General features: G+C 41.6%; 39 protein-coding genes (1 of these 39 running past the window's edge). 21 read left to right on the forward strand and 18 right to left on the reverse strand.

The window, feature by feature from the left end:
* From AABK37_RS05600 to AABK37_RS05620, 5 genes are all read right to left on the reverse strand, one after another.
* On the reverse strand, nucleotides 1–707 hold the 5' portion of the coding sequence (locus AABK37_RS05600) for a glycosyltransferase family 4 protein (protein ID WP_432550606.1). Its footprint begins 379 nt before the window's first position; the window shows 707 of its 1086 coding nt (coding positions 1–707); its start codon is at nucleotides 705–707; its stop codon lies off the left edge, out of view.
* A gap of 29 nt (nucleotides 708–736) precedes the next feature.
* On the reverse strand, nucleotides 737–946 hold the full coding sequence (locus AABK37_RS05605) for a hypothetical protein (RefSeq protein ID WP_432550607.1): 210 nt from the start codon (nucleotides 944–946) through the stop codon (nucleotides 737–739).
* A 62-nt stretch (nucleotides 947–1008) separates the two neighbouring features.
* On the reverse strand, nucleotides 1009–2241 hold the full coding sequence (locus tag AABK37_RS05610) for an O-antigen ligase family protein (protein WP_432550608.1): 1233 nt from the start codon (nucleotides 2239–2241) through the stop codon (nucleotides 1009–1011).
* A gap of 29 nt (nucleotides 2242–2270) precedes the next feature.
* Nucleotides 2271–3797 (reverse strand): oligosaccharide flippase family protein, encoded by a 1527-nt coding sequence (locus tag AABK37_RS05615; RefSeq protein ID WP_432550609.1) that lies wholly within the window; start codon nucleotides 3795–3797, stop codon nucleotides 2271–2273.
* A 74-nt stretch (nucleotides 3798–3871) separates the two neighbouring features.
* Complete coding sequence (locus AABK37_RS05620; RefSeq protein WP_432550610.1) at nucleotides 3872–6058, reverse strand: GumC family protein; 2187 nt, start codon at nucleotides 6056–6058, stop codon at nucleotides 3872–3874.
* Nucleotides 6059–7038: 980 nt separating this feature from the next.
* On the opposite strand from AABK37_RS05620, the gene AABK37_RS05625 reads away from it, so the two are divergent.
* Together AABK37_RS05625 and galE are read left to right on the forward strand one after the other, a co-directional pair.
* On the forward strand, nucleotides 7039–8451 hold the full coding sequence (locus AABK37_RS05625; protein ID WP_432550611.1) for a sugar transferase: 1413 nt from the start codon (nucleotides 7039–7041) through the stop codon (nucleotides 8449–8451).
* Nucleotides 8448–9467: a UDP-glucose 4-epimerase GalE gene (gene galE / locus AABK37_RS05630; protein ID WP_432550612.1), complete on the forward strand. Its 1020-nt coding sequence runs from the start codon at nucleotides 8448–8450 to the stop codon at nucleotides 9465–9467. The genes AABK37_RS05625 and galE overlap by 4 nt, the downstream gene beginning before the upstream one ends.
* Nucleotides 9468–9510: 43 nt before the next feature.
* Here the strand turns inward: galE and AABK37_RS05635 are convergent, their stop codons facing one another.
* Entirely contained in the window at nucleotides 9511–9735 is a 225-nt protein-coding gene (locus AABK37_RS05635; protein WP_432550613.1) for a type II toxin-antitoxin system HicB family antitoxin, read from the reverse strand.
* A 37-nt stretch (nucleotides 9736–9772) separates the two neighbouring features.
* Nucleotides 9773–10300 carry a CDP-diacylglycerol--glycerol-3-phosphate 3-phosphatidyltransferase gene (gene pgsA / locus AABK37_RS05640; RefSeq protein WP_432550614.1) on the reverse strand — a complete coding sequence of 176 codons (528 nt, stop codon included), beginning with the start codon at nucleotides 10298–10300 and terminating at the stop codon, nucleotides 9773–9775.
* A 140-nt stretch (nucleotides 10301–10440) separates the two neighbouring features.
* Between pgsA and AABK37_RS05645 the strand changes: the two genes are divergently transcribed.
* From AABK37_RS05645 to AABK37_RS05680, 8 genes are all read left to right on the forward strand, one after another.
* The gene (locus tag AABK37_RS05645) at nucleotides 10441–11874 is read left to right on the forward strand and encodes an aspartate ammonia-lyase (RefSeq protein WP_432550615.1); all 1434 of its coding nucleotides are present in this window, start codon (nucleotides 10441–10443) and stop codon (nucleotides 11872–11874) included.
* A 22-nt stretch (nucleotides 11875–11896) separates the two neighbouring features.
* A complete protein-coding gene (locus AABK37_RS05650) occupies nucleotides 11897–12073 on the forward strand; it encodes a hypothetical protein (protein ID WP_432550616.1) in 177 nt (58 codons plus the stop codon).
* A complete protein-coding gene (locus tag AABK37_RS05655; protein WP_432550648.1) occupies nucleotides 12028–13014 on the forward strand; it encodes a DUF362 domain-containing protein in 987 nt (328 codons plus the stop codon). The genes AABK37_RS05650 and AABK37_RS05655 overlap by 46 nt, the downstream gene beginning before the upstream one ends.
* A gap of 11 nt (nucleotides 13015–13025) precedes the next feature.
* A complete protein-coding gene (locus tag AABK37_RS05660) occupies nucleotides 13026–13217 on the forward strand; it encodes a hypothetical protein (protein ID WP_432550617.1) in 192 nt (63 codons plus the stop codon).
* Between the two features lie 853 nt (nucleotides 13218–14070).
* Nucleotides 14071–14256 (forward strand): hypothetical protein, encoded by a 186-nt coding sequence (locus AABK37_RS05665; RefSeq protein WP_432550618.1) that lies wholly within the window; start codon nucleotides 14071–14073, stop codon nucleotides 14254–14256.
* Nucleotides 14257–14684: 428 nt separating this feature from the next.
* The gene (locus tag AABK37_RS05670; protein WP_432550619.1) at nucleotides 14685–15227 is read left to right on the forward strand and encodes an inorganic diphosphatase; all 543 of its coding nucleotides are present in this window, start codon (nucleotides 14685–14687) and stop codon (nucleotides 15225–15227) included.
* A 234-nt stretch (nucleotides 15228–15461) separates the two neighbouring features.
* Nucleotides 15462–15845: an aspartate 1-decarboxylase gene (gene panD, locus AABK37_RS05675; RefSeq protein ID WP_432550620.1), complete on the forward strand. Its 384-nt coding sequence runs from the start codon at nucleotides 15462–15464 to the stop codon at nucleotides 15843–15845.
* An 11-nt stretch (nucleotides 15846–15856) separates the two neighbouring features.
* The gene (locus AABK37_RS05680; protein WP_432550621.1) at nucleotides 15857–16756 is read left to right on the forward strand and encodes an MBL fold metallo-hydrolase; all 900 of its coding nucleotides are present in this window, start codon (nucleotides 15857–15859) and stop codon (nucleotides 16754–16756) included.
* Nucleotides 16757–16791: 35 nt separating this feature from the next.
* On the opposite strand, the gene AABK37_RS05685 is transcribed toward AABK37_RS05680, so the two are convergent.
* The 6 genes from AABK37_RS05685 to AABK37_RS05710 all read right to left on the reverse strand — a co-directional run bounded on the left by AABK37_RS05685 (nucleotide 16792) and on the right by AABK37_RS05710 (nucleotide 23551).
* Nucleotides 16792–17577, reverse strand: coding sequence for a metal-dependent hydrolase (locus AABK37_RS05685; protein ID WP_432550622.1), 786 nt, complete (start codon nucleotides 17575–17577; stop codon nucleotides 16792–16794).
* 203 nt (nucleotides 17578–17780) lie between these two features.
* Nucleotides 17781–18872, reverse strand: coding sequence for an anthranilate phosphoribosyltransferase family protein (locus AABK37_RS05690; protein WP_432550623.1), 1092 nt, complete (start codon nucleotides 18870–18872; stop codon nucleotides 17781–17783).
* Nucleotides 18873–19069: 197 nt separating this feature from the next.
* Nucleotides 19070–20020, reverse strand: coding sequence for a LysR family transcriptional regulator (locus AABK37_RS05695; protein WP_432550624.1), 951 nt, complete (start codon nucleotides 20018–20020; stop codon nucleotides 19070–19072).
* 542 nt (nucleotides 20021–20562) lie between these two features.
* Nucleotides 20563–21735 carry an ATP-binding protein gene (locus AABK37_RS05700; RefSeq protein ID WP_432550625.1) on the reverse strand — a complete coding sequence of 391 codons (1173 nt, stop codon included), beginning with the start codon at nucleotides 21733–21735 and terminating at the stop codon, nucleotides 20563–20565.
* 2 nt (nucleotides 21736–21737) lie between these two features.
* Nucleotides 21738–22103: a response regulator gene (locus AABK37_RS05705; protein WP_432550626.1), complete on the reverse strand. Its 366-nt coding sequence runs from the start codon at nucleotides 22101–22103 to the stop codon at nucleotides 21738–21740.
* Nucleotides 22100–23551 carry an ATPase domain-containing protein gene (locus AABK37_RS05710; RefSeq protein ID WP_432550627.1) on the reverse strand — a complete coding sequence of 484 codons (1452 nt, stop codon included), beginning with the start codon at nucleotides 23549–23551 and terminating at the stop codon, nucleotides 22100–22102. The genes AABK37_RS05705 and AABK37_RS05710 overlap by 4 nt, the downstream gene beginning before the upstream one ends.
* Before the next feature lie 194 nt (nucleotides 23552–23745).
* Here AABK37_RS05710 and def point away from each other — a divergent pair, with 194 nt between their 5' ends.
* Both def and AABK37_RS05720 read left to right on the forward strand, forming a co-directional pair.
* Nucleotides 23746–24309, forward strand: coding sequence for a peptide deformylase (gene def / locus AABK37_RS05715; protein WP_432550628.1), 564 nt, complete (start codon nucleotides 23746–23748; stop codon nucleotides 24307–24309).
* Between the two features lie 13 nt (nucleotides 24310–24322).
* The gene (locus tag AABK37_RS05720) at nucleotides 24323–24526 is read left to right on the forward strand and encodes a hypothetical protein (protein ID WP_432550629.1); all 204 of its coding nucleotides are present in this window, start codon (nucleotides 24323–24325) and stop codon (nucleotides 24524–24526) included.
* A 66-nt stretch (nucleotides 24527–24592) separates the two neighbouring features.
* Here the strand turns inward: AABK37_RS05720 and AABK37_RS05725 are convergent, their stop codons facing one another.
* Nucleotides 24593–28210, reverse strand: a complete 3618-nt coding sequence (locus AABK37_RS05725) for an NB-ARC domain-containing protein (protein ID WP_432550630.1) — start codon at nucleotides 28208–28210, stop codon at nucleotides 24593–24595.
* Between the two features lie 185 nt (nucleotides 28211–28395).
* On the opposite strand from AABK37_RS05725, the gene AABK37_RS05730 reads away from it, so the two are divergent.
* The 5 genes from AABK37_RS05730 (at nucleotide 28396) to AABK37_RS05750 (ending at nucleotide 33147) form a co-directional block, all read left to right on the forward strand.
* Nucleotides 28396–28611 carry a hypothetical protein gene (locus tag AABK37_RS05730; RefSeq protein ID WP_432550631.1) on the forward strand — a complete coding sequence of 72 codons (216 nt, stop codon included), beginning with the start codon at nucleotides 28396–28398 and terminating at the stop codon, nucleotides 28609–28611.
* A gap of 108 nt (nucleotides 28612–28719) precedes the next feature.
* Nucleotides 28720–29550 (forward strand): PD-(D/E)XK nuclease family protein, encoded by an 831-nt coding sequence (locus AABK37_RS05735; protein WP_432550632.1) that lies wholly within the window; start codon nucleotides 28720–28722, stop codon nucleotides 29548–29550.
* Between the two features lie 120 nt (nucleotides 29551–29670).
* On the forward strand, nucleotides 29671–32079 hold the full coding sequence (locus AABK37_RS05740; protein WP_432550633.1) for a single-stranded-DNA-specific exonuclease RecJ: 2409 nt from the start codon (nucleotides 29671–29673) through the stop codon (nucleotides 32077–32079).
* Nucleotides 32080–32219: 140 nt separating this feature from the next.
* Nucleotides 32220–32876 (forward strand): Uma2 family endonuclease, encoded by a 657-nt coding sequence (locus tag AABK37_RS05745; protein ID WP_432550634.1) that lies wholly within the window; start codon nucleotides 32220–32222, stop codon nucleotides 32874–32876.
* 67 nt (nucleotides 32877–32943) lie between these two features.
* Nucleotides 32944–33147: a hypothetical protein gene (locus tag AABK37_RS05750; RefSeq protein ID WP_432550635.1), complete on the forward strand. Its 204-nt coding sequence runs from the start codon at nucleotides 32944–32946 to the stop codon at nucleotides 33145–33147.
* A 344-nt stretch (nucleotides 33148–33491) separates the two neighbouring features.
* On the opposite strand, the gene AABK37_RS05755 is transcribed toward AABK37_RS05750, so the two are convergent.
* From AABK37_RS05755 to AABK37_RS05765, 3 genes are all read right to left on the reverse strand, one after another.
* Entirely contained in the window at nucleotides 33492–36593 is a 3102-nt protein-coding gene (locus AABK37_RS05755) for a tetratricopeptide repeat protein (RefSeq protein WP_432550636.1), read from the reverse strand.
* A gap of 215 nt (nucleotides 36594–36808) precedes the next feature.
* Nucleotides 36809–37135: a hypothetical protein gene (locus tag AABK37_RS05760; RefSeq protein WP_432550637.1), complete on the reverse strand. Its 327-nt coding sequence runs from the start codon at nucleotides 37133–37135 to the stop codon at nucleotides 36809–36811.
* 173 nt (nucleotides 37136–37308) lie between these two features.
* Nucleotides 37309–37950, reverse strand: a complete 642-nt coding sequence (locus AABK37_RS05765) for a YdcF family protein (protein ID WP_432550638.1) — start codon at nucleotides 37948–37950, stop codon at nucleotides 37309–37311.
* Nucleotides 37951–38335: 385 nt separating this feature from the next.
* Here AABK37_RS05765 and ctpB point away from each other — a divergent pair, with 385 nt between their 5' ends.
* The 4 genes from ctpB to AABK37_RS05785 all read left to right on the forward strand — a co-directional run bounded on the left by ctpB (nucleotide 38336) and on the right by AABK37_RS05785 (nucleotide 41691).
* Nucleotides 38336–39673 carry a carboxyl-terminal processing protease CtpB gene (gene ctpB / locus AABK37_RS05770; protein ID WP_432550639.1) on the forward strand — a complete coding sequence of 446 codons (1338 nt, stop codon included), beginning with the start codon at nucleotides 38336–38338 and terminating at the stop codon, nucleotides 39671–39673.
* Nucleotides 39674–39826: 153 nt separating this feature from the next.
* Nucleotides 39827–40792 carry a glycosyltransferase gene (locus AABK37_RS05775; protein ID WP_432550640.1) on the forward strand — a complete coding sequence of 322 codons (966 nt, stop codon included), beginning with the start codon at nucleotides 39827–39829 and terminating at the stop codon, nucleotides 40790–40792.
* Complete coding sequence (locus AABK37_RS05780; protein ID WP_432550641.1) at nucleotides 40749–41024, forward strand: hypothetical protein; 276 nt, start codon at nucleotides 40749–40751, stop codon at nucleotides 41022–41024. Before AABK37_RS05775 ends, AABK37_RS05780 begins: the two co-directional genes overlap by 44 nt.
* Nucleotides 40996–41691 carry a response regulator transcription factor gene (locus AABK37_RS05785; protein ID WP_432550642.1) on the forward strand — a complete coding sequence of 232 codons (696 nt, stop codon included), beginning with the start codon at nucleotides 40996–40998 and terminating at the stop codon, nucleotides 41689–41691. Before AABK37_RS05780 ends, AABK37_RS05785 begins: the two co-directional genes overlap by 29 nt.
* A 615-nt stretch (nucleotides 41692–42306) precedes the next feature.
* Here AABK37_RS05785 and AABK37_RS05790 read toward each other — a convergent pair.
* Entirely contained in the window at nucleotides 42307–42585 is a 279-nt protein-coding gene (locus AABK37_RS05790; RefSeq protein WP_432550643.1) for an Npun_R1517 family heterocyst differentiation transcriptional regulator, read from the reverse strand.
* Nucleotides 42586–43540 lie beyond the last annotated feature (955 nt).

The raw sequence follows: 43540 nt of genomic DNA on the forward strand, positions 1-43540 counted from the left end.
TCGAGGTTTAGAGAATTAACCAGTTCTCTCAACTGTTGTTCTAAAATACCAGAACCCAAAATCCAATACTCAAAAGCCTGCTCGGAAATTTTGTTCAAGGCTCGGATAGCAGTTGCGTAGTTTTTTAGCTCGACTAAACGCCCAATCGATATGATTATAGGGGTATTACCTTTGGGCTGAGATGTAGAATGAGGCAAGTATTCTTGAATATCAATACCATTATGTATAGTGGTTATTTTTTTCATTAATTGAGGTTGTGAATGAAGCAGAGCCTCACTAGCAGCAGAGCTAATACAAATAATTTTTTGATAAAAATTATAGAATAAGTTATCAATTAATTTACCATAAAATTTATTTCGTCTTTGGTTAACCGTACTATGTTCAGTAGTTATCAAAGAAGCTTTTAAGTTTAAATATCTGCTGATTATGGGAGTAAAAAATTGTGAAGGAAATAGATGAACATGAATGATATTTAAATTCTTCCACTGCGGTTGAGATAAGAAAGAATATAGTTTGAATGGTACTGATAATTGGTAAGGACTATCAAAGCCAAGAGAATAAGCATTTGGTAGACTACCAGCCGAGGATTGCATTAAACTGAGAGCATGACTATCAATACCTTGCTGAAGACACATTTGATGTATCTGAAGAGTGAGTTTCTCTGCTCCGCCGCCTTCAAAGGAGTTAATAACGTGTAGAATTTTCATAGTTTATTACTGATGTGTCATTCAGTCTGTTATAAGTTTGAGAAAATTGGTGACATATTAAGAGTCGCAATATCAAATCCGTGAGACTGAGCTTCTAATCTTATAATTCCAAGAGGCACCATTGACAGAATCTTAACTTGATGACCTCTCTGAATAAGATTAAAAGCCAGTTCTATTACTTGCTGTTCTGCTCCCCCTAAACCTAAACCAGTAGATAGTATTATAATTTTCTTATTCATTGTTTTAGATAAAAATTTAATTGCATTTTCACTAATGAATTATAAAAAAATAAAATTGTAAATTACGCGATAAATTTTTCATTTTTATAAACATGATCTGCTAATCCTAAAGACAGCCAAAGCATAGGAAACCAGTAATTAGATATAAATAGGTAATGTATAGAAAGAGATAATACAGCAATTAAAACCAATTGAGACTCTAAGGAACTTAATCTAAATAACTGAATAATCTTCTTGGTAATAAATCTTAAAAAAAGTAGTAAGCCGAGCACCCCAGAAGCAATTAATATCTCACCATACAAACTGATAAAGCCTCCACCTTCTGGCATCGTAATACCTGCAAATACCTCTTGATCCGCCGCCATTTGAGCACCTGTACCCCAACCGATTCCGAATGGTGCAACCAGGAATAAATTGGATATCTTCTGATATTTCTCACTTCTATCATTAACTGTAACAGTGTTAGATTGTTGAGAGGGATCTAAAAATATTTCTAATCTAACACCTACAGTTTCATCGATATAGGGTCGTGCGATATCAGAAGATAAGGCTATAAACGTAATCATGACTATCCCAATCAATAAAGCAATAGAACTTTTTGAACGAATTCTGACAACCGCACTCAATAATATTGCTAATGGAAGTGCAACAAATGACGCTGCACTGAATAAGAGTGTATAACCCGATAGTACAAGCAAATAGTAGCTAAGTAGTATAGGCAGCGGCTTATCTTTTAAGTAGATGAAAGAAAGTGGTAAAGCCAATTCATAAAAAGTTGCCATGTGACCTGCTTCCACAGCTAGACCACGCGGTCTGATAATACTTCCCATAAGCGTAGCATCTGCTAATTCATCAGTAGTACTATAGGGAATAAAGTCACTAATGGTAATGCCTAAATAATTACTTAATATGAATTCAATAATTATAAATATAGAAACAAATGCAAGAGACAAAGCAAAACTACTCGCCAATATATTAATAGATTTTAATTTATTAATTAAACTTTTAAAAACAATATAAAATAAAAAAATAGAAGTAGATATTGCAAAGGTATGATTCAGATTTTTGACACCTAATTTATCTATTGCAAAGAACATACCTAGAATTCCCATAATCACCATTAATATAAGTTCTAAATCTTCTTTAAATATCTTCAATCGTCTTATTACTATCAAATAAATAGATATAGGCATCATATATAAAAGAGGTAGTGGCAGCCAGGGAGTTAGCGAAAAAGCAGCAATAAATGGTATTAGCATGATATATAATTGTGCCAATTTAACTTGAAATTTCATAGATTATATATGAAACAAAAAAGTCAATTCTAGTATTTCTTATTTTTATTAAATAATAATTTCTGGAATCTTTTATAATCAAAAAATTTAATAATAGTATTATTTTCCTTTGCTTGAGAATCAATAAACCACTTAATCAACATGATAACTTGTACAATGCATAAGCATAAAATAAACTCAAAACTATCCTTAACAATAAATCCAACGATAGCAAAAGTAATAAAACAAAATAATGGTAACTTGTACCATCTTAACCAAGTATTTTGATTTATATTGAGATACTTCATTCCCCAAACAATAGCTGACAAAACACACAAAAATCCTGCATTACCTAGAACCGCTCCTATTAATCCAAACCTATTTGAAAAAAGGTAAATTAACACAATAGAAAGTAGGCTACTGAATAAGTGAATTGCTAGATTCTCTACAACTGCATTCACACTGAACAAAACGTAATATCCGACTGCATACAATGAATGAAGTGTCTCAATGATAATCATAATTCGGAATGCCAAAATATATTCACTCTTGACTACATCTCCAAGCATTACATGCATAAGAAACGGTGCCAGTGTAAAAAATACAGTTCCTAGCCCTAATGCAATTAGTGTATTAATTTCAACTGCTTGCTTAATCTGTTGTTGCAGCTTAGTTTTATCTTTATCTAGTATTGTTATTATCTTGCTGAGAGCAGGAAGTAAAGGCTGCACAGGTAAATCTGATAATCGACTAATCACTGTTGTGAGATCGGTAATTGTTGCATAAACTGCCAATATTTTAGAACCTAATAAAGCTCCTACAATTAGGCGATCGCCTCTAGCAAAAATCATTCCCCCCAACGAGGTTAGCCAGGTCATCAGACTATATCGAGCTATTGCTAATCCTCTTTTTTTGTTCCAGTTTACGTGCAGTTTCATGTTATGGGTTAAAGTTCGGAACACCCAGATATGACCCAATAAAATTGCTATAGCTGCTACAGCTTGCCACTGCATGAGGGCGATTGTCCGTCCTCCTAGCCAAGTCACTATTAACATTCCAAAAGAAAGCAATAGCGATTCAATTGTATTGAATAAATTTGTCAAGTCATAACGTTGATAGGCTTGTTCCACACCAATCAAAACCCTTTGAAGCAATCGTGCCCACACTACTAACCCACCAATCTGTAAAGCATGTTGAATTGTTAGTTGTTGGACTTGTCCTAATTTAGGAAATAAACTAACAATTAGTTCAGCACCAAATAACAGAGAAATAGCGGCAAGAGTTGCAAATATCAGCATTCCCCCAAAGGTTACAGTCAATGTCTCTGAAAGAGAATTGGATAAATCATCAGCATCTTCTTTTACTATGTCCTGTGAGACAAATACTGTAGTTGCGACAGAAAGACCTGCCTCGGCTAAATTAACCACTTGCACCACTGCATAAGCCAGTGTCCACAACCCATATTCTTCAATTCCCAGCATCCGAATTAGTATGGGAATTGTGAGTACAGCTAGTCCGATTCGGACTACTCCCCCCACTGTATTGTAGAAACCATTCTTTAGTAAACTATTTTTCACTAAAAATATTCTCGTTAGATAAATTACTTTTTTTGAACATACAGAATAAATTGCTTAAAACTCAAACTAAATGGTTAGGAAAATCCTATATTAGGCAACTTCACTTTATCCTTCTTATTCCGATCGCTGCTATTTTTATCGTAATAACCCTTATGACTGTAGTAACCACTAATTTCAGCCGTGACCGCATTCACCACCATTCCCAAAACGTGCGATCGCGATTGCTTTAGCATCGTCTTCGCGGTCTTGGCAACAGTTGAGTCAAGCACTCCCGGACGTACAACCAGCAATATCCCATCTGCCACCTTGCTCAACATCAAGGCATCACCAAACAAACTCAGAGCAGGAGTATCAATAATTACACACTCATAGTCTTGAGCTGCCTCTTGGATCAACCAAGCCATGCGCTGCGAGTCCAGTAGTGCTGCTGGGTTAGGTGGAATTGTCCCAACGGTTAGCACATCCAAGTTAACCAGTACTTCTTGGGTAGTGCGGGGAAATTCTGCTTGACCGACTAGAACATTACTTAATCCGATTGGGTTAGATAATTTCCAGATTTCCTGTTGACAAGAGTGACGCATGTCCGCATCTACTAACAACACCCTGCGTCCCATGTGTGCCTTAGCTACTGCCAGGTTCGCTGCCACAAATGACCTACCTTCACCTGGAGTTGAACTAACCACCGCAATTATTTTCAGTGGTTTATCAGAGATGCTAAAATCCAAGTTCGTCTGAAGCATCTCAAAGGCTGAACTTGCTAGTGAATGAGGATTATCTCTGACTGGCAGTTCTACTAAAGACTCTTTACCACCCTTCGCTTTTTGACCAAAGTGAGGAATTGTACCTAGTAAAGGATAACCAAATAGCTGCTGGGCTTGTTCAAGAGTTTTCAGGGATCGATCCATAGCTTCCAAGATCAAAGCTATCCCTACACCCAGCAAGATTCCCAGAAATCCACCCAGCGCTAGGTAGGGTATAATCTTGGAATTTGCTTTGTTGGGAACTAAAGCCGCAGATACCACTCGTGCATTGCCGACATTTTGATTTACTACTACCTCCACTTCTTGCGATCGCTTCAACAATTCTTCATAAGTTGCTCTAGCTACTTGCAACTGTCGCTCTAGCTGTTGCTGTTTTTGTTGCAGTTTAGGTAAGACACTCAAGCGTTTTTGTGAAAGTGCGTATGCATTCTTCAAAACCGTGACTCGGTTGGCTAGTGCTGAACGTTCTACATACGACTGCACCAACTGAGCAGTTAGGTTTTGTTTGAGTTCTCCCATCTGCAAATTCTGCTGGGACACAGGTTGCTTGCCAACATTTTCGCCAATTCTCACCTCTAACTGCTTTTTCAGGGCAGCTTCTTTTGCCATCAAATTACCGATCTGAGGATGTTTATTTGTATAGCGAGTCTGTGCCACCGCTAACTCGTTTTCCGCTTTCTGATATTCTGTTAACGCCTCCTGCACAGCTTTTGATTGGCTTAAATTGCCCATATCCACAGCTTGCTGCGAATTCAATTTCAATTGACGTTGCAGAAGTTGTGAGCGAGTCTCGGCATCTACCAAATTTGACTGAGCCTGGGTTATCTGGTCTGATAAAGCTGTAAGTCTTTCCACACCTGTGGTAGCTTCTTGATCTAAGGCAACTACTTTGTTTTCTTCTTTAAACCGACGCAAACCTGCCTCTGCTCTTGCTACCCTTCCCTCAACCTCAGGCAATTGCTTGCTCAAAAATCTTTTTGCGACTGTCGCCTGGGTTTGATTGACGCTAATATTGTTCTCCAGGTAATATCTCATCAGCGAATTCACAACAGCTGCGGCTTCTTTTGGATCGCTACTGTTGTAAGAAATCGCCAAGATGTCTGTACCCTTCAAGCTCTTAACCTTGAGTTTTTCGAGAAACTCATCTATTTCTAGGGGTGTTCCTTGCTTATCTGTCAGCTTGAGGTTGGTGATGGTTTTCTCAACTAGCGGGTTAGAACGAATTACCTCTGCTTCTGTATCCAATGGGCTGCTTAGTTCAGTTACACCCCTTAACTCTCCAACTGATGCCGAGGGACTTGTCAGCGAAGAAACGCGATCGGTTTTATTGAAAAGCAACTTGCCTTGTGCTTCATAAATTGGTTTTTGCCTGAAGGCAGTTAAAGCTGACAATCCGAAGACTGAGCAGGTCACTACAGCTATGACTAGCCAACGCCTTTTGAAAATCAGCGAGTATTGTTGCAAATCTAAGGAGTTTTGGTCTTCTTGGTTAGAGGGCATGGCATATGTTGCAAAATTTATCTGAAGTACTTAGTAGTGCTACCCTTCAATCGTTAAATTGCCAGGGTAACTATTTAGACAAAAGTAAACAACAATTAATTAAGCAATGAGTATAAAAACTACGCTCAATTTGAAGTGCTTATGATTAGCTACTTGCAATTTTTTCGCGATCGTATTTATTTTTATACTTCATATATAGTTCTTCTCACAGGAAAATTGCTCGAATATCAAGACATTTTTAGTTATATTTACTGAAACTTTAAATAAAGTTGATACGTTTTTATTGAAGAAAAAAATATTTACGTATATTTATGTTCGTATTTTTACTTAGGTTGAGGTTAGTTTTCTGAAATCGAATTCGGCAAATAGATTTCTAGACCGAAAAATTATCGAACTTGTTTAAAAGCAAATTCTGGCTTTTACTGTCATTTATGCTTTTTATATTTCGATTTTGGACTTTTGCTCAGTTATTTTACAATCAAAAATAATACTGAGTTAATAAGTATAAAAAATATCAAAAGTATGATTATTAGTTTCAGTATGCTTGTGTCTGCAAGATAAAATTATTGCTTTATTTAATCTTTAAATCAAAAATCACATAAAGCACCTATCATAAATTTGTTGCATCAGTAGAATTGCCTGGATACAGTTTGGGTAAGTTGACTGTACATGTCATGAAAGTTACCTTAGCTTTAAAAAAATTTACTGGTAAAATGAGGCGTGAATATTAGACAACGTACCGAAAAAGTCTAAGTGTGCAAAAAACACGGCAGACTAACGTTTTTCAACTGTTGGTATGCCATGACACAAAAAAACTAGGGTTGAGTATCGCACTCGTCTTAGTTTGTTATGTTAGTTCCCCCAACAGTACTAGATTGCCTAGCATAGTACGCAGCTTATCTGTATTGCTAGGAGTGAGAATTATGAGGTTGCTTCTACCAAATAAATCAATATCAGGATACTGAATAGTAAGAAAAATCATGAGTCTTACGAGTTATGTCAGTTCCCCGACCAGTACTAGGTTGCCTAGCGTAATACGCAGCTTACCTATACTGCTCTTACTGGGGGACATTTTTGGCTTGTTTATTTGTGTAGCGATCGCGCTTTGGTTGCGTTTAGGTGAACCACTAAATAAGTTCGATCCGTTTGTTTGGGGTTTTGTGTTGTTGGTTTTGGTCGAGCTTTATTTGGTAGACGCTTACCATCCAGACAGACAAATTGCAGGTTTGCGGACACCAGCAAGAATTTTGATTGGCAGCATCGGTGTTAGTATCTTTACCTCTGCCTTGATTTACCTATTTGGTGCTTGGGGAAATTATACCGTGGCAGGGCGGGGTATTCTATTACCAAGCTTGGCAATCTTTACCATCTGGGCAATAATTTCTCGGCTATATGCCAGAAAATGGATGCGATCGCAAGCACAGCAAAGTCGTTTACTGATGCTCGGTGCAGGTGAAAGCGGAATCAAATTTGCACAACACTTACTAGAGCTAAATCCATTAGGAAAGCTGGTTGTACTAGCTCAAACAGACCAAGACACCACTGATTTAGCACAGATGAATCTCAATTGCGTCGGATACACAAGCGAGTTGTCTGCATGGATTTCGCAATCTTGGTCTGCGGTGATAGTCGCAAATCAAATCGAGTTTTCCGAAACACAGTTGCAGCAGTTGATGCAAATACGGCTGCGAGGTATTCCGGTTTACAGGCTACCAGATTTTTACGAAACCTTATGGTACAAACTTCCCTCAGCTCTCTTGCAGGATAAATGGTTGGCTTTTAGTGCTGGTTTTCACTTAATGCCTGGTTACTTAAGCATGAAGCTGAAGCGGGTTACAGACCTGATTATCACCGGGGTATTATTTATCCTTGTGTCTCCGTTGATGCTGCTTGCAGCTTTGGCAATCAAGTTAGATAGTCCGGGTCCTGTGTTCTACAGTCAGTTCCGAAGCGGATTATATGGCAAACCATTTAAGGTTTACAAATTCCGCTCGATGTATCAAGATGCAGAGAAACGAGGAGCGCAGTGGGCAAGTCAACGCGATCCACGTATCACCAAAGTTGGATATTGGTTGCGAGTAATGCGAATTGACGAACTACCGCAAATTTGGAATGTGCTGTGTGGTGAGATGAGCTTGATTGGTCCGCGTCCAGAAAGACCGGAATTTGATGTCAAACTTAAAGAAGCGATTCCCTATTATGAAGTGCGTTATTTGGTAAAGCCAGGAATCACAGGTTGGGCACAGGTGATGTATCCTTATGGTGCATCGATTGAGGATGCTTACGAAAAACTAGCTTATGACCTTTACTACATCAAGAATTATTCTATTTGGTTGGATATGGCGATCGCCTTCAAAACCATTCGAGTTGTTTTGTTAGGAAAAGGGAGATGAAAAACAAAGTATTAGTCACTGGGGGTGCTGGTTACATCGGTTCCCACGTTGTCCGTCAACTGGGGGAAATTGGCTACGATGTCGTAGTTTACGATAATTGTTCTACAGGTTCCCCGACATCTGTATTGCACGGTGAATTGATTATCGGCGATTTGGCAGACACCGAGCATCTTTATCAAGTCTTTGCCAAGCATCAATTTAGTGCAGTGCTGCATTTTGCCGCCAGTCTGAGTGTACCAGAATCGGTTGTCCGTCCCCTCGACTACTACGCCAACAACACCCGCAATACTTTGAACTTGCTACGTTGCTGTAGTGTGATGAATGTCAACCAGATTATTTTTTCCAGTACAGCAGCAGTCTATGGAGAAGTAGGAGAAAATCCGGTTACTGAGTCAGTTCCAACACAGCCGATTAATCCTTACGGACGCTCAAAGCTGATGAGCGAATGGCTGATTCAAGACTACGCAGCAGCATCTTCTCTGCGCTACGTAATACTACGCTATTTCAATGTAGCAGGTGCGGAACCTGGTGGAAGATTAGGGCAAATATCACCGAATGCAACTCATTTGATTGCAGCTGCAATTAATGCAGCACTCAAGCGCAAGTCAGCAATGCAAATTTTTGGTACTGATTTTCCCACACCAGATGGCACCGGAATTCGTGACTATATCCACGTTGAAGACTTAGCATCAGCACATTTAGATGCTTTGCGCTACCTGGAAGAAAACGGTGAAAGCCAAATTATCAACTGCGGTTACGGACAAGGTTACAGCGTGCGACAAGTGATTGAACGGGTAAAGGCAATTTCTGGGGTGGATTTTCCCGTTATCGAAACAGACCGTCGTCCAGGCGATCCAGCTTGCGTGACAGCTTGTGCAGATAAAATCTCTAAAGTACTAGGTTGGCAACCGAAATACAACGACTTAGATAAAATAGTTCACACTTCCCTCGCTTGGGAAATGTACCGTGAAGGTTTGATACAGAGTTCTTTAAATAAACCTATGCTGATTCCTTAACCGCAAGTAATGTCAGAATAAAATTGAGTCATTAACCATTTCTTTAGACGAACTGAAAAGCAACATTTGCTGTTATTGGTTCTGGCAATGGTTTTCCTTGTGCTTGATAATCTTCAATCAAAAGCTCTAAAACTTCCTCACCATTCTTGACAGCATCTCCATAGGTGTCTCCATGAGTATGTGCGTAGGGACCAAACTCAGGTAGGCAGACAATGTACTTTTGATCTTCGGTTGACCACTGAATAAGAATGGTATACTGCGGCTTCATTCGTCTTCTTCCTTATTCTGAAGCTTCGCGAAGCTGATTATAAAGTATCATTTAGGGTGCTGCTTTTGGGCGGTAAAAGATAAATTGCCCCAGAAATTAACGTCAAAGCCACAGAAACCCAAAAAGCAACCAGGCAAGGCATCTGCCACACTTGAGGAAGAGGTGCAATTAAAAGCGCGATCGCCACTATCTGACTTACCGTTTTCAGCTTACCCCAAATATTCGCCCCGGTAATTGTAGCTTGATTAACTCGCCAACCTGCGATCGCTAACTCTCGTCCTAAAATTAAAAATACTCCCCAAGCTGGAACTCGTCCTAACTCAATCAAAACCAATAACGGCGCCAGTACCAGCAATTTATCTACCAACGGGTCGAGAAATTTACCTAACTCGCTAATTTGGTTGAGTTTTCGTGCCAAATAACCATCTAACCAATCAGTCAGCGCAGCCACAAGAAAAACATACATACACACCCATCTCAATTGAGGTGTCGGATTATATAAACCATAAAGCAAAAATGGTATACCCAGAAGGCGAGAAAAAGTAATCCAATTTGGTAGAGTCATCTGTTATTAGGGTAAATAACCTATTATTTAAGTATCTCAGCTACCCCCAAAAAAAACTTTGCGACGAATGCGCCTTTGCGTGAGATTATTCTCATCAAGCTATGGGATGATCTGTTTTCTGAGATTTCCTCAAGAATACTATGACTCAAACAGACTCCCAATTCCGCACAGAACGCGATTCAATGGGCGATCGCCAAATCCCTAGTAGCGCTTATTACGGCATCCAAACGCTAAGGGCAATGGAAAACTTCCCCATCAGCGGCATCAAACCTCTATATACTTACGTAGGTGCTGGCATTATCATTAAAAAAGCTACCGCCATCGTCAACGGGGAATTAAAATGCATACCCCAGTCAATTAGTCAAGCAATTGTGCAAGCGGCTGATGAAATACTTGCGGGTAAATTTCGCGATCAATTTGTGGTAGATATTTATCAAGCAGGAGCCGGAACTTCTCACCACATGAATGTTAACGAAGTACTGGCAAATCGCGCCTTAGAAATTCTCGGCTATGAAAAAGGCAATTACAAGCAAGTTAGTCCGAATGACCACGTAAACTACGGACAGTCTACCAATGATGTGATTCCCACGGCAATTCGCATCGGTGGCTTATTAGCGTTGTCAAAGACGTTGCAGCCAGCTTTAGATAATGCGATCGCATCCCTCGAAGAAAAAGCCGACGAATTTCAAGATATCGTCAAATCTGGCAGAACTCACATGCAAGACGCTGTACCTGTGCGCTTGGGTGAAAATTTCCGCGCTTGGGCACAAATTATCACAGAACACCAAAACCGCATTTATACAGCTTCTGGGGATTTGATGGTGCTGGGTTTGGGAGGTAGCGCAGCCGGAACGGGGATGAATACTCATCCTGATTATCGCGCTCGTGTAGTGCAAGTTATTTCAGAATTGATTGACTGTCCTTTAGAACCTGCACCTCACTTGATGGCTGCCATGCAGAGTATGGCACCATTTGTTAGTGTTTCTGGTGCTTTACGCAACTTAGCACAGGATTTAGTCAAAATATCTCACGATTTGCGGTTGATGGATTCGGGTCCAAAAACAGGTTTGAAAGAAATTCAATTGCCACCAGTGCAACCGGGTTCTTCAATTATGCCCGGAAAATATAACCCAGTGATGGCAGAGATGACCTCAATGGTGTGTTTTCAGGTGATGGGTTACGACAGCGCGATCGCTCTCGCCGCCCAAGCCGGACAATTAGAATTAAATGTGATGATGCCGTTGATTGCCTACAACCTGATTCACAGCATCGAAATTTTAGGAAATACCATCAAAGCACTTACCTCTAACTGCATTAAAGGAATTACCGCCAACCGCGATCGTTGTTTAGCTTACGCTGAAGGTAGTTTAGCTTTAGTCACGGCATTAAATCCCCATATAGGCTATTTAAATGCTGCGGCTGTAGCCAAAGAATCTTTAGAAACTGGTAAATCCCTAAGGCAGATTGTCTTAGAAAAAAATCTGATGAACGATGAGGAATTAGCCCAAGTGTTAAATCTAGAACAGATGAGCGGTATCTTACCCCTCAGGGCACTTGACACAGAAATAGATTAAAAAGGAATAAGGGATTAGGGCATTGGGCAATGGGCAATGGGCAATGGGAGATTTTTTCCATGCCCTATGCCCCATGCCCCATGACGGCAGGTGCTACAACGGAGGGAACCTCCGCAACGCACTGCCTCCCCCATGCCCCATGCCCCATGCCCCATGCCCCATTCCCCATCCATGCATCAAAAACCATCTGTCAGTTTGATTCGGGCTACTTCCTACGAACAAGAGGCGTTACGGGAATCTTTAGCAACGCTGTTAGAACCTTTGGGTGGAATGCAGGCTTTTGTCAAACCAGGACAACGGGTTTTGCTAAAACCGAATTTACTCACGGGTGCGCGTCCGGGTAAAGAGTGTACCACCCGCGCCGAATTAGTTTATGAAGTAGCCAAGATGGTGATTGAGGCTGGTGGTAAGCCATTTTTGGGAGATAGTCCTGCTTTTGGGAGTGCTAAGGCAGTAGCGATCGCAAACAACTATCTCCCGATTACCCTTGAACTCAATCTTCCGATTATAGATTTTCACGGATCGCGTTACGAAACCGTCAACGAAAACTTTAACCATCTGCTGCTGTGCAAAGAAGCGATGGAAGCAGATGTAGTCATTAATTTGCCTAAGCTAAAATCTCATGCCCAACTAACCTTAACACTAGGCGTAAAAAACCTCTTTGGTTGCGTTCCCGGCAAAATGAAAGCTTGGTGGCACATGGAAGCGGGGAAAGATGCCAACCGATTTGGAGAAATGTTAGTAGAAACTGCTAGGGCAATTAACCCAGATTTAACTCTTTTAGATGGCATCATCGGTCATGAAGGTAATGGTCCCAGCGGTGGGGAACCTCGTCCACTCGGCGTTTTAGCGGCATCTGCAAATGTATTTGCCCTCGATAGGGCAATGGTAGAAGTCCTCAATGTTGCACCGGAACAAGTACCTACTCTCGCTGCGTCAAAGCGGTTGGGTTTATATCCGGAACTTGCGTCAATTGACTTTCCCCACTTACATCCTGACTCATTAAAAATAAATGATTGGCGTCTACCAGATAAATTAATGCCTATCGATTTTGGAATGCCTCGCGTCATTAAATCTACGTTTAAGCATCTTTACATCCGTTTTATCAAAGAACCGATGAGTGCTTATGGTAAAGGTTAGGGGAATGGGGAATGGGGAATGGGCATAGGGCATGGGGCATGGAAAGAATTGTATTAGAACCCGCAAAATCGAAAAGCCGCTTCTTTAATTCCCATTGCCCAATGCCCATTGCCCATTGCCCAATGCCCAATTCCCAATTCCCAATTAGCAACTATCCACAAATGCAAACTTCGCTACAACAATCTTCATTATTGGCAGAGTAAGCTGTAATTACCCTCCGATTGCTTAACCAGACCGCCCTATTTTAGTGGCGGTTTTTTTCGTTTCGTTTATTTATTAAATTGTTATAAGATTTATCATTTTTTTCCATCGTAATTTTTTTCAGCTTTTGACTGATAGCTTTATTAATTTTGATTTTGTATTAATCATTGACTTTTATATTAGGTAAAAGTATTTATACTCTACCTATATATAGATTGACAAAATTAAAGTAATATCACTCAGATTATCACTTCAAAGTTTTAAACATTTTTCTTCCTTATAATCACTGATTAACAATTTAAAACACTTTTGATTTATCTGTATTTATTCGGTGTGAATTATGATGAAAATTGATTATTGCTCAAGTTGCGATCGCCTCGACAAAAAATTCTCGTGTAACTACTTATAATTATCGAAAACACAGATACCTTGTGGGTAATTATTCGGTATGTATACTCGGTATTAAACAACAAGTTATCACCGCAAAACGCCCTTTGCAAAAGCGTTTTCGGATGTTGTCATTGTAAAAAATGAAGGAAAATCTCTTTTTTTAGTAATCTAAAATACAAAAATAATTGTAATTTTTAATGCTGTTGTTGCCCCAGATGCTGAATCTATCCATTACACCGTACCATGAAGTATATTGAGATATTAGTCACTAATAAAGAAGAGTAGCTCAATTGCGGCTTAGTATCAAATATCTTTGGTATGAAAAAAGAATATTATGACAGTTTAATAAGTGGATGATATTATTGAATACTAAATAGCCTATAATTTAAAAGTAGCTAAATATAACAGCAAGACTCTCAAGTATGAGAGTTGAGCAACAAGTGATGTGAAAACCTGCAATCTTCTATGAATTCAAATAGCCAGTCTGCCAATCCCGACACATATTCCCATCGTTTGGCAGACATTGTGGGAACAGCGATCGCTCTGTTAACTCTAACGTTACCAATCTTTGTCATCGCTAATTATTCTTCAACCAGCGTTCAGAATAATCAGCAACCCATTATGTACAACATAAAAACTAGTGAATATTAAACAAAAATTAACAGTATAATTCCAAAAACAAGAAAGTGATAACAGAAAGCTTTCTTTGGCGCGAATATTCGCGTCAGAATATCAGAGCGAATTTTTCATGACTCCGCTTTCGATAAGTCCGAGTATAAGTTTCCTGAGTTCAAAACTTGGGAAGCCGTTTAAACTTTTTTGAAAAGCTAGGGATTTAGGCACGCTTTGCATACTTAATTTATTGACAATGCAAAGATTCTCGATGAAGAAAGCATACTCCGCAAATGAAACCGTTTGAACTAAGTATTTTGGGATATGTCCATATTAGCCTAAAATTCTACACGGGGAGCCTTTCGGGTTCGCCAGTCCCCCATCGATCGCTCGCTTACCGCGCCCGTCGGGGGCTGGTCTCACCGTTGCGTGCGCCCATGATTCACTGTTAGCTGAGGATTTTTACTGTGGACTTATCCCGTATTCCTGCCCAACCTAAACCAGGTCTAATCAACGTTCTGATTGAAATTACTGGCGGAAGTAAAAATAAATACGAATACGACAAAGACTTACAAGCTTTTGCCCTAGACCGAGTACTTTATTCTTCGGTACAATATCCCTATGACTATGGTTTTGTACCCAACACGCTGGCTGATGATGGCGATCCGTTGGATGGGATGGTGATAATTGACGAGCCAACCTTTCCAGGGTGTATCATTGCAGCAAGACCGATTGGGATGTTAGAGATGATTGACGGGGGCGATCGCGATGAAAAAATTCTTTGCGTACCCGACAAAGATCCACGCTATAAAGACATCAGATCCCTCAAAGACCTACCAGCACACCGATTGGATGAAATTGCCGAATTTTTCCGCAGTTATAAAAATTTGGAAAAAAAGGTGACAGAAATTCGCGGTTGGCTAGATGTTGACCAGGTTATGCCCTTAGTAGAACAGTGCATCAAAGCTGGTAGCGAAAAAGGTCGAGATTCAGATTCGGAAACTACCTGAACAAATTAACCAAAGTCAAGAATTCAGAATTTGTGAAGTTAGCAATATCCCAATTTGAGTAAGGTTTCTTACTGCCACAAGCATTTTTCCTCCAGGCTCTATACTATGAGCAGGGGGTGCAAGCGATCGCCGTTTATTCATCCCAGGCAAAACGTAACATATTATGCTGACTCCTGAATTCTGAATACTGTATTCTTTCTTGATAGCTCAATTGGCACAAAACCCCTAAAAGTAATGCAGCGCACGCTCCTTTTGGCAAAAATTCACAACTGCACCCTCACGGGGGCAGATATCAATTACGTCGGTAGTATCAGCATCGACCAAGTTTTGTTAGATAAATCTGGCATTTTACCCTACGAGCAGGTGCAAGTAGTGAATGTTGCCAATGGCGAGCGTTTCATTACTTATGCGATCCCCGCTCCAGCCAACTCAGGAGCAATTGAATTAAATGGGGCTGCGGCACGTCTAGGCATTATCGGCGATCGCTTGATTATAATGGCTTACGGGCAGTTCACCACAGAAGAGTTAAAAAATTACTCTCCTACGGTTGTCATTGTAGATGAAAAAAACCGACTCTCCCAAGTGCGGCACTACGATGACCTGCTCAGTAAAGTCTAGTTATAAGCAAAATGTCAAATACTGAGTTGTCAGGTTCCCACAACGTCAAACAAACTACTTCAACCAACGATCCCGCCGAAGAATTTATCGTCCAATTCTGGGGTGTGCGGGGTTTAATAGCCACCCCCTGCGGCGATACTAGCCGCTATGGTGGTAATACTGCTTGTGTAGAAATGCGCGTAGCTGGAAAACGCTTGATTTTTGATGGCGGTACAGGTTTACGCATCCTGGGAAGAAGTTGGCTAGAACTCTCAGGTCCAGTAATAGCGCATTTATTTTTTACCAACTCTCAATCAAATCGCATCCAAGGCTTTCCTTTTTTTGCCCCTGCATTTGTTTCAGAAAATTGCTTTCATATTTACGGTACAGCTGCCTCAAATGGCGCTTCTATTAAGCAGTCTTTATGCGATCAGATGCTGCAACCGCATTTTCCTTATCCTTTGCAGGTGATGCAGGCAGAATTGCTGTTTAACAATTTGACTTCGGGTAGCAAGGTAATTTTAGACGATGTGACGATTGAAACTGCGTTGATCAATCAAAATCAGCGATCGGCAGGATACCGAGTTTCCTGGAAAAATTACAGCGTTGCCTACATGACAGATTTGTATCAGGGTGCCGACGAAATCGAGCTTGGATGTATTAAACAGCTAATTGAAGGCGTAGATTTGCTGATAGCTAATGCTACATACACTCCCCCAACAGCTCGCAGCCATGAATGCGCTGACTTACTTTGGAAAACTGCTGTGAATTTGGCTCATCAAGCTGGGGTGAAACGGTTAGTTATTTCACATCACCACCCAGACGATCGCGATGATTTTCTCGACTCTGTGCAAACAGAAATTAAAAATGCTTTTTCTGAAGCATTACTAGCCCGTGAAGGATTAATTTTACCTGTTGTGCCTCGAAATTAAACAGATGATTAAATCTCTTATTTAATCTTAAGCGATTAGACTTTCACTTTGTCAATCAAGAAAAGATTATCGTTTTGTGAAGGATGAAAGTCCTTTCTCAAATAATCTCTGGCGTTAAATAATGCTTTGTACAAAAATTTATCTTTAGTCAGCCAAAACTCAATAAATTCCTGCCATACTTTTCTATCGAAGAGTTTTCTGTCTTGATATAGCAATATCGCTAAACCCAAATTCAGAAACAATAAAATCAAAATATGGGCTACGAACATACCCACTTGACGCAACAGGTAATTATTAGTTGCATTTTGCAGCACATCATATAAAACTGTTTTGTGTTCAAGTTCTTCTAATGCGTGCCATTCAAAAAGTTGCTTTAACTCCGGTTCAGCTTCTGCAAATAAGTCAGTTTCTAAAGCAAACTCAGCTATCAAAGTTGTTAAATGTTCAATTCCGGCAGCAATGGCTAAATTGAAATTAAGACTCATTTGCCGTTCCAGAATATCAAAAAGAATAGTCTGTCCCCAGCGAATAAAAGTATCGAATTTATAGCCAGAAGCGCGTAAATTATTCCAGAATTTTGTATGCTGGTACGAATGTTGTCCTTCTTGACATATAAAAGCTTGAGCTTGTTGTTTCAGTTGCGGATTGTCAAGAAAGTTGATTCTTTTTTTGACATTCAGAATCAGATATTTTTCAATTTCCGGAGCGCTAATTGTAATGCTATTAAATAAGTGGGTTTTGAAAACACTTTGGTTAAACCAATATTTCTCAGTATTTGCGGAAAAATCAAAGTTTAATCGCCGTACTTCTATTTTGCTCATGTGCGATATTCCTCAAGTCGATGGGCATAAATAAACGATCCTGGTTCGTAGTGAGCCAGCGCGGTCTTGGGGGTCTCCCCCATGAGCGACTGGCGAACCCGAAGGGTGAGCGGTTTACCGCTCGTCGAGTCGGGATTTTAACGGCTAAAGCCGTTACTACGTTAAGGAGCGTTTATTTATGCCCATCTAGTTAATTTTAACAATTAAACTGCCTGATATACTGCTTTGGAAACCGAATTTACAACTTGAGTAAGTTCTTGAAGTTTTGCGGATACTGCGCCATTACTAAATAATTCTTCCGCTTTATTTATACCCGCTTGCATATCTGAAGAAATACCACTTCGCCATAGATAAAACCCGCCATTCCATAAGGCTGTTTGCATCAGTTCGGAAGGTTTTCCACTTAACACACATTGCATATCCGCTACTAGTTGTTCAGTAGTTTCCAGGGGTACATTCTTGGTAGTGAAGTTGTAGTCACGCGGAGCGAGAAGCAATCTTTCTATCGCTGTTAAACCTTGTTGTTGCGGTGCTAATGGTGCAGATAAGCCGATGATTGCAGTGCGATCGCGTGGTAAATCACAACTACCTTCCAATCCCTTTACTAATGTAAATTTGCTTACTCCCCGCAGCGTCAAAGCTTGTTGAAACATTCCTTCTGTGGGTGGATGCACAAACCCAGCAATAACATGAGCATCGCCAGCATAAGGACACCAAATTAACTCCATTGTCGCAAAAGGTGGACGCTTGCCTAGTTGGTCGCGGTACTCCCAAATACTATTAGTTAACGGAAAATGCCGAGGCGTATAAAGAAAGCCAATGCCCGTTTTTTCAAATATTTGCTGAGTTTTTTCTAGTGTCAGTGCAGTCCAATCAACTCCTAACTTCTGCCAAATTTCTACCAAGGGTATACCGTATTTTGTCGGCAGGCGATCGCCACCATGCATCACTACAGATTGTCCCGCAGAAGCTAACAGCAAAGCCGTCACCGGGCTGATGGGTGCGGTGCGGCTTCTGCCATCATAAGGTATACCTAAAACTATCACCGGACGCGCAGAGTTAATACTTTGCAGTAGTGGTCCTAGTTCTTCATAAGCATCCAACATTCCCGCTAACTCTTCCCCCGTGGGACGTTTGATGCGGTGGGCAATTAAAAACGCACCGATTTGCGCTGGTGTCGCTTCACCCAGCAGCATCATCTTCGTTGCCAAAGCTGCTTCCGCACGAGTTAAATTTTCTCCTGTGTGGTTTCCGCTGCCAACTTTCTTTAGTAATTCTCTAAATATATTGCTCATATGGGTAATGGGTAATGGGTAATGGGTAGTGGGTAATGGGTAGTGGGTAGTGGGTAATGGGTAGTGGATAGTGGGTAGTGGGAATTTTCTTCAGGGGAAAGAGTTGCATGGGAAAGAATTATTACCAATGCCCAATGCCCAATGCCCAATGCCCAATGCCCAATGCCCCATGCCCCATGCCCCATGCCCATTAACAATTAACAAGCCGATCGCTTTAATGAATCAAACTGTGGTGGTATATTTTCCTGCACCAATTGCCAAAAGTACTGGATGGGGGGAATTTGCAGGCGATCGCCTGTTGTCACCATGACAACGCGACGAGTTAAATTAGAATTATCTGACAAACTAGTGTTAGCATTGCAGGCTAAGGGACGAACTGCAAGGGTAGGGTCAAGACGTGCTTCGACTAATGCAGAGTGAGGTAGCAAAGCTATTAGTTCTCCTTGACGTACCACTCCCCGGAAAGCATCTAAAGTATTTACTTCTAAAGCTGCTTGAAGTGTGGCTTCTAGACGCTCAAATCTATCCTGCACCAAGCGTTGCATCCCATAACCATCTTTAAAAACTACTTGGGGATAACGAATTATTTCCGACCAAGAAACGCGATCGTGTTGCGCTAGGGGATGATTGGCGGCTAATAGTAATTCTATAGGTTCATCAAATAGCGTTTCTACCACCATTTCTCTAGCGGTGGTGAGAAAGCGATTATTCATGACAATTGCCATATCTACTAGTCCATCTTTGAGGACTTTTAAAGCGCGATCGCTTCCTAATGATGTTACTCGCAATTGCACATCTGGATATTCATGACAAAATTTTTGCAGAATTGGTGGTAGATAATAAGCACACAACGAGTGAATTACAGCGATACAAAGTTCTGGCTGCTTTCCTGCGACTAAATCTGCTAACTCTTGGGTGACACTTTGCCACTCTAAGCAAATTTTGCGGGCACGGGGTAGCATCCTCTCACCCCCCAAAGTCAGTTTTGCTTGTCCTGTTCTGTGAAACAATTCTAAGCCCAAATCTGCTTCCAGTGCCTGAATTTGGCGACTGATAGTTGATTGGGTGACACCACATTTTCTCGCTGCTTGTTGAAAGCTGCCAGTTTCTGCGATCGCTAGAAAGGCTTGCAACTGCTCTAGGCGCATTGTTATGTAGCCTGAATTACACTTTTGGCTTTAATTAGGTTAATGGATGTTAGCGCATATTTTAGTACTGTTTGTTACAACCTAATTTTTTTATATTTATCTTTGCCATTTTTCTGTAAATATTAGGCACTTTACAAAAATGCCTAAGTATGCGTTATAAATAATGCTTCAAGCAGTGCGTACTAAGAGGGAGCGACTTGTCGCGCTTACATCTCGTTTTCATCCACCCCTTTGCATTGAATATGAAGTTAACCTTTCAAGAATTCCTTCATTGGGACTATTTATATTTATTAATATTAAAATATTAAGTCCCGAATTATTCAGTAGGGTGTGTTATGCGGTTAGGAAGAGCGCACCGTTTTTATAATCTATTGCGATGCGTTAGGCTACATATACTACATATACTTAGATTTTTTTAAATATCAAAGCGGTGCGTTAGGCGTTCCGCCATAACGGACCCTACCCATACTAGACTGTTAATGGTGCGTTAGCTGCGAGAGTAGGGCACCCGACAATTTAATTTTCTTAACTGGTGCTGCTAATTATTCAGAAGTTAGCGTAGACGAACTTTGTTTGTATAACCGCGAATTCAATTCGTCAAGGCTGTCTTCAAGTCTTGGCACATTTTCTTTTTGAGTATTACCTATTGGCAATGTAACAATAAAAGTAGTTCCTACCCCAACTTCGCTTTTAACTGCAATTTTACCACCATGTAAATCAACACACTGTTTGACGATCGCTAATCCCAAACCTGTGCCGGGAATGTTTCCTACATTACTGGCACGATAAAATGACTCAAATAAATGCTGTTGGTCTTCTGGAGTAATGCCAATACCTTTATCTTTAATCTGAAAAATTACCTCTGATTCATTAGAAATTAATTCCAAATCGATTGGACTGTCTTTAGGTGAATACTTAATGGCATTTGTTAGTAAGTTAGTCAGAATATGTCGTAACAGCTTTTCATCAATACAAGCATTTATATATTTAGCTTCACAATCAAAGTTAATTATATTCTTATTAATCAATTGAGTTTCTTGAATCACTTGCTCGCAAAACTCAGTTAAATTAATTGGAATTTTATTTATTTTTTGCTTTCCTAATTCTCCTTTCGACAATAATAATATATCATCTAAAATATCTGTAATTTTTTTTACATAAACTTTAATTTTTAGGTAAAATTCCTGCTTTTTTTCTTCAGTTAATTTCTCGCTAGAACGGTGGAGGAGTATTTGTGCATAAGCTGAAATTGTATGTAGTGGATTGCGAATTTCATGAGAAGCTATGGAAATAAAGCGAGTTTTTATTTCGTTGATTTGTTGCAAATTATCGTTAGCTAGCTTCAATTCTAAAGACAATTTGCGCCTTTGAACCAGCATTTCTACCCGTGCGTGCAATTCCACTTTCTCTATGGGAGTAACAATCAGCTCATGTATACTTCGCCATAAATGCCGAGTCACCATCCCCACATCTCGGCGAGATGTAACTAATAAAAAAGGTAAAAATAACGGTTCTTGAGCTTTTTTAGTAGCTTGTAACCAATTACTGTATCGATCCAGCTTTCTAGCACAAATAATACACAAATCAAAAGATTGCTGCAAGCTAGGCAATTCATCATCAGAATCAGGTGAAAATACTTCGTAACGTGTTTCCAACCATTCCGATAGTAAGCGGCGATTCTCTTTATGTTCTATAATTAGCAAAATTTTACACATATCTAATCTCCCAACAAACTCTTAATCAACGCTAATAATTGTCGCATGACAAGCGGTTTAACCAGCATACTCCTAGCACCGTGAGCAACACTTTGAAGTTGAATTGTAGCGCTTTGTTTAGGCGAGATAACCAAAAAGGGAATTTGTTGATTTTGGAGTTGTTCGCAGCGTTCCCAAATAGTGCGATCGAAACCGGCAATATCTAACATAACTAACTTAATCTCCGATAATTCGCTTAATTGGCGATCTAATTCTGACAAACTATTAACACCAATGGTTTCATATCCTTGTTTGTTTAAAAATTGGTTAAGTAATTCCAGATTGCGGCTGTTGCTGTCTACGGTTAAAATCAGGGATTTTTCGCTCATTTTTCCCCTTCATAATTGTCCGCCCATTCGGGAGTGCCGCTGAGAATTTTTCTAAGTTTGCTGAGTGGTTTACCTACCTTGATACCGTAACGAGTTAGCTCAATTTCCCGTAATGTTTTTTCAAAGTCGGACAAGCGTTTCTTTAAAACGCCGATCGCTTTCCGCATTTCTCCTTTAATTTCTAAATAGCGCAGAAAAATGATGTTATCTGCAATGTAGCTGATCCCAATATCTGTTGCTCGAAATTCACCAGTGATGTGTTCCATCTCGTTAACGACAATCACCGTCACACCCATATTTTGCAAATATTTGCATAAAGCGTGCAAATTGGTAATTAAATTGTCACCGTGCATCGCCAATTGATAACCAGCAACGCTGTCAATCATCACAATCCGGGCTTGTTTCTCTTCTACCTCTTGACGCACGATATTAGCAAATTCATCGGCGCTTAAGTGCAATGGATCGATTGGCACAACTGACAGCGTGCCGAATTTAATCATAGCGTGAACTGGAATATTAACGCCTTCCGAACGAGCCACCAGAGCTTCTTCTGTCTCCTCAAAGGTGTAAATTACCGATCGCTCTCCTCTTCCTGCGGCTTCTTTCATAAACTGAAGTCCGATAGTAGTTTTGCCCACACCAGTAGGACCGGTTAAAAGAGTCACCGTACCGCGCTCTAAACCACCGTGCAGCAGTTGATCTAATTCTGGTACACCAGAGGCAATAGCCTGATTAGTATATTCGCGTTTGTAATTTTCTGGTTGCAGACGGGGGAAGATTTGCATTCCTTTATCGGTTAAGCGCACCGCATGAAAACCACCGCGAAAGTCAGAACCGCGAAATTTAGTAACTTGCAGCGTCCTACCTTTGCTATTGTTATGCAGGTGAATCACACCATCGCTCATAAATTGTAAATCTTCGTCCGGAGCAGATCGGCTCGCTTCAGAAGTGAAAATTACCGTCGCACCACCTTCTAACAAAAAGCGCATAAATGACAGCACTTGTTTGCGAAACTGAAAAGCGTCGGTAGACATATAGCGAAATTGCGTGATTGCATCCAGAAACACTCGCTGGGGTTTAATCTCATCCAGAGACTCGATTAATTTTTGAGTCGTTGGTTCTCGCTCTACCTCAGCCGGTGAGAATATATCATAAGTTTCCATTTGGCTGAAAAATTCCGCAGATGGGCTGAGATCCAAAAAGTGCATCGCTTCGGTGTTTAAACCAATCGCTGCACCATTACTTTTGATTTGTTCTGCCGGTTCACCGAAAGTTATATACATACTCGGTTCATCGTTGGCTACACCCACCGAGAGAAAATGCAGCCCTAGTGTAGTTTTACCAGAACCTGGACCGCCGCGCACCAAATAAGCTCGACCTGGGATAAAGCCACCATGAAGAACTTCGTCAAAACCTCGTATTCCAGTAGAGAGACGCTTTTGATTCATTTGTAAAATTTCCAATAATAAACTCCACCTCAAGAGGGGTGGAGTTGAAAAAAGTTTGTACCCATTAGATTGATACCATAAATCTTACAAATGTATTATTCTTTCATCTGGTTGGGAAATCCTCACTGGCTGTCAGGCTCAGATTGATAGAATTGAAGTAGTAGCACTACTGTTCAATTAAGCCATAGAGAAACATGCCTTCTTGCATTTCTGTTGAGAAAAAAAAGTTAAAAAATCCGCCTTTGTCACTTCACTATCTAGGCGATCGCGTTTTGCGTCAACCCGCGAAGCGCATTGCCAAAGTAGATGACGAACTTCGCCAACTGATACGCGAAATGCTGCAAACTATGTACAGCAAAGATGGTATTGGTTTAGCTGCACCCCAAGTTGCAGTTAACAAACAACTAATTGTCATCGACTGCGAACCGGATAATGCAGCTAATCCGCCACTTGTTTTAATTAACCCGACAATAAAACAGGTAAGTCGTGATATAGTTGTTGCTCAAGAAGGATGTCTCAGCATTCCCAACGTATATATAGATGTCAAGCGCCCAGAAGTTGTGGAAGTTGCATACAAAGATGAGAACGGGCGCCCTCGGACATTGAAAGCTGGCGATTTACTCGGACGCTGCATTCAGCACGAGATGGATCACCTCAACGGAGTGCTGTTTGTAGATCGCGTAGAAAATTCTTTGACGTTGAACCAGGAGTTATCCAAGAATGGCTTCTCCTATCAAGCTGTAAAACCAGTAGCATAAGGTAGTGTGAAGTATGATCATGACTCCAAAAAGCGGATTGTTTTTAGCAGGTTGTTGTATAACAGCGATCGCCGGTGTCGGTTCAGTATTTGAACTGTCTTCCGGACAACCCGATTTAGGTATGCAAACAACCGCAATCATTTTGGCATTAAGCATTCCCCTCACCGGATTATTTTTCTTTGCCGCAGTGCGAGATACAAAGGCTAACATTAAATAAGCATCAGGTACATAGAAAGGTAAAAGGTAAAAGGATGGACGGAATTTATTCTTTACCTTTTACCTTTTATTCTTCTTCAATTGCCCCTAAAGCTTTCAAAGTCATTTTTTGAGCCGCTGTTAACCCTGTTACACCAGAGATATTCATTCCTTGGTAAACTCTCTCAATTCTTAGAGTTTTTAGGCATTCACCGGTTTTAATATCCCAAAGCTTAATTGTTTCATCTTCGCTGCCACTCGCTAGGATAGAATTATCTGAGCCGAAGGTAAGCGATCGCACCCAACTGGTATGCCCCAGCAAAGTTTTCAGGCATTGTCCTGTGTGGATATCCCATAACTTCACTGTTTGATCGTCACCACTACTAGCCAAAATATGTCCATCAGGGCTGAAGGCGACAGACCATACACGACTCTTATGCCCCTGTAAATTTTTCAGGCATTGTCCTGTGCGGACATCCCATAACTTAACAATTTGGTCATCACCGCTACTAGCCAGAATTTCTCCATCTGGACTGAAGGCAACTTGCCATACCCAACTGGTATGCCCTCGCAAAGTTTTCAGGCACTTACCTTCACGGAAATCCCATAACTTCACGGTCTGGTCTTCACTACCGCTAGCCAAAGTTTGACCATCTGGGCTAAAGGCGACTGACCAGACCCAACTGGTATGCCCTTGCAAAGTTCTGAGGCATTGTCCTGTGTGAACATCCCATAACTTCACTGTTTGGTCGTCGCCGCAACTAGCCAGAGTATTACCATCTGGGCTGAAGGCAACCGACCTTACCCAACTAGTATGCCCTTGCAAGGTTATGAGGCATTTTCCCTCACGAATATCCCACAATTTCACAGTGCGATCATCACCACCACTAGCGAGAATATGACCGTCTGGGCTAAAAGCAACTGACCAGATCCAACTGGTATGCCCTTCCAAAGTTTTGAAACATTTACCCTGATGAATATCCCATAATCTAATTGTCTTATCGTCAGTACCACTTGCCAAGGTGCGACCATCTGGATTAAAAGCAATAGCTCGTACCCGACGGGTATACCCTTGTAAAGTTTTAATGCACTTACCCTCACGAATATCCTGAATATCCCATAACTTCACGGTCTGGTCTTCACTGCCACTCGCTAGAGTTTGACCATCTGGGCTGAAGGCAACTGACCATACCCAACTAGTATGCCCAGGTAATGTTTTAACGCACTTACCCTCAGGAATATCCCATAACTTCACGGTCTGGTCGTCACTGCAACTTGCGATGATATTACCATTGGGACTAAAGGCAACTGACCTGACCGAATTGGTATGCCCTTGCAGAGTTTTAAGGCACTTACCTTCACGAACATCCCATAGCTTAATAGTCTGGTCATCACTGCAACTTGCGATGATATTACCATTGGGACTAAAGGCAACTGACCTGATCCATCCGGTATGTCCTTGCAGAGTTTTCAGGCACTTACCTTTACCAACGTCCCACAACTTCACTGTTTTGTCTTCACTGCCACTAGCCAAGATATTACCATCAGGATTGAAGGCAACTGGCCATACGCAACTGGTATGCCCTTCCAAAGTTTTGAGGCATTGTCCTGTGTGAATATTCCATAGCTTAACGGTGCGATCTTCGCTGCCACTAGCCAGAATGTTACCATCGGGACTGAAAGTGGCTGACCGTACCCGATCGCTATGTCCTTGCAAAGTTCTGAGCCACTTACCTTCACGAACATCCCACAACTTCACTGTTTGGTCTTCACTAGCACTAGCCAAAGTCTGACTATCTGGACTGAACGCAACTGACCATATACGGCTGGTATGTCCCGATAAGGTGAAAATTTCTCTAGTATCAGCAACTTGCCATAAATGAGTTTTCGCATCAGCATCGCCTGCTGCTAATAGTTTACCATCTGAACTAAATGCTACTGAAGTAATAATACTTAAGGTTTCAGAAAAGGCGGACTTAGCTAAATCGGCGTTGGCAAAATTAACATTATGCAAATTCACACCTTGTAAGTAGGCTTGCCAAACGGTCAGATTGGAAAAGTTATAGCCAGTTAAATCTGTTTGCATTTGACACAGCAAATTGATAACATTGCCGATCGCATATCCTGGTTGTGGTAGAGATTTTTCTTGGAGTTTTGATAAAATTTGAGTCAGCTTGTGTTCAATACTTTTAGTCAGTCTAAAAATAGTGTTTAACCTCTTAAGCACTGGTGTAAGTATGAGGTTAATTTGAGCGTTCCTAATATAATCTTTGGCAGTAGCCTCACTTAGCGGATGACTCATGAATAGAGTCATTTCACCTGTGTTGATTTCTTGAGCAACTTTTTCAACTAACATCTCGGTGATGTACTCCATCACCACAGGTTGAAGGGTGAAAAGTGCAGCGTTCTGCTCAATTAGCGATCGCCTTCTTAGCGATTCCAAAGCCTCCAGTATTTCCCTTTTTATCAAGGGACGCACAATATCATCCAGTAAATCTTCTAGTGAAACTGGTTCACGCTTGATTGCCAACCAGTAGATGATTTCTTTTTCTAGATCGGATGTACGCTCAAATTGCTGATCTAATAAATTACGGGTGTCGCCAAAAATTATCTCGCGTTCATTTAAAAAGGCAGCGATATTACCGCCAAATAACTCCCCAATCGTCTCAGAAACTCCTTTTAATGCGAGGGGATTGCCGGAATACTTCTTAACTAGCTCTGCCCATTCCCCCTGAGAACCCAACAAGCCTTTATCTTTGAGAATTTCTTGCCCTTCTGTAGGTTCCAAACCTGTTAAAGATAGCGTTCTCACTGGTGATGCTTCTCCCTCTAGGGGTGCAAATTCTTTCGGTTTTTCACGAGAAGTTAGCACTAAACAGCTTTTATGAGCTTCTTCACCGACTCGTCTGAGTAGTTCACCATAACCCTCATATCCTTCTTTATACTGCCCAGCGCGTGAAGCAAAGCTATTGCCCTTAGGCAAATCGCCTCCTTGCATAATTGTCTCTGCATTATCTAATACCAAAAGACTGCGCTGCTTTCGTAAATAATCAATCAGCAGTGTAATTCTTCCGTCTACGGTTTCTGGTAAATCTGTTTCTTGCTCATTAGACAAAAATCGGATCAAGTTCCCTAAGAAGTCTGTGACGGGTGGAGCATTGCGGAGAGTTCGCCAAATCACATACTCAAAATCCTTTACTTCGTCTGCCAACTTTACAGACAAAGTAGTTTTGCCAATTCCCCCCATGCCCAATATTGCTACCAGTCGGCAGTTATCCTTGACAATCCACTGCTTTAACTTAGACAGTTCTAATTCTCGTCCGTAGAAGACACCACCGATACTAGGTGCTTCCCCCCAATCTGGAGGCTTGCTAGCTATTGTTACTTTATATTCTTCTCTATCTGTAGGCGGTGAGGCTTTGACAATCTGGGATTTCTGGTTTTGAGTTCGCTCCAGTACAGCCTGAAGAGTATTTTTAGTAACTTTTTCTCCTAACACCGTGGAAAGGAGATTCCATAGGTTAGGAGCAACATTTCGCATAATGTGGTCAAGACCACAGCGGTTAGGGCAATCCTTGTGAATCTCCTTGTAACTTTTACCTTGCCAAGCTCCCTTGAATATAGCCCTTTGCAGATCATTCAATGGTTTTGTTTCCTTTTCAAAAACTAAGTAATCTGCAATCTTTAGTGCTTCTTCAGCGTCCATGATTGGCAAAAGGTAAAAATTTACTTTCTATTCTAAACTAAAGTTCAGGAAAGTTCAGTTTTATTGGCTTGACTACTAATCCTTGATTTCACTGACTTGTGGATTCTTGGCTTGGACAATCACAATGTTGGCATGGGTTGAGTAAACCCGCTTTGAAGTTACAAAACAGGATTGAGCCAAGCAATATGCAAGACAAAGTAAAATCCCGAAAGCAAGACCCTAACCAGAAAGTCCCTATTTTAGACCGTATCGTAGCCGCATTTGCAATCATCGCCTCGATTGCCCAAGTTATCGGGGTGGGTGTCCAAATTGCTGAGTACATTAACAGCCAACCAGAGTCACATGTACATATTAATCCACAGAACTACCCCAAAATTAACTCACACAAAGTAGCCCCGTAGTTAGTCCACCACTTTTATTGATCGCTTTTTTTAGCAAACAGTGATCGCTTCTCGATCCAAAGCGATTACTGATGCTTACAAACCGGCAATCGCTTTTAAAATATAAGAATGCTTTCAACTCAACCTCAACTACTACGACTTTCTCAAGGACAACTCAACTTACTAGAACGTTGTCCCCGTCAGTTTCAACATACCTATTTACAACAACTCAATTCTCCCTTAGATCCAGAACACCAAGAACGGCAAACTTTAGGTAGTCGCTTTCACCGGCTAATGCAGCAGCGAGAAATGGGTTTGCCAATTGACAGTTTTCTCCAAGAAGACGCGCAACTACAAAGCTGGATGTCGGCTTTTGCCAATGCAGCACCAGAAATTTTAACTTCTGCGAATAGCGAAGCTTTCCGCGACAGCGAACATTACCGCACTCTGCAAGTTCAAAATTATTTGCTCACGGTTATCTATGATTTATTGATTGCAGATAACCTGCAAGCGCAAATTCTCGATTGGAAAACTTATCCCAAACCGCCAAACAAACGCAAGTTAGAAAAAAATTGGCAGACACGTCTTTATATGTACGTATTGGCTGAAACCAGCGAATACCCACCAGAAAATATTTCTATGACTTACTGGTTTGTCCAATCTGAAGGCAAACCGCAAAGTATTAAGTTTAGTTACAGTACTGCCGCACACGAACAAACAGCAAGAAAGCTAAATCAGCTATTAAGCAAGTTAACTAATTGGTTAGAACGTTATCAACAGGGAGAAGAATTTCCGCAAGTAGCAGAAGGTAATAAAGCTTGTGAATATTGTCAGTTTACCACTCGATGCGATCGCGATCGCGCACAAGCCTCTACTGATGTCATATCTGCGGCAAATCCCGCTTCTAGCATAGACAACACCCTACTCAATCTCGCTAACATTCAAGAAGTAACTTTATAAACGCACTAGGGATTAGGAAGATGGGGACAACCATCCACTAACAACCATCCACTAACAACCATCCACTAACAACCATCCACTAACAACCATCCACTAACAACTTTTACATTTTTAATTTCAATGCAGTGGAATCTTATCGCAACCGAACAACCGCCAGAATCATTCATCGAAGCGGTAAAACACTACACCCCCAATAAAAACGGACATTACGCAGCGCAATTATTGTGGCAACGAGGCATCAAAGACACAACACAACTAGCAGAGTTTGTCAACCCTCAAGCTTATCAACCCGCGAGTCCGTTTGAGTTTGGCGAAGAAATGCTCTTAGCGGTGAGACGTTTGAAACAAGCGCGGGATGAAAAGGAAAAAATCGTTATTTGGGGAGACTTTGATGCTGATGGTATCACCTCCACTGCGGTGCTGTGGGATGGTTTAGGACAGTTTTTTCCCCAAAATACGCAACTTAATTACTACATTCCCAACCGTTTAACAGAATCCCACGGACTGAATATTCAAGGTATTGAGAAGCTGGCAAAACAAGCTTGCAAATTAATAGTTACTTGCGACACCGGCAGCACAAATATCAGTGAAATTATTTATGCTAAAAAACAAGGGATAGATATTATTGTTACAGACCACCACACCTTGCCTGCTGAACGTCCACCAGTCACAGCAATTATCAATCCGCGCTATCTGCTAAATACACATCCATTATTCCATCTTTCTGGGGTGGCGGTAGCTTACAAGTTGGTTGAAGCGCTTTATCAAAGCTTACCGAAAGTACCTCAACAACCACTGGAAGATTTATTAGATTTAGTAGCAGTGGGATTAATTGCGGACTTAGTGCAGTTAAGTGGAGATTGTCGCTACTTAGCGCAGTTGGGAATTCAAAAATTGCAAGAAGACTTTAAACAGCCAGCAGCAACGAGAAGGCGTCCGGGGGTAGGGCGATTATTAGAATTATGTCAGAAAAGTGGCGATCGCCCCACAGATATTTCCTTCGGTTTGGGTCCGCGAATCAACGCCGTCAGCCGCATTCAAGGCGATGCTTCTTTTTGCGTAGAACTACTGACTAGTCGCCACGAAAAGCGCGTAAATAAACTAGCAGAAGAAACAGAATTAGCAAACAGCCGCCGTAAATCTTTACAGAAAGACGTTGCCCAACAAGTAACTCAAAAGCTTGCCCAAATAGACTTATCAACCACCAGCGTCATCGTTTTAGAAGATCCTCAATGGGCAGTTGGTGTCTTAGGCTTAGTAGCTGGGCAAGTAGCACAAGAGACAGGACGACCGACGATTTTGTTGAGTACGGAGGAAGACAAGGAGACAAGGGGAGATGGAGACAAAGGGACAAGGGGACAAGGGGAACAAAAAATAATTTCTCCCCCTCTCCTTGTCTCCCCCTCCCCTTGTCTCCCCCTCCCCCCCTCCCCCCCTCCTCTTGCCCGTGGTTCTGCTCGTTCGGTAAACTCAGTTGACTTGTATCAATTGGTGAAAGACCAAGCACATTTGTTACATCGCTTTGGGGGACATCCTTTTGCAGCGGGGTTGAGTTTGCCGGTGGAGAATATTCCTTTATTTACAGAAGCGATTAATCAACGCTTGCGGCAAACTTTAGGAGGGGCAACTTTAACACCAACAATACAAGCAGACTTGGCGGTAACGGTAGCAGATTTGGGAAAAGAGTTATTTTATGAACTGAAGTTACTTGAACCGTGCGGAATGGGAAATCCTGTACCGAAACTACTAATTGAAAATTGCTGGTTTGAAAATTCATGGAATCGCAATCAGCAAGATTCGCGGGGGAAAAAGGTACAGTATATTAAAACAGATTTTGATATTCGCGATGATTCTATCAGAAGCAGTTTTCCTGGCATTTGGTGGGGACACTACAAAGATGAATTACCGATGGGAAGGTGTGATTGCATCGCGGAATTAGATTACAACACCTTCAAAAAACGCTATGAAATTAGATTAATTGCCGTGCGAAGAAATGAAAACTCAATATTTCAACACGCGGTTAACTCCTCACCATTAATAGTAGACTGGCGAAATGTTTCTACTCAAGAAGACTCAGCACTTTTAGTTAAAGAGTGTCCTACAAGTTGGGATGATTTAAGAGCATGGTTAAGGCGATCGCTTTACAATCAACAACAACTAGCGATCGCTTGGTCTAAACCTGAGAACAAAGCACCTGAGCAAATTTGGCTTACCCTCGTGGGAATTGCTAAATACCTCAGTCGCACAAATCAAACAGTTACTCGCTTACAGCTTTTAGAAAAACTCGGCATTAAAGACCAAACTTTGTATTTTGGATTTAGAGCTTTAAAATGCTTAGGATTCTCAATCACTCGAGTTGATCGTAACTTGCAAATGAGCTTGCATTCTACCAATATTGCTGAAACTCAAGCCGATGCTGCCGTTGAACAATTTTTAGCCACAGTGCGAGAAGAACAATTTCAACGCCAATATTTTGCCGAAGTTCCTCTATCTACTATTATGGCGATCGCCTCTCAAATACTCAATTAGTTAAATTTGTAGGGTGCGTTAAAGCGCAACGCAACGCACCATTTATTTGGGTGTTGTCCAGATCCCCGACTTCTCAAATAAGTCGGGGATCTAACAGCTGCATATACGATCAAAGTATTAAATGACTGGCAATCAGAAAAATGCTACAGTACAATCCGCTAGACTGCTTACCCGCTGCTGAGGATTTGCTCGAACCTGACAATGCCCCTGTGAACAATGAATTACAATATTCAATTCTCAGTTTACTCAAAGCCATACTAGCTTTTGTCTGGGCAGACCGTATGGACTGGTTCTTTGGCGTTTATATGGCAATTTATCAACATTACAATCAGCCGCCGATTATACCAGATGGGTTTTTGAGTCTCGGCGTGGAACGATTTGTAGAAGAGGATCTGCGTTTAAGTTATGATCTTTACGAAGAAGAGCGCGTACCAATTATGGCGCTAGAAGTGCTTTTTGATCAATTGCGCGGTGAATACAGCACTAAGAAACAATTTTATACTCAATTAGAAGTTTTATATTATGTCATTTACAATCCCCTGCGACGGAGAACCCCGACTTTAACGGTTTATCGTTTGGTAAATGGGAAGTATCAATTGCAGGCAAGAAATCCCGTTTGGCTACCGAAAATTGGTTTAGGAATTGGCTGTGAACAGGGAACATATCAAGGCATTACACGCGAGTGGCTTTACTGGTATAACGAGCAAGGCAAGCGTTTATTAACACCAGAAGAACAAGTTAAAGTCTTGGCAGAACGTCTAAAATCCTTCGGTGTAGATCCAGATTCTTTGGTTTAGAATGTGCTTCTGGCTGAATTATCTCGGCTGCCAGCTATGACAACCAAGGCACAAGTCTAAAAAACTGGTGAACGAGTCTTTTAGTGAGATGAACGAGTCTTTTAGTGAGATGAATGAGTCTTTTAGGGAGATGAACGAGTCTTTTAGTGAGATGAATAAGTCTTTGAGTGAGATGAATGAGTCTTTGAGTGAGATGAATGAGTCTTTGAGTGAGATGAATGAGTCTTTGAGTGAGATGAATGAGTCTTTGAGTGAGATGAATGAGTATTAAAGACTCATTAATGAGGTTAAAAGACTCTTTAATGAGTATCAAAGACTCTTTAATGAGGTTCAAAGACTCTTTAATGAGTATCAAAGACTCTTTAATGAGGTTAAAGACTCTTTAATGAGTAGGACTTACGCAAAATACCTCTCAAGCTCTTATTTCTTCGTGTCCTTCGTGTCTTCGCGGTTCGTTTTTCCATGAAGGAGTGCGTAAGTCCTGATGAGGTTAAAAGACTCTTTAATGAGTCAGCTTAACGCAAAATAGGCGGATCGCTTACACCAATTCTTCAAAATAGGCAACAGATGCCAACCTGAAAAGCCAGATTAAATTCCGACTTTCTTAATTACAAATTACGAATTACGAATTAAACCTTGCACTCTCGCTACAGCTTGCCTAACTCCCTCAGCATCAGGAGATTGGATACGCTGCAATATTTCCAAGGCTGGCTGCAAATAATCTAAAGCTTTATTGTAATTGCCCTGTTGCTCTGCTATACCCCCTAACCACCACAACGTCGCTGCCTTAGTTTGGACATCGCCGATTTGTTCTGTGATAGCAAGGGATTGTTGAAAAAGGGCGATCGCTTCTTCTATTTCTCCTGTATAGGCTTTGAGTCTCCCCATTTCGTGCAACGTCGCTGCCTTACCTTGGACATTGCCGATTTGTTCTGTGATAGCAAGGGATTGTTCATAAAGAGCGATCGCTTCCTCTATTTCTCCTTTATTGGCTTTGAGCGTTCCCAAACAGTGCAACGTCGCTGCCTTACCTTGGACATTGCCGATTTGTTCATCGATAGCCAGGACTTGTTGATAAAGAGCGATCGCATCTTCTATTTCTCCTTTATTGGCTTTGAGTCTCCCCATTTCGTGCAACGTCGCTGCCTTACCTTGAACATCGCCGATTTGTTCATCGATAGCCAGGGATTGTTGATAAAGGGCGATCGCTTGTTCTATTTCTCCTGTATTGGCTTTGAGCATCCCCAAATGATGATTAATTGATGCTTGTTCTTCTTTGTCTTCTGAGGGACAAAGGTTTAACGCTTGTTGATAATGTTCTAGTGCCTTATCAACTTCACCAAGTTGACTCTCACAAAAACCCATCTCCTTGAGAACGCGATAATCTTCAGTAATTTCTAAGGTTGATTTGCACAGCTGCACCGCTTCCCTGAATCGACTCTGTTGCGACCAGCGATTTGCTAAACTGCTTGCTATTTCTGCGGCTTTTTCTTCTTCCTTACCCAACAACGCCAACCGATGAATTTCTAGCTTTTGTTCCTCAATTGGTGTTTCCGTCTCTTCCCACCAAAGGCGATACAACACCTCAGCCGCTTGCTTATATAAAGCTTCCCCATCTCCTGCTAACTGCACAGGCAAAATGCGCGGCACTCGTAACGCCTGATCGTGGCTCACTTCCAACAGTCCCAACGCCACTGCCCGACTAATATAATGTTCCAAATTGGGGATAGTGTCACAAACTGCGGCTAAAGCTTCCCTCGGTACTGGCAACTCAAACACCAAACCCCGTGACAACATCTCCCGCATAGTTATATCCATCTGTTCCAGCAGCGCTTCTGCCAAAACTTGCTCTCGCAACTCCACCGGATCTGCTGCCAAACTATTCAAAATTGCCGCTTGATCAACTGTTGTATTTTGCAAAATCTCATCATGCAACCATTCCAGCAAGCGGGGATTACCATCCGCCAATTTCTGCGCTTGCGACTTTAACGCCTCATCCACCTGAGATTTAGCATTAAAGGCTGTGAGGCGATTAAACTTTTTTTGCAAATCTGCCCCTTGCAGTGCATCCAACGGCTGCTTGTGGAAATGCTGCAACTGGCTAAATTCAAAATCGTAACGGCAGGTAATAATGATGCGGTGGGAAGTTGAATTTTCTCTAATTGCCCAAACTAAAGCTTTCATTACCTCTGGTGCTTCCGCTTGCAGCACATAACTCTCATTGCGGGGTTCTAAATTTCCTTCAAAGTCATCCAGCACCAACAAAAACGGTTTTGATACCTCATGCAACTGCTGGAAAACTCGCCGCAATCGAAATCTCAATTCTTCATCGTAATTTTGTAAGCTTTTGCGTTGTTCGTTGTCATCCAACTTTTCTGTTAAGCGACTCACCAAACTAGCTTCATCGATTCTTCCCAACCAAACAACACGCTGAAAATTCGGTAGTCTGTCACAAAGCCTAGCTGCTAAACTACTTTTACCCAAACCGCCCATCCCATGAATCAACACTCCAATTTCATCGCTTGATTGTGTCAGCACTCTTAAACAATTTTGCAATTGCCGACGACGACCAACAAAACTTTCCCGCGTCGGGACTTTAACTTGACCCGCAGGATCTAAAAACTGGGTAGTAACAGAAAGCGGTGGTGCTGGTTTCCGTCCAGGTTTCCCCTTGGGTGTAACTAAAGAACTTGGTAAATTGCCTGCTGCATACAGCCGCAATAAATGCCAATCCCGCGCTTTGTTGTTAATTAATGCTTGGTAAGTACAAGCAAGAGCTTCGGTGATTTGCTTTCCGGCAGACAATTCCTGATACAATGCAGCAGCTGCGGCTGTAGCTTCAGGATCTAAAACCTTTTGACCCCAACCCAAAACCGCTTTTGCACCCGATTTCAGCAACTCTTCTGCCATCGAAGGCACTGAACCGGAATTGCCTGCTTGCCCAGTGCGACAACCAGAGAGAAATATAAGTTTCGGCAGTCGAAATTGTAATTCTTGGGCAATATCCCCAGCACTCGCATAGTAAGCTTCACCTGTTGCCGTTTCTGTAATGAAGCGGGGTTGCCCATCTTGTAGAGTAGCATGACCCGTCAGGTGTAAAACATCAAAATAATCTTTGTCGTAACCATCGACTAAATAACCCAACTCCGACAAACAGCCGCTTTCTTCCACCGTCAAAGCTAAAGGTTGCCGCTTTGTCGCTTCCAGAATTCGTGCTTCCTCTGCCTCAAAATCCAGCACAGGTTTGACATCCAGGGGCGAAGTTGCCATAAACACAACTTGCAAAGCCCGGTTTTCTGCTTCCCCTTCAATGGTCAATTTTTTTACCGTGCTATCCGACACCCAGCGCACCGGGACAATAGCCGGGACATGCTGCACCAAAAAGCGATTACCATCGTGCAGCACTTCCCAAGGCAGATGGGCAAGTTTTTCAGATGTGGCGATCGCCAGCACAATCCCTTCCCGCCGATACTTATCTAGCAACAGTTGTAGAGTGCGATCGCTTCCATCCAACCACTTATACAACCGCCGTCCAGTTACTGTATAATCTTCTGGTAAATCCGAAACGTAATAATCTCTTTCCGCTAATTTAATCAAATCGGCGATTTCTGTTAGAGGAAGCGATCGCTTCTCATACTGGTTGGGATTATCAATAAAGTAACGTAGCTCTACGTAATTCTCAGCAACTTGCTTAAGGTCGAGGTGGAGTGTCTGCACATTCTTGCACTACAACTTTGAGACTTCAGTATTTTCCTCAAGTCTATCACCCCCAATTCCGGAGACGCGATTTGTAATACCATTTCTATATGAAGATGCGTCATTATTAGCCCACGCAGGTGGGCTTTGTTTGTATAGCCCCAGGCTTCTAGCCTGAGGGCGAATAAAGCGCAACATCACAAAGAATTGGTATAAAGACGCGATAAATCGCGTTACTACGATTCTAAAATTTGGCGAATCTCTTCTAATGTTGCATCTTCTAAAAGGAGTCGTCTGCCATTGCGTCCCACAATCAACACCTTTTCAATTCTTTTACCAGATTGTTTCTGTTTATACTCTTGATACCACTTGCGGATTTGTTCAGCAATGGCGATCGTTCCCCCCACAATACCAACGATGCTAGCAACAGTTGCGATTACTCCCTCTCTTTCCGGTGCTTCTGAACTCACCTTGTAGCTACCTGATATACCGGGAATTGCCAAAAGCGCTTCTGTTGCAGCGATCGCATCTTCACCCTCAATCGCCAACCGAATTTCTGCCATAGTTTACCTGCAAGCATATCCAATCCAGGCTTATTTTCAATAATACCACCAGAGCGATCGGCGTTTCTCGGTCATTAATTATTCATTATTAGTAGCTGCAAAATCCCCCCTCTCCCCCTTGTCCCCCCACTCCCCCCCTCCCCCCCTCCTCCACTCCCCCACTCCCCCACTCCTCATCTGCCCAAATTCCCCTGTCGTTCGCAGCGAAAACCGCGTTGCTGCCAATCTTGCATATTCACTTGAGGTAGTCTAGTCACATTTGAGCATTCTGGCTGAATAAATTGACTTAAACCTGCCCAAAATATACTGCGGGTTACATCCGCTCCCGTTTTCAACCAAGACTCACGATTACCAGGAATGCCTTTTTCCTGAACAATCACAGGTTCTACCCAAATACCATGAGATCCTAAAAGAATTTGTCCTAGCCATTTCGCTCTTGGTAAGTGAGTTGCGGAAGTAATAAGCATGACTTTATGCACTCCTAAACGACGCAAAATTGGAATACCATAAAAAAAGTTTTCAAAAGTAGAGTCGGCACAATGTTCTAACCAAACATTTTGTATAGGTGCTAGTTCTCGTTGAAAAATCAGCCAAATACAAGGGTCTTGAGAACCGCGAGAAATTAAAATCGGCGTAGAGGGAGATTTTTTTGCTTCTTGGGCAACATAAATTTCTCTTGTAATGCTGCCACCAAGTACAAAAAAGCCATCTACTGGCGAGGATGACGCATTCAGTAGAGTTATAGTCATAAAAATCAGCCAAATAGCCAACACAGCACATAAACTCAGAGCGAATTTTTGTAACATTTGCCACATGTTGTAGATTTTTCTCCTATCCTTGATGAATGTTTTTTTGTAAAAAGACATCTGATGGTACACGCACTTAAAAGCTAATTTAGATTTTGTCCTACAGATATACACTTAAGCAGAAGCAAGTGCTATCTTATTAAAAGTAATTGAGGGTGAGAGGACGACACACAGCTATAGTGTCAACAATTAAGATTAACCTTCCGGAAAGAGATGACAAACGGAAGGATAATTGTTAAAAAGTAACGCAGTGCTTTAGCCGAATTTAAAGGGCAAAATTATGAAGTAATTGTAGCTTTATAAGCACAAAACCGATAAATTTCTGGTAAATTTATTTCGTCAAGCCAGATTGCTAAACTGTCAAAAACACAATTATTCCAGCTGATATACATACATGAACCAATCTGCGAAACGTTCCTCGCCGCTCCAAGTAGCCTTGATTGGTGGAGCGATCGCCACAACAGCAGCTTTGTCTGTGTTCGGTCAAGCGTGGTGTCGCTCCGTCCGCGCCGCCTTACAAGATAGCCCAAAAGCGATCGTAGACCAAGTGTGGCAACTAGTAAATCGTGAATATGTTGATGGCAAATTTAATCAACAAGATTGGCAAGCAACTAGACAAAGCTTATTAAGTAAAAATTATTCTTCTCGTGAGGAAGCTTATACAGCTATCCGAGAAGCTTTAAAAAAATTGGGCGATCCTTACACTCGGTTCATGGACCCGAAACAGTATGATGCCCTCACCAGCCAAACATCTGGGGAAGTTTCGGGTATTGGCATTCGGATGGAACTGAATGAAAAAACCAAGCGACTCACCGTTGTCGAAGCTATAGAAAATTCGCCAGCACTCAAAGCAGGTATCAAAGCCGGCGATGAGATTGTCGCAATTGACGGCAAACCCATACATGACCTGAAAGTAGAAGACGCATCTAAGCTGATTCGTGGCAGAGCAGGTACAGTTATAGTATTGCGGCTGGCACGTCAGGGTCAAAGAGAAATGGATGTTAGGCTGACACGAGCCACCATTGAAGTGCCAACGGTGAAATACACCCTCAAGCAAGAAGGCTCAAAGCGTATTGGCTATATCAAATTGCGAGAGTTCAGCGCTCACGCAGCCGACCAAATGCGGCGGGCAATTCGCGATTTGAACGGTCAGCAAGTTGATAGTTACGTCTTAGATTTGCGCGGAAATCCCGGTGGTTTGTTACAAGCGAGTATTGAAATTGCTCGCATGTGGATAGACACTGGCGGGATTGTCAAGACAGTAGACCGTGTGGGAGGAAGTGAACTCAGCAAGGCAAATAACACTGCCATTACAAAACGTCCCTTGGCTGTACTGATAGATAATAATTCAGCTAGTGCTAGTGAAATCCTCACCGGCGCACTCAAGGATAATAAGCGAGCGGTAGTTGTTGGCAGTCAAAGCTTTGGAAAAGCCTTGGTACAGTCGGTGCATGAACTGCCAGACGGTTCCGGCGTAGCCATCACCATTGCCCATTATTTCACCCCTCAAGGAACAGACATTAACCATAAAGGTATTACCCCTGATATCAAGATAGATTTGTCAGAGGCGCAAGAGCGTCAGTTGGCGGTTAATCCAAATTTGGTGGCGACTCAAAACGATCCGCAATATGCGCGGGCGATCGCCGCTTTATCCAGCAGAAACTTCGCCCAACCCCCAGCAAATCAACGCTCAAAACCGTTGAGCGTTCGTGCCTCAGATTTGAAATTTTAGATTTATAGGACTTACGCACTCATTTCGTCAAAGCTTGAATTTACGTAGGGGCAATTCATGAATTGCCCCTACAAGACAAAATATGATACTGCGGATTTATGATTTCTGAGTGGGAATAATAATAATTAACCCCATCCCCAAAATCATAAATCCATGAATCATCAGCCACTTGACACCACCACCAACACTTTTTTCCCTCATGTGTCGGTAGTGATGCCTATATATAATGGTGAAGAAGGCTTACCAGATTTAATTTCTTGTCTGTTAGCGCAAACTTACCCAAAACAGCAGGTTGAGTATTTGCTGGTAGACAATAACAGCAGCGATCGCACTCGAACTTTCTTAGAAACAGCCGCCGAAAATTGCCCAATTACAATTCGTCCTTTAAGCGAAAAGCAAATTCAAAGCTCTTACGCCGCCCGCAACACAGGCATTCGCGCTGCTAAGAGTGAAATAATTGCCTTTACTGATGCTGATTGCCGTCCGCAACATCAATGGTTAGAAGCATTAGTACAGCCTTTTGTCAAGCAAGATGTGACAATTGTCGCCGGAGAAATTGCGGCGTTACCAGGCAAAACGCTTCTAGAACAATATGCCGATCGCCAAGATACTTTATCACAAAAGCACACCCTCGCCCATAAATTTTGTCCATACGGTCAAACCGCTAATTTAGCAATTCGACGCATCGCATTTGAAAAAGTAGGTTTGTTCCGTCCTTATCTGACCACTGGTGGCGATGCTGACATGTGCTGGCGAATTCTAAGAGAAAACATCGGGCGTTTAGAATTTTCACCAACAGCGATCGTCCAGCATCGCCACCGCGCTACACTCAAAGAACTAGAAAATCAATGGCGGCGCTATGGACGCTCAAATCGTTATTTACACGAACTGCACGGTATTGAGTTGATGCGCGAGACTACAGCAAAAGAATATGGCTATCTGTTGCTGCGTTGGTTGTTGAAAGAAATACCAAAAAATAGCCTTCAAGCGATCGCCCGTAAAGCCAGCCTTGTAGACTTATTAAGTACACCCATTGGTTTATTCACAAGGCTTGCACGTTACTCTGGGCAAAAAGATGCCCAATTGCCAGAAAAAGCCAAAATCATTGATTGGCTGTGACGATTTTGGATTTTGCGAAAAGTTTGAGCGGAGGTTTCCTCCGATCAAAGCTTTTCAAGACGGATTTTGGATTAGCAATAATTTTCTTACCCCATTCCCCATTGCCCAATGCCCATTGCCCAATGCCCATTGCCCAATGCCCATTACCCAGTACTACCTAATTTCCGCTAAATTTAATAAAAGTAGTGTCAAGGAAACTTTAAATGTCAGCACAACTGTTACTGGTGGATGATGAACCGGGATTGCGTGAAGCCGTCAAGGATTATTTGCAAGAAAGCGGTTTCAGCGTTCAAGTTGCCAGTAACGCCCGTGAGGGGTGGGACTTGATGCAGCAAAGCATACCTGATTTAGTGATTTCCGACGTCATGATGCCTCAGGTAGATGGCTATCAGTTTTTAAAGCAATTGCGGGAAGACCCCCGCTTTAAAACGCTGCCGGTGGTCTTTTTAACCGCAAAAGGAATGACAAGCGATCGCATTCAAGGTTATCAAGCTGGTGTTGATGCTTATCTACCCAAGCCTTTCGATCCGGATGAATTAGTCGCAATTATCGAAAACTTACTTATCCGTCGCACTGCCAAGCCTCATGCTACAGGTGAAGAGGGAGAAACGTTTGATATTGCCGAACTTGCGAATCAGATTGCCCAAATTAAAGCGCTGTTAACACAAAAAAGTGCGATCGCTCAATCTCCTGCCCCTTTTACCATCGACTTGACCCCCAGAGAACAAAGTGTTTTAAATTTGGTCGCTGAAGGGCTAATGAACAAAGAAATCGCCCGTCGTTTGGAAACCAGCGTCCGCAACGTCGAAAAGTACGTCAGTCGTTTGTTTAGTAAAACAGGCACGAACAGCCGTACTGAATTAGTTCGTTTTGCTTTAGAACACGGTCTTGCTAAGTAGTCATTAGTTATTTGTTTTGGACAAAAGACAAATGACACCTGACTATTGACTCTTGCCTGGAGGGGCATCTTTGTTTGGTTGAGAACAAAAAATCGGTTAAATGCACCCGGTTGAATTTGCGTTCTTCTGGCTATGTCAGCAAACAGCTACGTAATACTTAGACAAAAAAACACCATCAGCCATGTCTCACCTAATAACCGATGTCTAACAGCAACGGTTATTAGGTGAGACATCCTTTAGTAGATTAATCTGGTTTGAGCAATTAAGAGCGAAAAATACATCTGACAAAACCCTAAGTAACTTCAACTTTTCTGGGTATAAAAGCATAGTAGGCACCCAATCATAACTGTAGTGCAATCCTGTTAGGGCTACTGTAAATGGGATCGCGCCCAAGCGGGCACTCGGTGCCCGGAGCGACTTCAGCTTAAAAGCCTAATTAAATCGGCTTTTAAATCGAGTTTAGTAAGTCTTTGTTCTTTCTGATGGTCAGTTTAAACAAGCCAACTCACGAAGTGAGTGTAAATAGGCAAATGGTTAAACTTCAAAAATTCACCATTTTCTGCCCGATATCCGATTTGCTACTACCGAAATCAAATAAACACTCTTAACACTTAGCTATTGATTAGCCTCAGTATTTCGCAATCGCATCAGTTGACGACGCATTTGCGGTGAGGCTTTAAATTCAGAAACCTCCTGTGCCTTGACAGACGCGTGCAGGGTTTCTAGGAACTCGTCAGACCCTTCTGTTAAAGCTTCTAGCAGCACCTGCAACAGTTGATCGCGATCGCTCAATATACTCTTTTCCTCAATCATTCGGAACTTCAGATGAATTTCGCACTCATAAACACTTACATCGATGTTATTTACCTGACATGGTAATGCTTTGGAGTTCATAGTGTTTAGGATTCCTTTACTTGGTGGTCATCGTGGTTGGCAGCTAAATTTCCGGCAAAAATTCTTTATATTTTTTTAGAATCCAAAGTGTTTGAATTAAGAATTTGTCTTCATCCATAACATTTGTATTCGATTGCACTCTCCTTTGGTTTGTTTCTAGCTAGAATGAGCGGTGTCTAGATTTTCGCCACTACTGTCGAATCTGCGCTTTATGGTAAGCCATAACTATTATTCAGTTTTTAAGATTCTATACAATAAAGTTTCTGTAAGAAGTTGCGTGACCTTTTTAAAAGTTTTTACATCAACTTTATCTTTCCGTCAATAACAGTTCGGCTTGTTACTAGAAAACTAGTGGTTACACTTACGCAAAAATCTGGCTTTTTTCCTATTTCATTAGAGCCTGAGGCGGTTAGAGCATAATTCGGTAAAATTACTACATGTGCGATTTTTTCATGAGAAATTAGATGAGGCATTTATGAGAAAAATTATTGGAGATAAAATTTTTTTTCGTACTGGACATAGACAGCAATCCAATTATTCCGTGTTGAGTGCCTCATGGCATGACTAAAGCGGAGTAGCGAACACCAAAAGCGGCATAAATCCTTTTAGCTTTGATTAACAGACCGCTACGGCTTTCTTTGGGGTTCCCCAGACATGAATGAGGAATAAAATTTATTTTCCTCTTTATTAAAGTACATCTGTTCTTTATTTTAGGAGTCTATTTTCCTTAAGCTTTAAGCCTTGACTTTTGTTTGCTATCATGCATTAGTTTGCCTCAATAAATGCTAAAACCTGATGATTTTTGCGCTTTGCGTTTGTTTATAGGCATGATTACCACCCAAGAGCAAAAGTAAGGGCTTTCATAAAGTTATCCACGCCCAATCGCAGGCAGAGGCGCCCGTCAACAATTTAAGCCGCGATCCGCTCTAACCATTTGGCGCTCCAATACCCAAGA

The sequence above is a fragment of the Tolypothrix sp. VBCCA 56010 genome (genome assembly GCF_050875635.1).
Classification (GTDB): Bacteria; Cyanobacteriota; Cyanobacteriia; order Cyanobacteriales; family Nostocaceae; genus Hassallia.

What these genes read in the sequence shown, in the direction of transcription:
- AABK37_RS05710 (WP_432550627.1), bottom strand. Translation starts at nt 23,551, where the DNA reads ATGAATCAAAAGCGTCTCTCTACTGGAATACGAGGTTTTGACGAAGTT.
- AABK37_RS05745 (WP_432550634.1), top strand. Translation starts at nt 32,220, where the DNA reads ATGCTACAGTACAATCCGCTAGACTGCTTACCCGCTGCTGAGGATTTG.
- AABK37_RS05700 (WP_432550625.1), bottom strand. Translation starts at nt 21,735, where the DNA reads ATGTGTAAAATTTTGCTAATTATAGAACATAAAGAGAATCGCCGCTTA.
- AABK37_RS05620 (WP_432550610.1), bottom strand. Translation starts at nt 6,058, where the DNA reads ATGCCCTCTAACCAAGAAGACCAAAACTCCTTAGATTTGCAACAATAC.
- AABK37_RS05605 (WP_432550607.1), bottom strand. Translation starts at nt 946, where the DNA reads ATGAATAAGAAAATTATAATACTATCTACTGGTTTAGGTTTAGGGGGA.
- AABK37_RS05625 (WP_432550611.1), top strand. Translation starts at nt 7,039, where the DNA reads ATGAGTCTTACGAGTTATGTCAGTTCCCCGACCAGTACTAGGTTGCCT.
- AABK37_RS05720 (WP_432550629.1), top strand. Translation starts at nt 24,323, where the DNA reads ATGATCATGACTCCAAAAAGCGGATTGTTTTTAGCAGGTTGTTGTATA.
- panD (WP_432550620.1), top strand. Translation starts at nt 15,462, where the DNA reads ATGCAGCGCACGCTCCTTTTGGCAAAAATTCACAACTGCACCCTCACG.
- AABK37_RS05780 (WP_432550641.1), top strand. Translation starts at nt 40,749, where the DNA reads ATGCCCAATTGCCAGAAAAAGCCAAAATCATTGATTGGCTGTGACGAT.
- AABK37_RS05685 (WP_432550622.1), bottom strand. Translation starts at nt 17,577, where the DNA reads ATGAGCAAAATAGAAGTACGGCGATTAAACTTTGATTTTTCCGCAAAT.
- AABK37_RS05760 (WP_432550637.1), bottom strand. Translation starts at nt 37,135, where the DNA reads ATGGCAGAAATTCGGTTGGCGATTGAGGGTGAAGATGCGATCGCTGCA.
- AABK37_RS05635 (WP_432550613.1), bottom strand. Translation starts at nt 9,735, where the DNA reads ATGAAGCCGCAGTATACCATTCTTATTCAGTGGTCAACCGAAGATCAA.
- AABK37_RS05775 (WP_432550640.1), top strand. Translation starts at nt 39,827, where the DNA reads ATGAATCATCAGCCACTTGACACCACCACCAACACTTTTTTCCCTCAT.
- AABK37_RS05730 (WP_432550631.1), top strand. Translation starts at nt 28,396, where the DNA reads ATGCAAGACAAAGTAAAATCCCGAAAGCAAGACCCTAACCAGAAAGTC.
- AABK37_RS05740 (WP_432550633.1), top strand. Translation starts at nt 29,671, where the DNA reads ATGCAGTGGAATCTTATCGCAACCGAACAACCGCCAGAATCATTCATC.
- AABK37_RS05790 (WP_432550643.1), bottom strand. Translation starts at nt 42,585, where the DNA reads ATGAACTCCAAAGCATTACCATGTCAGGTAAATAACATCGATGTAAGT.
- AABK37_RS05765 (WP_432550638.1), bottom strand. Translation starts at nt 37,950, where the DNA reads ATGTGGCAAATGTTACAAAAATTCGCTCTGAGTTTATGTGCTGTGTTG.
- def (WP_432550628.1), top strand. Translation starts at nt 23,746, where the DNA reads ATGCCTTCTTGCATTTCTGTTGAGAAAAAAAAGTTAAAAAATCCGCCT.
- AABK37_RS05705 (WP_432550626.1), bottom strand. Translation starts at nt 22,103, where the DNA reads ATGAGCGAAAAATCCCTGATTTTAACCGTAGACAGCAACAGCCGCAAT.
- AABK37_RS05735 (WP_432550632.1), top strand. Translation starts at nt 28,720, where the DNA reads ATGCTTTCAACTCAACCTCAACTACTACGACTTTCTCAAGGACAACTC.
- pgsA (WP_432550614.1), bottom strand. Translation starts at nt 10,300, where the DNA reads ATGACTCTACCAAATTGGATTACTTTTTCTCGCCTTCTGGGTATACCA.
- AABK37_RS05680 (WP_432550621.1), top strand. Translation starts at nt 15,857, where the DNA reads ATGTCAAATACTGAGTTGTCAGGTTCCCACAACGTCAAACAAACTACT.
- AABK37_RS05610 (WP_432550608.1), bottom strand. Translation starts at nt 2,241, where the DNA reads ATGAAATTTCAAGTTAAATTGGCACAATTATATATCATGCTAATACCA.
- AABK37_RS05665 (WP_432550618.1), top strand. Translation starts at nt 14,071, where the DNA reads ATGAATTCAAATAGCCAGTCTGCCAATCCCGACACATATTCCCATCGT.
- AABK37_RS05725 (WP_432550630.1), bottom strand. Translation starts at nt 28,210, where the DNA reads ATGGACGCTGAAGAAGCACTAAAGATTGCAGATTACTTAGTTTTTGAA.
- AABK37_RS05695 (WP_432550624.1), bottom strand. Translation starts at nt 20,020, where the DNA reads ATGCGCCTAGAGCAGTTGCAAGCCTTTCTAGCGATCGCAGAAACTGGC.
- ctpB (WP_432550639.1), top strand. Translation starts at nt 38,336, where the DNA reads ATGAACCAATCTGCGAAACGTTCCTCGCCGCTCCAAGTAGCCTTGATT.
- AABK37_RS05690 (WP_432550623.1), bottom strand. Translation starts at nt 18,872, where the DNA reads ATGAGCAATATATTTAGAGAATTACTAAAGAAAGTTGGCAGCGGAAAC.
- AABK37_RS05660 (WP_432550617.1), top strand. Translation starts at nt 13,026, where the DNA reads ATGGGGAATGGGCATAGGGCATGGGGCATGGAAAGAATTGTATTAGAA.
- AABK37_RS05645 (WP_432550615.1), top strand. Translation starts at nt 10,441, where the DNA reads ATGACTCAAACAGACTCCCAATTCCGCACAGAACGCGATTCAATGGGC.
- galE (WP_432550612.1), top strand. Translation starts at nt 8,448, where the DNA reads ATGAAAAACAAAGTATTAGTCACTGGGGGTGCTGGTTACATCGGTTCC.
- AABK37_RS05655 (WP_432550648.1), top strand. Translation starts at nt 12,028, where the DNA reads ATGCCCCATTCCCCATCCATGCATCAAAAACCATCTGTCAGTTTGATT.
- AABK37_RS05785 (WP_432550642.1), top strand. Translation starts at nt 40,996, where the DNA reads ATGTCAGCACAACTGTTACTGGTGGATGATGAACCGGGATTGCGTGAA.